Source organism: Proteiniphilum sp., from assembly GCF_034331125.1.
Taxonomy (GTDB): Bacteria; Bacteroidota; Bacteroidia; order Bacteroidales; family Dysgonomonadaceae; genus Proteiniphilum; species Proteiniphilum saccharofermentans.
Genome location: NZ_JAXQGC010000058.1, coordinates 16,002 through 73,672 on the forward strand (window position 1 = coordinate 16,002; position 57,671 = coordinate 73,672).

Below are 57,671 nucleotides of genomic sequence, written 5' to 3' on the forward strand. Positions count from 1 at the left end.
CCTTTTTGGGGCAAGGTTATGCTCTACCAACTGAGCTACTTCCGCAATAATATTTTGTTCTTTTACCGGATCCGCTGTTCCGTTACTTCCTTGCCAAGGTTAGTTTCCATTTCCTTTTTGGGGCAAGGTTATGCTCTACCAACTGAGCTACTTCCGCAATAATATTTAGAACAAAGATTATTAACGCATTAAAAACTCTGCCCTTTTTTGCGACTGCAAATGTAAATATGTTTCTCCGTATTTCAAAGCAATAAGGAGAATTTTTACAAGCAGAATTTAATTTATCTTGTTTATACCGCCCTAAACACCTATTTCTATCGTTTCCCGTACAGCATCCTGGGTCAGTTTCTTGGCATAACTGATAAAGAATCCGGTGAGTAACAGGTTTAAACACATAACCAAAACCGAGATAACCAGCAAAACACCTCCCAATTGATATCCGATCGCTATAAATAACACCCCGGCACCCACCTCTCCACGGGTAAACATACCCACAGAAACGGCAAGTCTTTCACCAATCTTACGATCCCGATAAAAAAGTAATGGAAAGAGCTTTCCTACATTGGATATAAGAGTGACCAAAACGACATGCAGGGCAATCACTCCCCAGGAAAGCATCGGTATGCGGGAAATTATAGAGGATGACTGCTCCGCCACTGCACCGAAGTCAACTCCGATAAATAAGGGCATACTCATCCCTACCAGCAACATGAAGAGATACGATATAGCGTTTCCGGCTCTTACACTCTTAGGATCAGGAGCCACACTGTGATCCTCTTTCATGATCATCCCAAGAATAAATGCCGGGAGAAGGATCTCAATATGTATGCTTCCATCACCGCCAAAGAAATAGGTCGATATCCGGTAAAGGGCTTCTATCAGGGCATACATAATGACAGAATACAATAATATTGACCTCCAGTCCTGACGGAGATTGTAGGTGTTCATCTTTTTCCAGCCCACCCATATCAACATGATGGCGATAATAAGTATCACGAACATCTGCCAACGCATTCCGATCATCAGTATCTGCAATGGAATCATTAGCAGGATGGTGTCCAGGTCGTCAAAAATAGCCAGCACCTGTACCTTTTTATACACCCATGTATGCTTTAATCCGGCAGCGATCAGCATCGTGAACAGAATACCAGCCGAAGTGGGAGCCGCGAAACGGCCCAACAGGAATGTTTCCTTCCAAGCATCTCCGCTCCCCCATAGTTGCATCCCGGGCGGCGCTACCGCAAACAGATAATACAGGGCTACCAGTATCCATGGGAATGCAGCCGCTCCCATAGCCACCAGATAATCTTTCGAATAGGATCGCCATTGTTTTTTATTTATTTCGAACTCGCGCCCTACATTGATCATGATAAACGCCAGCGAAACATATAATAATGCATCTAAGAAAATCTTGAACGAATAGAAATTATCACCTAAAAGATGAGGAACAAGCTGTGATAAAATAAGGCCGGTAACCAGCAAGAAAGAGAAAATAAAAACTTTTTTCATCCAGTAGAATTATTAAGGGTATAACAGAAAAATAAGTAAAAAGAACTATACCCGTGAAAAATTAGGGTGCAAAGGTAGTAAAAAAAATCGAATTACCACTACCACAATGGCAGCGAGATCAAAAAAAGGCGTATTTTTTATCAAAAATAATATTAAATCCTCTAAGGTTAATTGACTACCCGGTAACTGCCATCTTGCAGCGGTAACACATTGTACCGTTGCAAGGGCTCCGTTGAAGGTCCCGACTCCACACTGCCGAGACCGAACATAGTGACAAAAACGGAACCGCATAAGACACATTTTACCTTACCGTTATATCCCTCATTCTCTTCATAATCGGGGGTTACGGTTATTCCTTTGCTGTCCTCATGAGGACAGCAAAGATCAAAGGCGTGCAGATCCCCTCTTGCGTCGGAGACGACCAACACCCCGGCATAGCCAAAACGGTCGGAAGGAAGACGTCGCTCTTCTTCGGTAAAGATTTTATATGAGTGCGGATTATTCAATATGGCGTCATAACCACTGGGGTCAACCCTGAAATTCACAGGTGCATACGGAACGGTCTGACGGGCTGTTTCGTACCCGCAGGAAAATGCAAGCAGGATAATAACCGAAAGGACAAACACCATCCGTCTCATAATGTAGCTCCGTCAAGGATCGCATCAATCCGTTCCAGTTCTTCTTTCGTGAATGAGGTATTCTCTAACGCCTTGAGATTATCCTTCAACTGCGATACATTACGTGCACCCACAATAAGAGACGTGACTCTCTTATCTCTCAATGCCCATGCCAGTGCCATTTCGGCCATGGTCTGCCCTCTCTGTATAGCCATCGCATTCAACTGCTTCACCTTATCCATAAGCAATGAGGTCACCTGCTCTTTCTGCAAGAAACCGGATGGATTGGCGGCACGCGAATCTTCGGGAACTCCATTCAAATACTTATCGGTAAGGAGCCCTTGCGCCAACGGGGAAAAGGCAATAAATCCGGAACCGAATTCTTCAGTGATATCCAGGATATCCTTTTCAGGCAGGCGATTGAACATACTATATTTATCCTGAAAGATGAAACAGGGAACATCTCTCTCTTTCAGGTAGTTCATAGCAACACGCGCCTGTACGGGTGGATATTTGGACAAGCCTATGTAAAGGGCCTTCCCCTGTCGCACGATATCGACCAGCGCCTGCATTGTCTCCTCTACCGGCGTATTGGGGTCATAACGATGTGAATAGAAGATATCGAAATACTCCAATCCTGTCCGTTTAAGACTCTGATTGATGCTGGCCATAAGATATTTCCTCGATGAACCGTCTCCATAGGGGCCATCCCACATCAGATGCCCCGCTTTGGAGGAGATGATCATTTGGTCGCGATGGGAAGAGAGATCCTCTTTCAGTATCTTTCCGAAGTTCGATTCTGCTGATCCCGGAGGAGGACCATAATTATTTGCCAGGTCGAAATGGGTTATGCCCTGTTCAAAAGCATGTATTACCATTTCACGTGCAGTCTCATAATCATCGGCAAATCCAAAATTATGCCAAAGCCCCAGTGATATTTTAGGGAGTTGTACGCCGCTGTTTCCACAATAAGAATAATGTGTCATATCTGTTTAATTATGAAGGGTTAAACGTATCATTGCATTTTCTTTTCAATCTCAGCATCCGATATCACGCTGATTATAGTTTGTCCGTCGGGGGTATAAGTAGGAGAAGGTGACGCAAAGAGTTGGCTCACAATAAGCAACATCTCCTCCGTAGTCAATGTATTTCCGTAAGGAATAGCCGTCAGATTGGCAAGCGAAAGCGCTATTGATTCCTGTATTTCCGATTTCACGTCACTTCCCGTCTCCATACTTTTTCCGATCATGGAACGGATCAGTGCGGCAGGAGCAGCATTTTCAATTTCAGAAGGGACAGCCTGTATGGCAAAGCTGTGATTACCCAGATCGCTCAATTCAAAACCCAGCGCCTCCAAATCCTCCATGATGGAAGGCAAGGCGGCTGCCTCGGAAGCCGACAGTTCCAACACTTCGGGGAATAATACCCGTTGGGAGATTCCCCTTTTATTCCTTATCTGCTCCAGATATTTATCGAATAGGATACGTACATGCGCCTTGTGCTGATCAATAATCATCAATCCCGACTTGACCGAGGTGAGTATATATTTCTGCTTGTACTGGTAATGTTCCGGAGAAAGTTCAGTCTCAGGCAAATTACGGTCACTCCCCGCCGGCTTGAATAATGTAGCGGGGATTCTACTCTCTATTTCATCAACCAGTTCCTTTTCTTTTTCAAATCCTTTGTAAAGCTGCTCCCAACCAAAAGCAGGCACTTTCGGCTGCGGGGTTTCAGTACGGTGACTGTGAAACGGATTATAACCGGGATCAAGATTCACTTTCGGCATCGAAGAGGTGCGGGAGGGGTCGTAGACCGGTATTTCGGGTGCATCATCCCTGTCGAAGTCGATGGTAGGAATCGCATTGAATTTTCCCAGCGACTCTTTTACAGTCACCATCAGTATCTGCCAAAGAGCCTGTTCGTTCTCAAATTTAACCTCCGTCTTGGTTGGATGAATATTCACATCAATCGTATCTGGGTCAACTTGAAAATAGATATAGTAACCCGGCTTCTCGTTGGCCGCAATAAGCGGTTCAAACGCGGTAGTGACCGCACGGTGGAAGTAGGGATGCCGGATATACCGGTTATTGACGAAAAAGAACTGGTTTACTTTTCCCTTCCTGGCAAATTCGGGTCGGGCTATATAGCCATAAATCTTTCCAAGAGTAGTCTCCTCATTGATTTCGATCAACTGCTGATTCGTATTTTTCCCTTCTATCTGAACGATGCGTTGCCTCAGTCCCGTTTTGGGCAGATGGAGTGTTTCCACTCCGTTTTCAATCAGTGTAAATTCCACATCGGGATTAACCAGCACGATACGCTCGAATTCGGTAAAAATATTTCGGCGTTCCGTCTCATTGGATTTCAGGAATTTTCTCCTTGCCGGCACATTGAAGAAAATATTCTTCACGGTGATTGAGGTCCCGGTAGCTGCTGCCACCATCTCCTGTTTTTCGACCTTCGATCCGGAAATGACCAGCAGCGATCCCAATTCATCCTCTTCCCTCCGACTCTTTACCTCTATATGGGAGATCGCAGCAATAGAAGGGAGGGCCTCACCCCGAAATCCCATCGTGGTAAGTGAAAACAGATCATCGGCACTCCGTATCTTGGAGGTGGCATGACGTTCGAAAGCCATCCGCAGATCGGTAGCAGACATCCCTTTGCCATTATCAATAACCTGGATAAAGGTACGTCCGGCATCCTTCACACTGAGAATAATATGTGTAGCGCCGGCGTCGAGCGAGTTCTCGATCAATTCCTTCACTACCGATGCAGGGCGCTGTATTACCTCACCCGCAGCAATTTGATTGGCAATGGAATCCGGAAGGAGATGAATAATATCAGGCATATTCTATATCCGTGCTATCTAACGTAAAAACCAGAAAAAGAAGATCGCGAAAAGAACCACAAGGATAATGATAAGCAATCCATTATTAGCGAAAAAAGAATTTCTCCCGGAATTTTCCTTCTCCTTACGTTTTTTCAGATGACGCGTCTGGGAAACAAATTCCGTCTTAAAATCCTTCCTTTCGACCGGTTTTTCCTCCGGCAATACCCCCATCTCCCTTTTAACTTTCTCGATCCTGTCTTGCAAGTTCTTCTTGCGCTCCTCCTCTTCCGGATTATAAAGGATGGGCGTATAATTGAATTTACGCGGTTTTCGGTTATTATAAAAAAAGAAAACACCCATAATAAGCTGCTGTTTGGTTTATGAAAAAATAAAAAAACGAAGTAAAACAGGCAAATCACACAAGATTAGAGCGTGACATCTTCTCTCTCAAAGCGTCCCCGACGGGGTTCTGTAGCTTCGGAGCTACGCCGTTCATTCCTGCGGAAAATATCATCAGGACCAGTAGGTCGCAAATAATTGAGCCAGACAAATTCTTTAAGTCGAGTCTCTTCGGGTTTTAACAGGGGCAAAGGAGTCATGACTCCTGAAGTCGCTGAATACGTTTTTAATTTCGTAATCCGGTTCTTTTCTGTATCCATCTCCAGATAAGCACTCTCCATCCTATTCAACCCGATGATAGTACTGTCTTCCTGCATTGCATAGTATAGTGAAACTGCATCACCTTCCACCAGGACATGATAGAGTTCCCCGTCACGGAAGAAAGCGGTCATATCCCTACCGCTCAATTGATTGAACTGATCCTTTTCCATCCTCTCCTGGATAGCCAGTGCATAATCTCTCACAATAGCTTTTTCGATGGTGGAGTCGTTCAGGAAAACATCGATCCGGTTTCCCAGTATCTGATTATTATCGCTCCATATTACAGGATCACCAATCATATAGAGTATGGAGTCGGCTGAGGCATAGTGCAGCGAGTCACATACACCCTGAAGGTCTGAGCGATAGAAACGTACGTTATAGAAAGCCTTCACATCCCGGTATATTGAATCGGTTTTCATGATGAGCGTGTCACCGTGCACATACAGGCTGTCGCCTTGAGAGTAGTCAATGGCATATGCCTTGTCTGTAGCCATTCCATACTCCGTCTTTTCATCATAATAACCATAATTCCCCCTCAGGATAGCCTTCTGGGCCTTATCCTCCAGGAACATATCCCCAAACACCTCTCCTTGTCCCGTTTGACGGTTATAGAGTATAGTATCGCCGATAAGTACTTTTGTCCCGTCATTGCTATACACTTCCGAACGGTCCAATAATTTGGAGTCGTCTGTCACAGTATTATACCATCCCTTGCTTGTATGCACATAACCGCTGTCGGATACAATACGTGAAGGACCCAGGATATCGACAAATTTCGACTCGGTGTTGTATTTCAACGTATCGGCATAAATAATATAGTCTTCATTGACCAGTTTCACACTGTCATTGAACAGTGCCACCTTAGTATCAGGGCTATATTGCCCCCAGTAAGAAGTCAACTCGTTCTTCTCATCCACCAGCATCCCTCCATCGAAGTAATATCCCAGATTGGTAGTACGGTCGTAATCGAGGCTATCGGTAAAGAGCGTAGCAGTCCGGTCTTCCATCCGGATATTATCACGAAGCCGTGCCAACCGGATATTTCCATCGTAGTGCAGGTAGTCACCATACACAAAGATGGTGTCCCCCTGCTCCATTCTCACATTGCTGAATGCTTCAAATGAATTGGCCTGCTGATAGAGGTAAGCACTATCGCAATACATGAATGCCCCTTCGTGATAAAAGACCACATTACCTGTAAAGATTTGCGCGTCGAATCCATCCCTCTTGCTCAAAAGATCAGCCTGCCTCATTTCCACAATCTCCACCGGAGGATCCGCGGATTGTTGCCGGAGAGGTTGCTGTGCATAAGTCGACGCTAACATAAGCGAAAGTAGCCCAAACAAAAGTATGCCTCCCCTGAAAGATTGCAAGCGTTGTTTCTTCATTGCCGTAAGAGCACAGTTATTTTAGCCAATCCTTGTATTTATATTCGCATCCTTGCCATTCGGGATCTATGCGAACATACGTTTTCCTGATTTTATCCTGCAGCCATTCATCCACCAGCTTTTGCTGTTTGGCATTCTCTGCCATCTGTTTGATGATCTGGTAATCGTTATTGATATTGGCCCTATGCCCTTCGTTGCGGTCAGTAATTTTAATAATTGCTGCCACCTCGCGCCCTTTGTCATTTATCATAATAAATGGCGTGGACACCTCTCCTTTCTTCATTTCGCCCGCAATCTTTGCAATATCCTGATTTAACTCGTTCAGGGCAAACCGTGGCGTACCGGCATTGGCACTTCTAGGGGTATTATTCACCATAATCCCTCTGTTATTCCGGGTGTCTTTATCTGCAGAGAGGTAAGTGGCTGCATCGTCAAACGTAATTTTCTTGTCCATGATTCCAGTCCTGATAGAGTCGAGGCGGATGATCGCCATATCGAGAGACACCTTAGGTGCTTTCGGCTTCAACAATATATGCCGGAAGTTTCCCATATCGTTTCTCCGTTCGATCAACTGGATGATATGAAAACCATATTCAGTCTCCACAATATTCGATACTTTTTGCGGATCATTCAGCGCGAAGGCCACATTGGCAAACTCAGGAGACAAAGAAGAGCGGTTCATAAAGCCCAATTCTCCCCCTCTCATAGCCGATCCCTGGTCTTCGGAATGGAGTATGGCCAATGTAGACATGCTATTTTTACCACTGGTTATCTGTTCCGTATAATCTCTCAACTGCGCCTTGACCCTATCAATTTCCTCCAATGGAATTTCCGGCTCTACCGTGATGATCTGCACTTCCAGTGTCGTCGGAATGAAGGGAAGGCTGTCCTGGGGAAGGCTGTTATAATATTTCCGGATTTCGGAAGGTGTCAATTGCACGCTTCCGAAATGCTTCTGTTGCACACCTTCTATGAGTTGCTGTTCACGGAGCTGCTCACGCAGGTCTTCCCGGATGGCAGTGATACTTTTACCCCAATATTCTTCCAACCTCTCTACTGAACCAACGGAAGCAATATATTCATTGATCATGTACTCCAGTGAACGGCTCACCTGTGATTCCTGCACTTCAATACTGTCGAGCTTCGCCTGATCGAGAAACAGTTTCCTGATAGCCAACTGCTCGGGAATAAAACAATAGGGATCACCTTCAATACGCTGATTCTGCATCAGTATCTCTTTACGGTATTCTTCCACCTCTGATTTCAGGATAGCTTCATCGCCTACCACCCATACAATCTCATCGACCACATTATTCTGGGCAATCATCAGACTGGGAACGAATAACATCGCCATAAAAAAGAACAATATCTTCACTGAATATTTCATATGATTATTTTATTGTTTTATTTCGGTATATGGAACCTTTGATGTTCAAAATAATCATTACCTTCGGGTGTTTAATGATTATTTTAAACATGTCGGTTTCATACGATAATATTTAATTTTTTACACTGTGCCCGTATGGAACTCGCATATTATCATGTTCTTGAGCGAGAACAATTTTCATGCTCGTTTCATCTGAAAAACTACATTCCAACTCTTACACCCCAATTCTGGGAGTGTAAAAGTAATGATAATCCCCTTAGCAGCAAAATAGTTTGATGGTTAAAAGTAGTTATATCGGCAGAAGGGAAGGTTCGCCGATTTTAAAAAAGCAAGCAGCCTTTTGATTTAAAATAAAATTTCTTTTTGTTTTTCTTTTTTATTTATAGATATTTGTCCTTTTAATATCTTAGTAAGATGAAAACAACCTTAAAAGAGATTTACGTTCTGTTGGCATTGATGCTCGTTATATTTTCTTCATCTACGACTTCAACAACAGGGAAATCGGACACCCCTCCAAAAGTGATTGTAGCATATGTTACTTCCGGGAGTTCAATTATGCCTGATCCGGCATATATGACACATATTAATTACGCTTTCGGACATGTAAACGATTCATTTAACGGAGTACGTATCGACAATCCAGACCGATTAAAACAAATCGTTTCCCTAAAAAGGAAAAAACCGTCCCTAAAAGTACTACTGTCGATTGGAGGATGGGGCAGCGGCCGATTCTCCGAGATGGCCGCCACGGCAAAGAACAGAGAACAGTTTGCGGAAGAATGCCGGCAGATTGTAAATGAATTCAATCTTGATGGTATTGATCTCGACTGGGAATACCCTACGAGTTCTGCCGCAAATATCTCATCTTCTCCCGATGACACTGACAATTTCACCCTTCTTATGAAGGATATAAGAGGCGCCATTGGAAAAGAAAAGCTGCTAACACTGGCTTCTGCAGCATCTGCCAAATATATCGACTTCAAGGCTATTGACCCCTATGTGGATTTTGTGAACATCATGGCTTACGATATGGCTACTGCCCCAAAACACCTTTCAGCACTGTATCCTTCCGAGCATAGTGGCCGTTTAACATCCGACGAAGCGGTAAAAAGACACCTTGCGGCAGGATGCCCCAAGCATAAACTAGTGCTTGGCATGCCATTTTATGGCCGAGGCGAGAAAAACAAGATCCCTGACTTCATCGATTATAAAGAGATTGAGAAACTGACCGGTTTCACCACTCTTTGGGATGAAAGAGGGCAGGTTCCCTATCTTGTCGATTCAATCGGACAATTGGTCTGCGGTTTTGAGAATCCTCGTTCATTAACAATTAAATGCCAATATGTAAAAGACCAGGGACTGCTCGGCGCCATGTATTGGGAGTATAACTGTGACAACGAAGCGGGAGACCTAAGAAAGGCCGTTTACGAGACAATTATGCATTGATTTCCCCGTTGGCCACTGGATAAAAACAAACAGAGGCGCCATCAAGACGCCTCTATAGCAAAATATCTAACCTGAAGTTATCCTTCGATCGCTGCCTGTGCTGCGGCTAAGCGTGCTATAGGCACACGGAACGGGGAACAGGAAACATAGTTCAGTCCCACCGTATGGCAGAATTTCACTGACGACGGTTCGCCCCCGTGCTCTCCACAAATACCGCACTTAAGGGTGGGTCTGACTTCACGTCCTTTCTGCACAGCCATACTTACAAGCTGTCCCACTCCATTTTGGTCGAGTACCGCAAACGGATCATGTTTCAGGATTCCCTTATCCAGATACATCGGCAGGAATTTAGCTACGTCGTCACGACTATAACCGAAGGTCATTTGCGTAAGGTCGTTCGTTCCGAATGAGAAGAAATCGGCTTCTCTGGCAATCTTATGCGCCGTAAGCGCTGCACGTGGTATCTCAATCATCGTACCGATCTTATACTCTACCGAGTCATTCTTTTCTGCAAATACTTTTTGGATAGTATTTTCGATGATGTCTTTCTGGGCTTTGAACTCATGGACGATACCGGTGAGGGGAACCATGATTTCAGGACAAGCGGTAATACCTTCTTCCTTCAGCTCAATGGCCACTTCCATAATGGCACGGGCCTGCATCTCGGTGATCTCCGGATAGAGGTTTCCGAGGCGACAACCACGCAGACCTAACATCGGGTTTGATTCGAGCAATCCTTCCACCCGTTCGTGAATATCTTTGTAAGAGATCCCCATTACCCTGGCCATTTCCATCTGCCCTTTTTCATCGTGAGGGACAAACTCGTGCAATGGCGGATCGAGCAGGCGAACAGTAACGGGCAGGCCGTCCATCGCCCTGAAAATTCCGGCAAAATCCTTTTTCTGCAATGGGAGCAGTTTCTCCAGCGCTTTTCTACGTCCCTCTTCATCTTTTGCGAGGATCATCTCCCTCATGGGAATAATCTTATCTTCTTCAAAGAACATATGTTCCGTACGGCACAAACCAATACCTCTAGCTCCAAAATCGCGGGCCACTTTGGCATCACGCGGGGTGTCGGCATTGGTTCTCACATCCATACGGGCATATTTATCGGCGATCTCCATCAATTCGTTGAAATCGGCATCCAGTTCAGCATCCTGGGTTTCTATTCTACCTTCATATACAAGACCGGTGGAACCGTTCAATGATATCCAGTCTCCCTCTTTCAGTTCCTTGCCGTGAATGGTCATGGTACGTTCTTTATAATTGATCACCACATTGTTGGCAGCCGAAACACAACATTTACCCATTCCTCTTGCCACTACGGCTGCATGGGAAGTCATCCCGCCGCGTGCGGTAAGGATTCCCTGCGCAGTAGCCATACCACGTAAATCTTCGGGCGATGTTTCAATACGACAAAGGATCACCTGCTTACCTTCTTTGCTCCACTCTTCCGCCTCATCGGCATGAAATACCACCTGACCGGTAGCAGCTCCCGGAGAAGCCGGTAGGCCATTGGTCAACGGTTTAGCCTGTGCAAGTGATTTCTTATCGAAGACCGGATGGAGCAACTCATCCAACTTTTCAGCGTCACACCGTTTCAGTGCAGTTTTTTCATCAATATATCCCTGGTGGAGCATATCAATAGCGATTTTCACCATCGCAGCACCGGTACGTTTTCCACTACGGGTCTGCAATAACCAGAGTTTTCCGTCCTGGATGGTGAACTCAAGGTCTTGCATATCCTTGAAATAGTCCTCCAGTTTCTGCTGAACTTCAATTAATTCCTTTGCACATTCGGGAAGCGCTTCTTCGAGTGAAGGATATTTTGCAGCACGCTCCTCTTCTGAAATACCCTGCAGTTTTGCCCAACGACGGGATCCCTCGATAGTAATCTGCTGAGGTGTGCGTACTCCGGCAACCACATCTTCGCCCTGGGCATCGATCAGATATTCACCGTTGAAGATATCTTCCCCGGTAGCAGCATCGCGGGTGAAAGCAACTCCTGTACCGGAGGTCTTACCCATATTACCATACACCATTGCCTGCACATTGACAGCGGTACCCCACTCTTCAGGGATATTGTTCATCTTACGATAGAGGATCGCACGTTCGTTCATCCAACTATCGAAGACGGCACAAACAGCTCCCCACAACTGATCCCATGGATCTACCGGAAAATCATTACCGGTATTTTCCTTTACGGCCGTCTTGAATCTTTTCACAAGTTCTTTCAGGTCATCGGTGGTAAGATCGGTATCCAGTTCTATTCCTTTGGATTCCTTCACCTCATCCATAATCTCTTCGAAAGGATCAATATCTTCTTTGCTTTGGGGTTTCATTCCCAATACCACATCCCCATACATCTGCACGAAACGGCGATAGGAATCCCAGGCAAAACGCTCATTACCCGACTTTTTGGCAATTCCCTCCACGGCATCATCATTCAGGCCAAGATTTAACACGGTGTCCATCATTCCGGGCATGGATACACGCGAGCCGGAACGGACAGATACCAGACAGGGGTTCTCCTTGTCTCCGAACTTTGTTCCTGTCAACTCTTCAATCTGGGCTACTGCTTGCTCAACTTCCTCCTTCAGGAGACCTACCACATAATCTCTACCCAATTCGTTATATTCCGTACAGACTTCAGTAGTAATAGTGAAACCCGGAGGAACGGGAACGCCAATTAAATTCATTTCTGCAAGATTCGCGCCCTTCCCGCCAAGCAGGTTTTTCATATCTGCCCGCCCTTCAGCTGCACCGTTTCCAAAGGTATAAACTCTCTTTTTTTTCATTTTGATGTTAAGTTATGACGAGTAAATGTTAAAATTTTATTATTATTTTTATTATATCCGGCAAATATAGCAATTTATCTAAAATATAAGTCATTATGACATATTACTTTTCTCTATAGGGCATTATATTACATCTCTTGTATGGAATCAGGTTGAAAAGAATTCATGGAATCCGGGACTGGAAGCCTCGTAGAATCAGGATTTAACGGTTCTCCATCCAGAGTATCCAACCCCATCTTTAAAGTGTCTGTTTCTAAAACGGCTGACTGTATATCTCCGAAAAATATATTGTATAATTGAATGTGAGGCATTACACCCGTCGAGTCCTGCAGATGTATAAAGCCTCTTATTTCAGTGATCGTATCTCCCGGAATATACTTTGATCCGGTGAGTTCGTAAGTTTTATTTTCCCTTATTTTCTGGAACCGGTAGATGGTAGTATCTGAATAAACCATTGTAAGCAATGATGTAAAGGAAGACGAAAACCGGGGTGGGATTCCTATTGTACTGAAAGTAAACAGAAAATCTTCTCCGATAACTTTGGAAGAAATTTCTGAGGAATCCAGGCGGAACCGGAGTCCTCTTTTTGCATCAGGCATCGAGAATATATAAACAGGAGGCAGGTAAGAGGGTGGCAGTAGTGCGGGATCAATCTGTTGCCCCTGAGTCTGCTGTGCCACCATAGCATCAATTTCTTGCCGGGCACGCTGCAGGCGAGCCTTTACCGAGTCATTCATTTTCAGATAGAGATCGATTCTGTCGGAATACCACGATAATGAGGTATCCCACTGTGCCTGGGTAGCCTTATGTGCCTGGAATACCTTATTGATATATGCTTCTTTCTTTTCGGGAGTGTTGAAATTCTGGTAGTCGTTTTCCATAGTTGCCTCGGCGATATACACGTCATACATCAGCCGTTCCATCTGTTTCCGGTTCAACACCTCCTTGGGGCGATTCTGGCAGGAATAGGCCAGTCCACCTAACAGAATGAACAGAAAAAAATATGCAACACTCTTTTTACTCTTCACTTCTGATTTGCTGATCTTGTTTCTCGTTTTCCAGTTTTTCACGCTCAACTTTCGAGAGCAATGAATAGGATAATGTTCTTCTGTAAAAAAGCAGTATCAGGATAACCCCCACAGTAATAGCCGAATCGGCAATATTAAATATGAACCGGAAGAAAAGGAATTCCTCTCCCCCCAGAAAAGGGATCCAATCAGGGTATGTACCACTGATCAAGGGAAAGTAAAACATGTCTACCACTCTCCCGTGCAGCAGTGAAGCATATCCTTCACCCCAGGGAACAAAGGAAGCGACATGTCCCGGATAACTAGCTTCAAAGATAACACCATAAAAGATACTATCAATAATATTTCCCGAAGCTCCGGCAAGGATCAGCGCCACACAGGCAATAAATCCGGCTCCGTAATTCTGCTTTATCAGCCGCGACAAATAAATGACAATAAAAACCACGGCAATGATACGGAAAAGCGAGAGAAACAATTTTCCTCCCGCCTCAATACCGAATGCCATCCCGTTATTCTCTACAAAATAGATCTTAAACCAGTCGAAAACATCAATGGCATCATACAGACCCATATGTGTTTTTACCCATATTTTAGAAAGTTGATCGACAAGGAGCACCGCCACAACAACGGCAATGGCAATCCATCTATTTCGTATACTATTCTTCATGCGCTTTTCTTTGTTTTACGGGCACAGAAAGCCTGAAAAGAGCTTCACCCCTTCCTCCTACTTTCACAAGTACCGCCCACATCTTCATCGGGAAAGTGATTATTTCTTCTTTTGCGATTTAGCTTCAATACTCAATGTGGCATGGGGTACGGCACGAAGACGTTCTTTCGGGATCAGCTTGCCGGTTTCACGACATATGCCATAAGTTCCGTTCTCAATGCGTACCATGGCAGCCTGAAGATTCTGGATAAACTTCATCTGACGTTGTGCCAGTCTTCCCGCTTCTTCTTTGGAGAGGGTAGATGCACCTTCTTCCAGCACTTTATAGGTAGGGGAAGTATCCACCGTATCGTTTCCGTCGGCATTGGTGACGGCAGCACGGTAATTTTCATACTCCTGTTTGGCTATCTGCAATTTCTCATTAATGATAGCTCGGAATTCTTCCAATTCCTCGTCTGAATATCTCGTCTTTTCGCTCATAATAGTTCATTATTTATTTTTTGCAAATATAGGCATAAATCACATAATTCTCAACTGTTTCTTACAATGCTGATAGTGAGCGTTTCATCATCAATCTCTATCACATCTTCAAGCGGTCCGCTCACCATGATGATCTCATCGGCCAGCACCTGATTTTTAATATAAGCGGCATTATGGGTAACAGCATCATCAAAAGCAGGATTGGACGAAATCCTGACATTGATCCGATCAGTAATTTCGAATTCCTTCGCTTTGCGCAGGTTTTGTATCCTGTTCACCAATTCGCGGGCGATCCCCTCTTCTTTGAGTTCAGCCGTAAGGGTGACATCCAGTGCCACCATCAGCCATCCTTCGTTAGCCACCAGCCATCCCGGGATATCTTCTGAGATGATCTCCACATCATCGAGTGTCACCAACGCTTCCTGTCCTTCTATAGTTAAACCGAAGCGACCGTTCTTTTCCAGTTCCTGGATCTCTTGGGGTGTCATGCCCTGTATTCTCGGGGCAAGCTGTTTCATTATTTTCCCGTAGCGCGGACCCAGCTTTTTGAAATCGGGCTTCACCCGTTTTACCAATATTTCACTGGCCGTATCCACAAACTGTAATTCTTTTACATTCACCTCACTGAGGATCAACGACTCTACAGCCTGGATATTTCTTTTCTGCTGCTCATCTACGACGGGGATCATAATCTTGGAGAGCGGCTGACGTACCTTGATATTTACTTTCCGGCGTAGCGAGAGTACAATGGATGAAGCAGTCTGGGCTAGATACATCTGCTCTTCGAGTTGCTTATCGACAAGCGAATCGTCCCACAATGGAAAATCAGCCAGATGTACCGATTCAAACTGCTCACTATCTGTTGCTGAAGTCAGATCGAGATATAGCCTGTCAGCATAAAAGGGAGCGATAGGTGCCATCAGCTTTGCCACGGTCACCAGACATTGGTACAGCGTCTGGTAGGCCGACAACTTATCATCGGTCATCTCTCCTCCCCAGAAACGTTTACGATTGAGGCGTACATACCAGTTGCTGAGATGATCGTTCACGAAATCTGCAATAGCACGTCCCGCTTTGGTGGGTTCGTATGCCTCATAACTTTGATCGACCTCTTTTATCAGCGAATGTAACATCGACAAAATCCAACGGTCGATCTCGGGCCGTTCATCGAGGGCGATCCGCTGATATTGATCGTGGAAATCATCCACGTTGGCATATAATACAAAGAATGAATAAGTGTTATAGAGTGTCCCGAAAAATTTACGACGTGCCTCTTCCACTCCTTCTATATCGAATTTCAGATTCTCCCATGGAGCAGCATTGGTGATCATATACCAGCGTAACGGGTCGGAACCATGCCGTTCTATCGTTTCAAACGGATCTACCGCGTTACCCAGCCGCTTCGACATTTTATTGCCGTTCTTATCGAGCACCAACCCGTTGGACACCACATTTTTAAAAGCTACGCTTCCTTTTACCATTGAAGCGATGGCGTGCAGGGTATAGAACCATCCGCGTGTCTGGTCTACTCCCTCCGCAATAAAATCGGCAGGAAATATTTTTTGAAAATCATCTTCTGCAATATGGGGATAAAATACCTGCGCAAAAGGCATGGCACCACTGTCGAACCATACGTCGATCAGGTCCGTCTCACGCTTCATCGGTTTGCCGCTATCGGACAACAGCACGATATCATCCACATAGGGACGATGCAAATCTATCTTATCATAGTCCGCCCCCTGGCCTTCTTCCAGATTCAGGCCACTCCAAGGCAACTCTTTCATCACACCGGCATCCATTGCCTTGCGTATCTCTCCAAACAATTCCTTTACGGAACCGATGCATTTCTCCTCTTTACCATCCTCGGTGCGCCATACCGGAAGGGGCGTACCCCAATAGCGGCTGCGGCTCAGATTCCAGTCCTGCAGGTTCTCGAGCCATTTCCCGAAACGTCCGGTACCGGTAGATTGCGGCTTCCAGTTGATGGTGTTATTAAGTTCTATCATCTTATCGCGACATGCCGTCGTACGGATAAACCAGCTATCCAGCGGATAATACAATACCGGTTTATCGGTCCGCCAGCAGTGCGGGTAGTTGTGCACCTGTTTTTCTATACGGAATGCGCGGTTCTGCTGTTTCAACATGACCGAGAGATCCACATCGAGCGTAGCATCCTCATCGGTAAGCGAATCGTCATAGGCATTTTTCACATACCGGCCGGCATATTCACCGTATAGTTCTGTATTTACATTATGCCGCACAAATCCGGGATCGAGGTCTTCAATACGGAAATATTTCCCGGTGAGGTCAACCATGGGGCGAAGATTCCCTTCTTTGTCGGTAAGGGTTAATCCGGGCACATCATTCTCCTTTCCTACTTTCGCGTCGTCCGCACCAAAAGTAGGGGCTATATGTACGATACCTGTACCGTCTTCCGTGGTTACGAAATCACCCGTCACCACTTTCAAACCGTTGTCCGACACTTTCACCCAGGGAATAAGCTGTTCATAAGCTATACCGGCCAGTTCAGCGCCTTTCCACTCCTTATCAATTACACGGAAAGGAATATTCTTGTCGCCCAGCTTATAATCATCCCACGAAAGTTCAGCGTTTTTCGCGGGGAAATAGGTATTCAGCAGGTTTTTAGCCAGCACGGCAGTCATCGGCCTGCCGCTGTAAGGATTATAGGTCTGCACCGCTACATAATCGATCTTGGGTCCTACAGCGAGCAGTACGTTGGAGGGCAGAGTCCAGGGCGTAGTGGTCCATGCCAGGAAGAACGGCTCCCCGAATTCAGTCCACTCCGGCAGCGGATTCTTTATTAAGAACTGAGCCGTACAGGTCGTATCTTTTACATCGCGGTAACACCCCGGCTGATTCAGTTCATGTGTACTGAGGCCTGTACCGGCCGCGGGCGAGTATGGTTGTATGGTGTATCCCTTATAGAGATATCCTTTTTCGTATAAATCTTTCAGGAGATACCACAGGGTTTCGATATAACGGTTGTCATAAGTGATATAGGGATCGTTCATATCCACCCAGTATCCCATCTTCCGGGTAAGGTCTTCCCACTCCCGGGTATATTTCATTACTTCGGTACGGCACGCCGCATTGTACTCTTCGACCGATATTTTTTCACCGATATCCTCCTTGGTAATTCCCAGCGATTTCTCCACACCTAATTCCACGGGTAACCCATGCGTATCCCACCCTGCTTTCCGGTTGACCAGAAAACCTTTCATGGTTTTATAACGACAGAAAATATCTTTAATGGAACGTGCAATCACATGATGGATGCCCGGCATCCCGTTAGCCGAGGGTGGCCCTTCGTAAAATACAAACGGCGTATGTCCCTCCCGCGTCTCCAGACTTTTCCTGAAAACCTCTTTTTCATCCCAGGCTTTCAACATCTCCCTGTTTATTGCCGAGAGGTCTAAATGGCTGTATTCCGGAAATTTCTTATTCATTGTCAATGAAATTTATACCACACAAAAATTAAGGTGCAAAGGTAACAATAAATTGAGAAACGGCAATCGAAACCCGGTACAAAAAAAACTTATTTCAACAATTTACACCCCCGATTTGATACAAAATTCAACAATTTACACCCCCGATTTGATACAAATATTACCATTTTCTACCCCCGATTTGACACAAAATATTATATTTGCAGAAATATTGAAGCTATGTTTGAACGAAATATTATTGCAGAATTAGAGAAATGGGCTGCAAAATTGAACCACAAACCATTGATATTAAGAGGATCTCGTCAAGTTGGCAAAACTACGCTTGTGGACTGTTTTTCGAAGAATTTCACAAATTACCTGTATTTGAATTTTGAAAAAAATCCGAGCACAATGGCTTTGTTCGAAAAAGAACAGGAAATTGACAATCTTATGGCTGAAATTTTCCTTTTTTGCAACAAGGAAAACAAACCGGGCAAAACGCTTCTGTTTATTGACGAAATTCAAAATTCAAACAGGGCCATCACTAAACTCCGTTATTTTTATGAGGCAAAAATACCTGATTTATATGTGATAGCAGCGGGTTCACTATTGGAAACGATGTTGAACAAAAAAGCATCTTTTCCTGTCGGACGGGTAGAATATTTGGCTGTCCGCCCCTGCGTTTTCAACGAATTTCTGAGGGCTATCGGCGAAACGCAACTTGAAAAAGCCTTGCCTGACGGTCAAATACCCGAAGCATTACATGCTAAAACAATAAATTTGTTCAACACTTTCACACTTATCGGCGGCATGCCTGAAGTAATTGCAGACTATGCCGCAAACAAGAATTTTGTTGGCCTGAACAGCATTTATGAAAGTTTACTGACAAGTTATCGTGATGATGTTGAAAAATATGCCCGAAACGATACAATGAGTCAAACTGTCCGCCACATTTTACAAGCGGGATGGAAATTTACCGCAGAACGCATTACTTTAGGAGGTTTTGCCGGATCCTCGTATAAGGCACGTGAAATGGGAGAAGCGTTTCGCACATTGGAAAAAACCTTTGTCCTGGAACTTTGCCATCCGACAACCGATACGGTTGTCCCCATAACAAAAAATTTGAAACGCTCGCCGAAATTATTCTGGCTTGATTGCGGTCTGGTAAATTATGCTGCAAATGTGCAAAAAGAAGTGTTTGGGGCAACCGACATTTTAGACGCGTGGCGGGGAAAAATTGCCGAACAAATTGTGGCGCAGGAACTACTTGCTTTAGATAACCGCGTTTCGAATCAACGGAACTTTTGGGTACGAAACAAAAAAGACTCCGATGCGGAAGTGGATTTTGTATTGCAATATGACAGTCAGGTTATCCCCATAGAAGTAAAATCAGGACATAATGCTAAACTCCGGTCCTTACATTTGTTTATGGAAGAAGCGCCGCACGATATTGCAGTAAGGATTTGGTCACAGCCGTTTTCAATTGACAAAGTCACGACACAAAAGGGGAAAAAATTCAAACTGGTCAACCTGCCGTTTTATTATATCGGCGTACTCAAAGAAATATTGAAAGAAGTACAAAAAACAGTCTGACTTCAGTGGACAAATAGGACTTCAACCACTATACCACTGGGCAGAATTATTTATCTTCAATACCATGCTGCACATCATTAGAACAGCTCTTTTTTAAATCATCGATTTGTGCAAGCAAGCGCTGGTTGGTTTCATGGAGATGTTTGTTTTCATTGATTTGGGCACCCAATTGAACGGATAACTCCTCTATTTTTCTTATCAAATCGGATATATCTATTGGTCGGATATATTGTTTCTCTTTTTCATTCAACTCATTATCAGATATAAGCATAGGAGCGTCCCCCGGGAGAAACCAAGCCGGATTCAAATCATGATAAATATCTAATATCTCTCTCAGTTTATCCACACCCAAGCTCTTTCCACTGTCTAAAAAACCTACCGACAAACCTGTTTTCAGGTAAAATTTATTTTTACTAATTCCTTTATATTTAAGGTATTCCAATATTTTTTGCTTATCGGTCATGATTTTTATCTTTAAAAATTTGGACAATACAGATAATTATCTTTATCTTTGTAGTGTGAATACTCACCACGTCTTCAAAGGTAGATATAATTGTAAAAAATCTAAGAATATGGAAGCAAAAAAATTATCATCGCCTAAATTACCCCTGCTTTTGCCGCACGGCTGGAAAAAAGAAGTCGCCCTGACGCTGGGCATACACCCGAATACCGTCAGCCGCGCCTTGCGTTCCCAAAAAGGGATAACCTATATAAAGATCGTAAAGGCAGCTGCGGCAAAATATGGAGAAAAAACGGAGACCTGATAACAATACAACAAAGAAAAATCTAAACGAATGGAATAATACTCTATTGATAATAAAATCTAATTCAATGAGATTGAAAACACATGGATTAATTCTATCAACAAAACACTCGGTACCGCTCCAGAAATGGAATGTTAAGTAACTTATTCTTCATTTTCTCTTCACGGGTCCTTAACATTATTAGCCTTTCTTTGCGGTCGAATTTCAATAATCAGTTATTTTATTAAAAGTTTATTCAACATGACAGAAAAACAAATGACATCAAAAAACATATTACGTGTGAATCTACTCGCAGCCTGCTTTTTATTCTGGTGTACGGTGTATTCGCAAAACGTGACGTTAAGAGGAACGGTTAAGGATGCAAACAACCTGCCTCTTATCGGAGTGAATGTGGTAGAAAAGGGTACCACTAACGGTACCATTACCGATATCGACGGGAATTACACCTTGTCTGCGCCTTCCGGAGCAACCATCGTTTTTTCATATATTGGCTTTGCTACACAGGAAGTCCAATGGGATGGGCAATCCGTCTTAAACATGGTATTACAGGAAGATGCGGAACTTCTGGATGAAGTGGTGGTAGTCGGATACGGAACTTCAAAAAAAGTAAATCTCACAGGGGCTGTAGAACAGGTAACCAGTGAGGTTTTTGAAAACAGGCCGGTGAACAATATGACCCAGGCGTTGGTGGGTGTTATACCTAATCTAAATATACAATTAAGCGATGGAAAACCCACTCAATCACCTTCATACAATGTCCGTGGTACAACCTCTATCGGTCAGGGAGGCAGCGCCCTGGTCCTGGTGGATGGCGTAGAGGGAGACCCCCGTATGCTCAACCCGAATGATATTGAAAGTGTTTCGGTATTAAAAGATGCGGCTTCCGCTTCAATTTACGGGGCAAGAGCCGCATTCGGCGTAGTGCTGATTACGACAAAATCAGCATCCAAAGGAAGAACATCATTGAATTATACCGGGAATTTCACCTCCAAACGGCCTACAACGGTTCCGGACAACATCACAGATTCCTATCCATGGGCGAAATCATTCAGTGATGCGTGGGCTAACTGGAACGATAACGGAAATACGCCCACTGCCATCAACAAAACAATGTCATTCTCACCTGCTTATCTGGAGGAGATCAAAAGAAGGTGGGAAGACCCGTCTCTCCCCCGGGTTGAAGTGAATCCTGTTACGGGCGCATACGAATATTATTATAGTACGGATTGGTATAAAGAGCTTTACAAGGATAGTTTCTTTGCACAGGATCACAACATATCCATGTCCGGAGGGAATGATCTTGCTTCATTTTATCTGAGTGGACGCTATAACGGAGAGGAAGGGTTATACAAGTATAATACCGACAAGTACTCGATGTATAATCTAAGAGGAAGGGGTAATGTACAGGTATTCAAATGGCTGAACATTGACAATAACGTAGAATACTCCTCTATGAAATACCGGCAACCTGTCAATGTGGGTGAAGGATCCAATATATGGCGTAATATGGCGGACGAGGCCCATCCTTTGGCGCCGCTTACCAATCCGGACGGAACCTTATCATTTCCTGCTGCGTATACGTTAGGAGACAGGTATCTGGGAAAAAACGGCGCGGATCTACATCAGAACATAATAAAGAATAAAACCGCATTGGAAGCTGTTTTTCTCGATAAAAGCTTAACCCTGCGTGCAGATTTTACTTTCCAGAATACGGAGTATGGTCACCAGCAAATAAGGGTCCAGGTTCCGTACAGCCGTTACGAAGGCCAGATCGGATATACCGGGACCAACACCAATGATTTGCAGGAACGTCGCAGCACAACGGATTACCTGGCTACAAACGTGTATGCCAATTATATCAAATCATTTGAGCAAAAACATAACTTCGAATTTCTGGCCGGGTTCAACTATGAACAATCCGTATATAAAAACGTGACTATGACCCGGAACGGAATAGTCTACGAAGATGCCAGGGATATTAATCTTGCATTGGGGAATAATATCACCACATCAGGCGGATACAGTAAATGGCGGATTGCAGGCAGCTTCTTCCGGATAAATTATAATTTTATGGAGCGCTACCTGCTGGAGGTAAACGGTCGTTACGACGGTTCATCAAAATTCCCCAGTAACCAGCAATGGGCATTCTTTCCCTCCGTATCCGCCGGATGGAGATTATCGGAAGAATCTTTCTGGCAAGTGGATCCAAATGCAATCTCAAATGTAAAATTCAGGATATCTTACGGTTCATTAGGTAACGGATCGATCAGTCCTTATACATTTACGGAAAATTTCGGGATCAGCCAATCCGGGAGGATACTAGGGGATACACGTCCTCAACGTACCGCCCAGCCCGGGGTGATACCTAATTCCCTGACATGGGAGACTGCCACGACGGGAAACATAGGATTGGATATAAACGCGTTAAACAACCGCTTATCATTTACCGGCGATATTTACAGACGATGGACGGATGACATGTATACCGTGGGACCCAGCGTGCCTGCTATTTTCGGCACCGACGTCCCCAAAGGCAACTACGGAGCATTGGAGACCACAGGCTGGGAAATATCCTTACACTGGGCGGATAGATTCATCCTGGGAGGGAAACCGTTCAACTACAGTGTCAGGGCAACATTGGCAGACTCGAAGTCGGTTATCACAGACTATTATAATCCCGATAAAAACCTTACGGACTATTATATCGGCCAGACAATCGGGGAAATATGGGGATACCGGGTAGAAGGCCTGTTCCAATCGGAAGAGGAGATTGCCAATTCACCCTCTCAATCCAATATCCTGGCTCACAATACCCGAAGAAACTATGTAGGTGATTTAAAGTTCAAGAATCTCGATGGAGATGATGAGATTTATCACGGTTTAAACCGCGCGGATGATTCCGGCGACAAAACAATTATCGGCAATAACTCCGCCCGGTATGTTTACGGATTTAATCTGGGCGCCGACTGGAATCGCTTTTTCCTGACGGCCTTCTTCCAGGGTGTGGGTAAACAGCAGTGGTATCCTTCCAGAGAAGCTCGCTTTTGGGGACAATACAATCGTCCTTACAACGATTATCCCCGCTGGCAGGAAGATCAACAATTCCGTCCGGAGCTGCAAAACTTCGATGCTTACCTGCCGCTTATATCGGGTTATACCGCTCAGAATGCAAACGGTCAGTTAGCCCTTCCCAATGACCGGTACCTGCAGAATGTAGCATATATAAGATTGAAAAACCTTCATTTCGGATATACGCTCCCTACCGGTATCTCTTCAAAGATCCAGGCGAATGATATAAAAATTTACCTCTCCGGGGAAAACTTATGGACATGGTCGCCTCTCTATAAAATTACACGGGATACGGATGTTACGAACATCTGGGGTGCCGGTACCCAATTAACCGGACTCAACAGCGATGATACACGGACTGACGGTGACGGTTACAATTATCCTACACTACAATCCATCTCTTTAGGTTTATCTATCAACTTTTAAAACAGAGTACAATGAAACGATATATTTACATATTTTTAAGCTTCTCTTTTATATTGAACTTTATAGCCTGCGACCTGGAAGAATTGCCCCAGGCTACCGCGTCGCGCGTTGCTATTTTTGAAACGGCAAGCGGCCTGGAACTTTATTCCAATTCGTTTTATGAAATGCTGCCTACCCCTTACGACGGTGTTTTTGCCATAGACGATAACAGTGATTTGATCGCGCGTAATAATGTGGATACGCGTTTCATGCCTAACGCATTAAGCCCCGCTACAAGCAGCGGGTGGTCATGGAGCAACTTACGGAATATCAACTATTTTATTGAAAACACGGAACAAAGCTCCGTCGCGGAGAAAGAGCATTACCTGGGATTGGCCCGTTTCTTCAGAGCTTACTTCTATTTTGGAATGATAAAGCGTTTCGGAGATGTGCCTTGGATTGACCGCACGATAGATGTTGATGACGATGAAACTCTGTATGGACCCCGCCATGACCGGTTTGCGGTGATGGAGTATGTGCTGGAAGATCTGAATTACGCCATAGAGCATATCTCAACAATCTCGGAGCCTACCCGCACTCTCATTACAAAGGATGTGGTGAGAGCTTTCAAGACACGAGTCTGTCTTTATGAAGCCTCTTTCAGGAAGTATCATACGCAATATGGAAAAGAAGGCACGGCCAATACATGGTTTGAGGAAGTGGTAAAAACCGCCGATGAGATCACGGGTTACTCCCTGATAGAAGGGGCGACCGCCTACCGTGATCTGTTTCTTCAAAAGACTCCCAATAGTAATGAAACAATATTGGCAGTTGCCCTGGACGCAAATTTACAGGTATTCAGTTCCAGAAACAGAAGAACGATAAGCCCTACTTACGGGAACCGTCCTTCCCTGACGCGCCGGTTTATCAATACCTATCTGAATATCGACGGTACTCCCTTTACAAGCGATCCTGATTATAGAACAACCCCATTTACAGAAGAGGTAAAAAACAGGGATCTGCGTCTCGGTCAGACCATCCGGGTCGGAGATTACCACCGTACCGAAAACGGAGTACCGATCATTGCTCCTCCTAATCTGGAACAAGCGTATACAGGTTATCAAATCATAAAAGGATGTTACGACGAGCGATTCCCATATGACGATGAAAGCCGGAATGAGAACGCACACCTTATATTCCGTTATGCCGAGATCCTCTTGAATAAAGCGGAAGCTTTAGCCGAACTGGGTACGATGACAGATGCCCAGTGGGCATCAACGATCGGCGCTTTAAGAGCTCGTGCCGGGATACAAGGGGCGACACTCATTCAAAAACCTTCGACAGCCGATCCTTATATGATTGAGTTTTATAATGGCAAATTCACTGATCCGGTTTTATTGGAGGTGCTCCGCGAACGCGCCGTAGAAATGATCACGGAAGGATTAAGACCCGACGACCTGATCAGATGGCGTTTAGGCGATTTATTTGCCGAAGCTCCCATGAATGGGATGTATGTGCCCGCATTGGGCGATTATGACCTGAACGAAGACGGCATAATGGATGTCTGTTTTTACCGGGGAGAACGGCCTTCCTCCTCACAAGCCTCAGTTTTTGTTGATGTCACCTCCGCCGGGGTTGGCAACAGAATCTTATCGAATGGCGATTCCGGAGAAATTATCTGGAATCCGGGAGCAAGAGAGTGGTTGGATAAAAAGTACCTATACCCAATCCCTGAGGCGGATTTACTGAAAAATCCCAATCTGGGACAAAATCCCGGATGGGAATAGTATTGTCACCGGTATCTCAAGCAAGCCTGTCAATTATTTTCACAGGCTTGCTTGTTTTTCTTGATCGGAAAATGTAATTTCGGGCTTTAAAACATTTACCGAGTCTCTCCATCGGTACAGGTGCTTATCAATGACGATGAGATCTACCTCGACATCACGGTAGACTCCAGGATAAATGTACGGCAGAAAGATTTGTCAGGAAAAACATTACATACACATATAATCAACGGAAAAAAATGAAAAAAACAGTATTTATTTTAGGTTTGTCTCTTATGACAATAATAGCAGCAGCCTGCACGAATAACAATAGTGGGGAAGAATGCAACCTGAGAGTCGCATCGTTCAACCTGAGGATGGACACCCCAAACGATGGTGAGAATGCCTGGCCGAACAGGAAAGAGATGGTGAAAGGCCTGATCAGATTCCACGATCTTGACATTATCGGCACTCAGGAAGGATTTAAGCATCAACTTGATGATATTCTTGAATTGAACGGCTATACCTATGTGGGAGCCGGGCGTGATGACGGTAAAGATGCCGGTGAGCATTCGGCCATCATCTACAAAAAAGATCGTTTGGAATTGCTTGACAATGGTGATTTCTGGTTCTCCGAAACACCTGAGGTCCCGGGAAAAGGATGGGATGCCACCTGCTGCAACCGCATCTGCTCATGGGCAAAATTCAAAGACCAGGTATCGGGAAAGGAATTTTTCGTTTTCAACTCACACTACGACCACGAAGGAAAAGTGGCACGCAAGAATTCTTCGCTGTTACTGATAGAAAAGATCGAACAGATTGCGGGAGACAGCCCGGTATTCGCTACCGGCGACTTTAACGCCACCCCTGACGATGAACCTATTCAAACCATTTATAATGCAGGTAAGCTTAACGACTCCTACCTTGTAACCGAGGAACCGCCCTACGGGACAGAAGGCACTTTCAACGCGTTCAGACCGGACGCACCTTCGAATAGCCGGATCGATTATATCTGGGTCAGCTCCGGCATCACAGTCAAAAAATACGGGGTACTCAACGACAGGCCATACGGACGGTTCCCTTCCGACCACTTTCCGGTAGTAATTCAGGCAAAGATGTAAGGGGCTTGACCAAGGTACACTTGCAAATCATACAATAAGATTAAAACCCGGTTGATTTTATTCAAACCGGGTTTTAATTTATAAGCATATTGTAAAGATATAAATAGCCTGAATCTTTACGATAACTTTCCCAACGCCTTTTTGATACGTGCTATCGCCTCGGTAATGCTTTCATCGGAAGTGGCATACGACAAACGAATGCATCCGGGTGCGCCGAAAGCATCCCCCCCCACACAGGCCACATGAGCCTCTTCCAGTATATACATCGCCAGATCTGTAGCTGTCTGTATTGTTTTTTCGTTATACGACCGCCCCAAATAGCTTGAGCAGTCAGGAAAAATATAGAAAGCACCCATCGGGCTGTTCACCTTCAATCCGGGAATCTGTCCCAGTAACTCTACGATGAGGTTCCTTCTCCTTTCAAAAGCTATCCGCATCTCTCCCACGCAGGATTGATCTCCGGTATAGGCTGCCAGGGCTGCTTTTTGAGAGATTGAAGACGGACCCGATGTATATTGCCCCTGCAACATACTACAAGCCGATGCGATCCACTGTGGTGCGGCAATCCATCCTATACGCCATCCGGTCATGGCATATCCTTTCGACACACCGTTTATTACTACCACACGGTCACGAACAGTACTGAACTGCGCGATCGACTCATGTTGTCCGATATAGTTGATATGTTCATATATCTCGTCGGCAATCACATACACTTGTGGATATTTCTCCAGCACACCGGCTAATGCCGCTAATTCTTCTTTGGTATATACACTTCCGGTCGGATTCGACGGAGAACAGAGGATCAGTGCTTTGGTCTTCGGAGTGATGGCTTCTTCCAGTTGCTGCGGAGTGATTTTAAAATTCTGCTCAATTCCGGCATAAACGAAGACCGGTGTTCCTTCCGCAAGTTTTACCATCTCCGGATAACTCACCCAGTAAGGTGCAGGAATAATCACCTCTTCACCCTTATCCACAATAGAAAGGATAACATTACACAACGACTGTTTTGCTCCACCGGAGACTACAATTTGAGCAGGTGTATATTCCAGCTCATTTTCGGCTTGCAGCTTTTCGCAAATCGCTTTCTTCAGGTCGGGAAATCCGGCCACGGGAGAATAAAAAGAGAAATTATCGTCAATCGCTTTCTTGGCCGCCTCCTTTATATGCTTAGGGGTATTAAAGTCGGGTTCCCCCACACTCATGTTGATCACATCAATGCCCTGAGCTTTCAGTTCATTGCTCTTTTGTGCCATCGCGAACGTTTCAGAAGGCGATAGGGCGGTCAGTCTGGCTGATAATAAATCCTTCATAAATTGTAATAAATTTAGACTTTTTGTTAGATAACGGAGGCAAAGATATATAAAAATACTATTTCAATAGACGATTTCCTATATAAATGATTATAATACAATCGCACTGCTTTACAAAAAGCAAAAAAGGCTGTATAAAACAGCCTTACTATATATTTTATTCAATTAGTTTCTTAAATCAAAGCTTTCGTAATCCCTTTTCGGATTACTCAGCTTCAGACACCAGTCCTTTTCATCAGCTCGCCATACGCAAGCCGGCTCTCAAACTCCTAAGCCTGTTCACCCTGTTTGCACGGTATGCAGCAGACCCGTTTGAGATGTTCTGCTCCAGATATTTTATCTGAGACAGAATTTCTTCTTTAGTTAGGCTTTTGATAATCATAATTTTCCTTTCATTTAAAAGTTATGATTTATCGGCAACCGTTCACAAGTTACAAGAAGCCCTTGTCAGTAAATTAATTGATAACCTAAAAGTGATTTCAAATAACTCGCTTGCCATTTAAATCGACACAAAGATACAACAAAAAACATGTTATACAACATATTTTTGATAGATTTTTGCATCATGAGATAGAATTAGTCTATCACAAAGATATTTTAATACAACATTTTCGTTAAGCAATATGAACAGAAGACAAGCTTGCTTGGACTATGTCATTGCGAGAAAATGCCTAATTTTAATGAACAATTCAATTTTTATGGGATACTGATAAGATTCCGGCATATTCAGAGGGACGGATCATAATAGAAATTTATTGGTAAATTTTGTTAAATAAATTATCCTGATGCAAGGTTTCCTTGTTTCCGGGATTTAGTATTTATAGAACGAGAGAAATATAAGATGTATAACAATTTATCAATATTGAAGTTATGAAGATTACAAAACCACTTTTATTGACAGGAGGTCTTGTTTGTTTCCTCCTTTTATTTCAGTCATGCCTGGATGATGATTCCCCGGGATACAGTTATTGGCCAAACGCGCTTGTGACAGTCAAGGCAGTCGACGACAACTCTGTTTATCTGCAATTGGATGATAACACAACACTACTGCCTGTAAACCTGACGAAACATCCCTTCAATTCCAAAGAGGTCCGTGCCTTGGTGAACTACAGAGAAGTCGATGTACCCAGTGGAATATATAGCAAAGCAGTGCATGTGAACTGGATTGACAGCATCCGGACAAAACCGATGGTTCCTGATTTGGGAGATGAAAATGATGATGAATATGGAAACGATCCTGTGGAGATCGTCAACGATTGGGTGACACTTGTCGAGGACGGTTACCTGACCTTGCGTTTCAGGACCCTATGGGGAGGAGACCGGGGAAAGATCCATTATGTCAATCTTCTTGAAAGCCCAGATCCTGAGAAACCGTATGAAGTGGAATTCAGGCATAATGCTTCCGGTGATGTACATGGAACAATGGGAGACGCTTTGGTAGCGTTCAAACTGGATAAATTACCTGATACGGAAGGCGAAACAGTGAAATTGAAGCTGAAATGGAATTCATTCAGCGGAGAGAAGTCAGCAGAATTTGACTATAACTCCCGTGCTTCATCGCCAGTCCAATCAGCAACAACATACGAAAGGAGTGAGGTTAATGTAAAATAGGGAAAAACGATAAAGACAAAAAAAACGGAATATCTGTGCCTGTAAAATAAAAAGTCTTTTTTACGGTCAGAATAATTATGAGGTTGTACCTTTGTGGAATGGTACAACCTCTGGTTTAGAAAGTTTCTTGATGTCGATGTTAGAGAAGAAAGATAATGAGCAAGAGTTACTGAAAAAGATCTTATCGGGCGATATCATTGCTATGAAAGAGTTCTATAATAATTATTCTGGGTATCTTACCACAGTTTGTTCTCGTTATATCTCTAACGCAGATGATGTAAAGGATGTCTTACAGGAAAGTTTTATAAAAATATTCAAATCAATAGCCAATTTTAAATACAAGGGAGTGGGATCTCTAAAAGCATGGAGCAGCCGCATAGTAGTCAATGAATCATTAAAGTTTCTCAAAAAAAATGAGAGATTGAATATCATCAATAGCCCGTTATGGGATTTACCTGATATTAGTGAAGAAGAAGCTGATTTTGAACAAATTCCGGCATCCGCCATATTAGAGATGATCCGGGCCCTTCCGGTGGGATATAGAACAGTGTTCAACTTGTATATTTTCGAAGAGAAGAGCCATAAAGAAATTGCATCAATATTGAATATTACGGAAAATACCTCGGCATCACAGTTGCATAGGGCTAAAAGTTTTTTAGCAAAGCAGATTAATGAGTACAAGTCTTTAAAATAATGAAGTCATGAATAGTCAGTGGTCGGATAATCTGCGTAAAAGGATGGAAGCTCATGAAGAACCTTCTCCGGATGGATTATGGGAGGATATTGAGCAGATCGTAACCAAAGAACTCCCTTTCCGGACGCGGGAACACCCTGTTCAATCTCCATCAGGACAGAAAAAGATACTGTTGTGGGCTAAAAGGATTGGTGCGGTAGCAGCCATCCTGCTAATCCTGCTTTTTGTCGGAGATTTTTTCCTGAAAGAAGACACCCGGCATTCTCCTGCAATTACTCAGAAACCGGAAGTGGGACACAAGCCGGGGAATAATCTCTCCTTAGATCTCGATAATGAGGGGACTCTTCTCACGGAAGAAGGCCACCGTGAATCCCTTGCCCCTGATAAAAATATCATGACCTTCACGGCATCTGCCTCTACAGCATCTGCAGACAGAAAAATGGGTGATTTCTTTATTGACAAGGAAGAGGACGAGCCTGGCAGTGACGACCAAAGTGAACATCCCGGAGAAGGATCCGGTATGGAGGAAAAAGTTACCGATAGACACTCCGTATCAAGAGACCAGCATCACGATTATCATACGCCTGAACCCAATATCCATTATCCGGTAATTACACGGCGGAGCAAACCCGCCAGATGGCAGACAAGTCTCTACGCATCAAATATCTCATCAGGCTCTTCAAATACATACAATGGTTACAGAAGTTTTTTGGCTGAAGAGATTTCTTCGGGAAGAGAAGATATGGCACCTCTTTTAGTAAAATATCCGCATGAAGGAATTGTTGTTGCAAATAAACAAAGTACGGTCTATACTGAGGCGAAACATAGACAGCCCGTGACAATGGGAGCCTCCATAAAGTATAATTTAGACGAAAAATGGAGTCTTACTAGCGGATTAACCTATACCATACTATCGTCGCAACTCCGCTCGGGCAGTAACAATCATTATTATACCAGTGAACAAACCCTGCACAATATTGGTATCCCTCTGGGCATTAATTATAATCTCTGGAAGGTCAGGAATGTATCAATCTATGTATCAGGAGGAGGAATGGTAGAAAAGAATGTCTCCGGTAAATTAATTACGGATTATGTCATTAATGATAAACCTGAATCCACCGAAAAAGATAATATATCCATAGACCAGTTGCAATGGTCGATTAACACCTCGGTAGGCGTAGAATATAATCTTTTTTCAAAGATAGGATTGTATGCAGAGCCGGGAGTGATCTATTATTTTAAGAATGGAAGTGAGGTTGAAACAATATATAAGGAAAAGCCTGTGAACGTTAATCTTAGGGTGGGCCTCCGTTTTTCATTGGGCAAATAACCAAAAACCCCTGTAAACTAATCGCCTACAAAGGTTTACTATTTCGCGGAAGCGGGGGGATTCGAACCCCCGGTACAGTTACCCGTACGTCAGTTTAGCAAACTGGTGGTTTCAGCCACTCACCCACACTTCCTGATGGATTTTCCTGAAATCGGATGCAAATATACAAGATTGTTTTCAACTTGTCAAAGAAAAGGTGACTTTTTCAAACGAAAACATTCAATTTCATTAGATATTTTCTCCGCCCGGCAAAACAAATAAATTTGTTCTGCTCTTGCTTAACGAAAATGTTCTATTTTTGTACCGATTCTCATGAGTCATTATACAAAATGGAACAGATAAAGAAGAAAAAAAGAAATAAAACAGTGCTGCTGATCCTTAGTATTCTATTGTCGGCAGTCATTGCAGCAGGGATCTACTTATATAGTACAATCTTTCAGCCATTCTCACTTACGGAAACAGCATATATCCATATCGACCGAGAGAAGGATTATGAAGAGGTCGTCAGGCAACTGAAAGAGGTAGGGCTTCCCTCTGAAAAAATCTTCCGGCTGCTGGCTGAACGCATGAATTATCCCAACATGGTAAAAACCGGGAGATACGCCATTGAAGACGGCATGTCAATGCCGGATGTGATACGTAAGTTGCGGTCGGGAAACCAAACCCCGGTAAATCTCACATTTAATAATATACGGATCAGGGAAAATCTGGCGGGACGCATCTCACAACAGTTAATGATCGACAGCCTTTCATTGCTGAATGCACTTGAGGATCCTGCCAATGCTCAAAAGTTCGGGTTCGACGAATATACGTTCATCTCAATGTTTATACCAAATACCTACGAAGTATACTGGGATACAAGCATCGACAATCTGCTGAGCCGTATGAAAAGGGAGTATGAACTTTTCTGGAATGAAGAGCGAAAAGAGAAGGCCGGGAAAATAGGACTTACGCCTGTGCAGGTCTCTACCCTGGCATCTATTGTGGAGGAAGAAGCCACTTATGCCGATGAATATCCTATCGTGGCAGGATTATACCTGAACCGATTAAACAGGGGTATGCGATTGGAAGCCGATCCGACGGTAAAGTTCGCAGTGGGAGATTTCGCATTGCGACGCATTCTATTCAGACATCTTGAGGTAGAATCGCCTTATAATACATACAAGAACAGCGGACTTCCTCCGGGGCCGATCCGCGTTCCTTCCATACAGGCGATAGAAGCCACATTATCGCCCCAGCAGCATCGGTATCTTTTTATGTGCGCCAAAGACGATCTCTCCGGCCGGCACAACTTCGCAACCACCCATGCCGAACATGCACGTAACGCAGCGGCATACCAAAGAGCGTTGAATGCAATGGGAATCTATTGACGTTATATACAATATCCGAATACATTCGCAAAGGTTTCTCAATGTTCTGAAAGATTTCAGAAACAGCGCCAGATCGCTATTACTTTTTATTTTTCAATCGTTGTTTCACTGATTCCTTATCCTGATGGATTTGTGCTACCAATTCTTCTTTGGTATCAAATTTCCGGTCAGTACGGATAAAATCGATAAATTCCACACTCATCGACTGATTATACAAATTACCGTCAAAATCGAAAAGATTGACCTCTACGCTGATCTCATTGTCTGAATGCAGTGTAGGACGTCTCCCGATATACAACATACCAGGGTAGATAAGATCGCGCAAATGCACCATCACCGCATAAACCCCTAGTTCGGGGACTACCTTATAACGTTCCCAAACCCGCATATTAGCCGTAGGATAGCCGATGGTTCGTCCTACCTGATAACCCTCTACAATCTTGCCCGACAACCTGTAATTATATGATAACAACTCGTTGGCTTCTTTGATCTTTCCCGCTTTCAACAACCGGCGTATTTGTGAAGAGCTCACATCATTATCCCCCAATTGAAATTCGGTAGCAAGGATTACTTGCATACCTAATTCCTTACCATATTGGCTATATTCGGGATAACTGTCCTCCCTATTATGTCCGAAACGGTGATCATAACCGACAAGCAGCGTATTCACATGGAGCTGTTCTTTCAAAACCTTTTGCATAAATTCCCTTGCAGAGAGTTGAGAAAGTTCAACGGTAAACGGAAGGCTGATACAATAGTCGATACCGGTGGTAGCCAACTGTTCAATTTTCTCATCAAACCCGCATAAAAGCGCCGGCTGATAATCTGTCTGCAACACTTTGCGGGGATGTACAGGGAAAGTGACCACAGCCGAAGGTAATCCGTGCCTCTCTGCTTCCTTTTTTACCTGATCGATCAAATGCCTGTGACCGATATGTACACCATCAAAAAAACCAACAGTCGCCACGAATGAAAGACTACCAATTCCTTTCTCTACAGCTAAATCAATGAGTTTCAAATCAAGTAAAATTATTTATTAAACTGCGAAGATAAAACGAATTTGGCAAAGCTTTGTTTAAAAAAGAAAGATTCTTTTGTTATATTCCCATTACTACCGGATGCATTATCAAAGAAATCAGGTAAAATACTTTCATATTAACATCATTTCAGTACCTTTGCATTCAATATTAATATTATCACACTATAAAGTTTAATCCTTTAAAAAAGAAGCGATGAATTCTAAATTTATTTTATTGGCTCTAATGAGTATGATTATTGTAATGACAGGTTGCACAGGTGAAGCGAAGCACAACACGCTGACGCAACAGGAGATTGCCGACGGATGGGAACTGCTGTTCGACGGTACTACACTCAATGGGTGGCGCGATTACAATGGTGAGGAACTGACTGCTCCCTGGTTTGCCGAAGACGGCATGATACAGGCCAAGGGCGAAGGCGCCGATGAACACGGTTACATCGTTACCGAAAAAACGTATGAAAATTTCGAACTGGTATGGGACTGGAAAATTGCTGACGGCGGTAACAGCGGCGTGCTGTACCACGTGGTAGAACATCCGAAGTTTGCTGTTCCTTATGTGACCGGCCCGGAATACCAATTGATCGATGATCTCGGATTTCCCGAACCGTTAGAAGATTGGCAGAAAACAGCGGCCGATTATGCCATGCATACCACCGATCCGGAAAAGACCATTATCAAACCGGCAGGAGAATGGAATACCTCCAAAATCGTTTTCGATAACGGTCATGTGGAACATTGGCTGAACGGTGAGAAGGTGATTGAGTTTGAGGCCTGGACGGAGGATTGGTTTGTGCGCAAGAACAGCGGTAAATGGGAAAATGCTCCCGAATATGGATTGGCACGCAAAGGCGTTATCTGCCTGCAAGATCACGGTTCAGCAGCCTGGTTCCGGAATGTGAAGATCAAAGAGTTACCCCGCAAAACAAAAGAGGTGAACCTGTTCAACGGAACAGACCTACACGGATGGGAAGTCTATGGAACCGAAAAATGGTATGTACAGGATGGTCTTTTGGTGTGCGAAAGCGGCCCGGACAAACAGTACGGGTATCTTGCCACACGTGAATACTACGATGATTTTGACCTGACCGTCGAATTCAAACAGGAAGCTGACGGTAATTCCGGTGTCTTCATCCGCTCATTTGTCGAACCGGGCGCTATTGTAAATGGTTGGCAGGTAGAAGTGGCTCCCAAAGGGCATGACACCGGCGGCATCTATGAGTCCTACGGACGTGGATGGCTGGTACAGATTCCCGATGAAAAGGAAGAAATATTAAAAGAGGGCGAGTGGAATACCTTACGTATCCTGGTAAAAGGTGACAATGTAAAGACTTTCCTGAATGGAGAAGAGATGGTTGACCTGACCGACGAGAAGATAGGCAAGGCACAAGGACGTATCGCTTTGCAAATCCATGACGGAGGAGGTATTAAAGTGCTTTGGAAAAATCTCCAGCTAAAAACATTGTAATAATTGAACGTTCTTCCTCTATCTTAATAATATATAAGTCGAAGCCTCGTCTTAAAAAGACGGGGCTTTTTTCGATTTTATTTTAAAAAAGAGCCTATCTTTGTATAATCAACTCACTTAAAATAAAGAATGACAGAAAAAAACGAACTCTTACAAAGTATTATTGAAGGAATTCAGGAGAAGAAAGGAAAAAACATTTGTACTATCCACTTAAAAGGCATGACGGGTGCTGTATGTGATTATTTTGTAATTTGTGAAGGCAATACACCCACCCAGGTATCGGCCTTAGCCGATTCAATAGATGAGATTGTGAAGAAAAACACCAAAGAAGATCCTATCCGTGTGCATGGGCAACAGCTTGCTGAATGGATTGCAATGGATTATGGTGATATAATTGTACATATATTCCTACCCGAACTCCGCAATTTCTACAATATCGACAACCTTTGGGAAGATGCCAATTCAGAACGTATTCCATCCATAGATTAAAACTTATTTCCCAAAAAATTGTTACAATAACTCAGAAGAAATAGAGAGTCACTCAAATGAACAATACGAACAAAGAAAATAAACAGGATAAACAACCTACCCTGCGACCTAAGATAGGTGGCAATAATAATCCCAAGAGACCATTCAATCCTTACTGGATTTATGCCGTAGTATTGGCATTACTCATGGGAATGTGGTTTTTCGGACAAGATACTACTGTAAAAGAGGTAAAATGGTCGGAGTTTCAGGAATATGTAAGAGATAACCGAGTCAAGAGTGTAGTGGTGTACAGCAACAAAGAGACTGCGGAAGCGGTCGTACGTGAAGAGTCTATAAGCTATGTTTTCGGAGATGATGCCGGCAAGGCAATGAGAACACCTCTGATCCTGATAAAAGTTCCTTCGACCGATGCCGTAACAAACTTTATAGATAATGTAAAGGCCGAAAAAAACTACGATATCGAGGTACGTTTTGATACAACGTCGGAACTCTGGGGCATATTACTCACTTTTGCTCCCTTTCTTTTGCTCATCGTATTTTGGATATGGATGATGCGCAGAATGCAGGGTGGTGCCGGTGCCGGCGGAGGTGTTTTCAATGTAGGCAAATCGAAAGCGCAACTGTTCGATAAGGATTCCAGTCAGAAAGTGACCTTCAAAGATGTTGCCGGACTATCCGAAGCCAAAGAGGAGGTGCAGGAGATTGTGGAGTTTCTGAAGAATCCCAATAATTACACCAATCTGGGGGGGAAAATTCCCAAAGGTGCTTTACTCGTAGGTCCTCCCGGAACCGGAAAGACATTGCTGGCGAAAGCGGTGGCAGGTGAAGCGAACGTCCCCTTCTTTTCCATTTCCGGATCCGATTTTGTGGAGATGTTCGTAGGTGTGGGTGCATCCCGCGTAAGAGACCTTTTCCGTCAGGCAAAAGAGAAAGCGCCCTGTATTGTATTTATCGACGAGATTGATGCTGTAGGCCGTGCCCGTGGAAAGAACAATAATTTCGGATCGAATGATGAACGGGAAAATACATTGAATCAACTTCTCACTGAAATGGATGGTTTCGGATCAAACAGCGGTGTGATCATCCTCGCAGCTACTAACCGTGCCGATGTGCTGGACAAAGCGTTGCTGCGTGCAGGCCGTTTCGACAGGCAGATCTACGTGGAGCTTCCCGACCTGAACGACCGGAAGGAGATATTCAAAGTACACCTCCGCCCCATCAAAATAGATGAATCTGTGGATGTCGAATTCCTGGCCCGTCAAACACCCGGATTTTCCGGTGCTGATATAGCCAACGTCTGCAATGAAGCAGCACTGATTGCTGCCCGAAAGAAGAAGAAATTCGTGGAGAAAGAAGACTTCATGAATGCAGTCGACCGTATTGTGGGTGGACTGGAAAAGAAGAATAAGATCATCACCCAGAATGAGAAAAAAGCCATCGCCATCCATGAGGCCGGGCACGCCACGCTAAGCTGGTTCCTGGAACATGCCAACCCGTTGGTGAAGGTGACTATCGTGCCCCGTGGTAAAGCATTGGGAGCAGCATGGTATTTGCCGGAGGAACGGCAGATCACGACCAAAGAGCAGATGCTCGATGAGATGTGCGCCCTGTTGGGAGGAAGGGCCGCCGAAGAATTATTTATAGGATCAATCTCTTCCGGGGCAATGAACGATCTGGAGCGCGTGACCAAGCAAGCCTACGCCATGATAACCTATATGGGGATGAGCGAAAAGCTGCCCAACCTGAGCTATTACGATTCGTCAGGTCAAGAGTACACTTTCTCCAAGCCCTATAGCGATGAAACGGCCAAGTTGATCGATAACGAAGTGAAAGCGATGATCAACCAGCAATATGAGAGGGCAAAACATATCCTTACCGAGAAAGCGGAGGGACACAACAGGCTGGCAGGTATCCTGCTGGAAAGGGAGATCATCTATTCCGACGACCTCGAAAAAATATTCGGCAAACGCCCCTGGATATCCCGTTCCCAGGAAATATTAGAGAATGAGAAAGAATCCTCTTCCGGCATACAACTCCCACCCAAACCTCACGGCTCCGGAGATCATATATTCATCGACACCGATGAAAAAGTTCCGTCCGGCTCTTCACAGGAAAATAAGGAGCGTGAGAATGAGAACAGCGGAGAAAACAGATAAACGCTTAATCTCAGTGAATAAATAAAGAACAAGCGGAATAGAAAAAACCAATAAGATTTTAAAGACGACTGATAGCCTGACTTTTAACGGTCAGGCTATTATTTTTAGATCCTATTTCATCTAAATTAACAAGAATCGGTATCAATGGGTGCGAACATTTCTCAGAGTGTTTTCGTTATAGACAGACAGGAAATTAATTTAATGATTTAATGATGTGATGATTATCATTAAATTAATTATTTTGGGTCTATAGACCGACAGGAAAAAAATAAATTAGTTATATGAAAACAATTCATTATTACTTATTGACAGGATTATTTGCGTTATCGGCAATCAGTTGCAACAATTCCAACGCGAGAAACAGTGAAAACGACAATTCTAAAAACAGTGTAAATATGAAATTCGAAAAAGTAGCATTACCTTATGCAACCGATGCTTTAGAGCCGGTTATCAGCAAACAGACAGTAGAACTTCACTATGGTAAGCACCATCAGGCCTATGTGGATAATCTGAATAAGTTAGTGGTGGGGACGAAATTTGAAAATGCAGATCTTGAAACAGTAGTAAAAGAGAGTGATGGCGCTATTTTCAACAATGCGGGACAGATCCTCAACCACAATATCTACTTCACCTCTTTCAAAAAAGACGGCGGTGGTGAGCCAAAAGGGAAACTGGCCGATGCAATCAACGAGCAATTCGGCTCGTTCGAGAAGTTTAAAGAAGAATTCAATGCAGCCGGAGTTTCCGTATTCGGTTCGGGATGGGTATGGCTGGCAAAGGATCAGGACGGTAAACTTTCTATCTTGAAAGAAAGCAATGCCGGTAATCCGGTTACAAGCGGCCTGGTTCCTATTTTAGGTTTTGATGTATGGGAACATTCATACTATCTTGACTATCAGAATCGTCGTGCCGACCACCTGAAGGAAATATGGAAAATAATTGATTGGGACGTGGTAAGTGCACGTTATTAATTGAAAGCAATCTTCCGGCGAAGATCGCAATAGTCAACTGAATGGGAGGGAGTGAATATCAACAATTCACTCTCTCTTTTTTATCTCTTCATCATAATCCCGGTAAGCATTCTCCCGGAATGTACGGTTTGCCTGCGGGCGGAAAAGAAAATATCTTCCCTATCGAATGTACATAACGGGCTCTTCTCTATACAGCCTGCATCTATTCCTAGCCTGATTAGTTCCTTCCGGTTGATCTCCTTCAGATCGACATGATATTTGGAGGATGGTGTTTTTCTGGAGAAAGAGGCGACATCTGTAAGGTCGAACCCCTCCTCATAAAACCTGTCCACTACTTCATTTCCTACTTCGTAATTCGACATTCCAATGGCCGGACCGATACCTGCAATCATATCCTCTGGCAAAGAGCCGAATTGTTTCTCCATCGCGATGACGGTTTTCTCTACAATCCGTCCCACAGTTCCTCTCCAGCCGGCATGAATAGCCGCAATTACATTATTGCCCTTGTCATACAGAATAATCGGTACACAATCAGCTGTGGTAATACAAAGATAAATTTCTTTTTCCCTTGTAATAACAGCATCAACCCCATACAGCGTCTCAATGGCAGTGGCATGATCAAGGCTAAGGAAATCCTTGTCAATTGTCAAGACCTCGGTTCCATGCGTCTGATGAGGAATAATGAATCGACTTATATCCATATAGAGCATACGGGCAAGGATTTCCCTATTTTCACTGATATTCAATGGATTATCATCCGAAAAATTCCCCATATTAAAAGAAGCAAAATCTCCACGACTCACCCCACCCTCTCGTGTGGTAGTGAAGTGAACAATATTCTCTTCCCTTTCGAGTAGATCGAAAAGAAGCAGATTGCCGTACTGGGGATGCTGTTTCATCTTTAAACGTTAAAAATCCTCTTCGTAGTAGTTATCCTCCTCTTCCGGCTCATCATCTAAAACGGAATCATCTACCGGAAGTTCCTCTTCCGGTTCAAATTCAAGGCCGGAGAGATCGAGGTTTCTATGTACCAATGTATCGCGCGATGCCGATATAGGCACATAATTATCAGAATTGAGTTCCCGCCACAACATATCTTTCAGGGTCGGAATTCCATATCCTGTCACAGAGGAGATAAACAGATAAGGAATATCGGGCAGGTCGAGCGTTATCTCCTGCATCAGCTCCTCATCAAGCATATCAGTTTTTGAAATAGCCAACAGATGAGTTTTATGCAACAACTCCGGATTATATTGGGTTAACTCGTTCAGCAGGATATTGTATTCCTCTTTTATGTCGTTCGCATCGGCAGGGATCACAAAAAGCAATAACGAATTCCGTTCAATATGCCGGAGAAATCGCAAACCAAGCCCCCTTCCTTCGCTGGCACCCTCTATAATCCCGGGAATATCGGCCATTACGAATGATTTTCCATCGCGGTATTCCACAATACCCAAATTAGGTTTAAGCGTGGTAAAGGGATAATTGGCGATCTTCGGTTTGGCAGCCGACACTACCGAAAGCAAGGTGGACTTTCCTGCATTCGGGAAACCGACCAGCCCTACATCCGCCAGTAATTTCAACTCCAGTATTATCCACCGCTCTTCATACGGTTCGCCCGGCTGCGCATAGCGGGGTGTCTGGTTAGTAGCCGACTTAAAATGGACATTACCTCTGCCTCCACGTCCCCCCTTCAGCAAAACCACTTCCTGTCCGTCGTCCGTTATATCACACAGGTACTCTCCGGTATGAGCGTCATAAGCCACAGTACCGCAAGGGACCTCAATCACTTTGCTTTCACCCTTTTTCCCGGAACGCTGTGCTTTCGACCCTCCTTCACCGTGTCCTGCAAAGATATGGCGCTGATAACGCAGATGAAGCAATGTCCAGTAGTTACGATTACCACGAAGGATAATACTTCCGCCATCACCTCCGTCTCCCCCGTCGGGACCACCCTTCGGAATATATTTTTCCCTTCTCAGGTGGGCGGAACCTCGTCCGCCCTTACCTGACCTACAGAAAATTTTTACGTAATCTACAAAATTTGTTTCCGCCATTTTTATTTTTCTAACCGGTCGATCTCTTTCTCGATGGATCTGAAGATATCATCAATAGAACCAACCCCTTCAATATTTCTTAATGTGCCGCGTGTCCGGTAAAACTCCTTGAGCGGTTCGGTCTGCGCATGATACACTTTCAACCTCGATTCAATAGTTTCCCGATTATCATCCGTCCGTCCGGAGATCTGCCCCCGCTTCAGTAAGCGGTCGATCAACTCCTCTTCCTCCACTTCCAAACTGAGGACGGCATCTATATCCTCACCATGCTTTGTCAACATTTTGCTGAGTGCTTCCCCTTGCGTAAGTGTCCGGGGAAATCCGTCAAAAATAAAACCTTTGGCATCAGCATGCTTACTGATCAAGCTATCCAGTATATCAATTACCAACTCATCGGGGACAAGATGCCCTTTCGACATGTATGAGTCGGCCAACTTTCCCAATTCCGTATTTGCTTTTATCTCCTCGCGCAGTATATCTCCTGTGGAAAGGTGTTTGAGTCCGTATTTCTCAACCAATTTCGCACTTTGTGTTCCTTTTCCCGATCCGGGAGCTCCAAAAATTACTATATTCAACATATCCCTATTGAGTTAAGATGCAAAGATACGATTTTTATTTTTTCCGGGCTGTAGCCTCATCACCGTTTTTACACGACCTCATTCAATTGAAGTTGAACTAATTTTTCTGCTATCTGTTTATAGAGTAGAAGTCAACATTTTCGCCAAGCAATACGAACAGAAGACAAACTTGCTTGGAATGTTTTCGATAAGCGAATACAGAGGCAAAACTTGTTTTGACTATGTTGAGCGTAGAAAACAACTACGTTTACTTGAATATGTCGTTGCGAGAATTGGAAATCGAGGAGCGAAGGCGACTCAATTGGAAATCGAGGAGCAAAGGCGACTCAAAATGCCTAAAGTAATTGAAACATATAACACCCTCTACAATGAAAAAGGAAGAATTCAAACAAAAGACACTCGATGTAATAAACGAACTGGCAGATTACATCACTAAACTGGAAGACAAAGCAGGAGAGATTGCAGATGAAGCGAAAGAAGAATACCGCGATCGTCTGGAAAAACTGAAAGAAATGAAAGACAGCCTAACTTCTAAACTTGACGAATATGAACAGATGGCCGACTCCAAATGGGATGTGGTGAGAGATAGTGCAACCAATTTCTTTGCTTCGGTAGCCGATGCATGGAAAGAGAATTTCGACAAGGTAGCTGACGCATTCAAAAAAGAGAAAACTTAATTTTTATTCTGATACAGCCTCTAACGGAAAAAATACTATTTGATATTATCTTCGAAGTGATTTAATTTCTCCCTTTCTCCGGCCAACCACAGGATGTCCCCGGCTTTAAGCACAAAAGAGGAGACAAGTTTCGTTTCCGACTGGCCTTCCCGGTCGATACCGATGATCATGCATTCGGTTTTTTCACGTATACCTGACTTGGCAATGGTTTTTCCTGCCAGGACAGAATCGGGGTCAATGATGTATTGTGAAACACTGATATGGTGTTCTCCGTCGTTATTTTCATTTTCGTTGACCCAACTCTTTCTTTCCTCCAGGTATTGAAAGAATGCCTGCATCTCGTTGTCCGATCCTGCCACAACAATCCGGTCGAACGGGTAGATCATCTGGTCCGACCTGGGAATATTGATTTTCTTATTCCCCCGGATGATTGCCACTATATTGATTCCTGTCTTTTGCCTGAGATCAAGTTCACGGATCGTCTTCCCTACGCTGGGGGACGATTGGGAGACTTCAAATTCTTCAATATGAATATTCTTGTTTAGTAAAGCATGGGCCACAGTCGGTAAAATGGCCGATTTATTTTCTTCATATTTCTGCTTTTCATTGAAATTTCTGAGAAAACGGGTTTCCATGATATGTGATTGCTTCATTAATCCCTGCGAGAAGATGATGATCGTGATAAAGTTCAGTGCGATAATGACCATTAACACTGCCAGCCTCGGGAAAAGCGGTATGAGCACCATCAGGACAAGGGTTGTAGCCAGCACCACACGTATGGCCGTCAATGATGTGAACAGGAGGACCAAATCAATATAATCGAGATTACCCGCGGATTAATCATCATCCTCACAGAAACAAAAAAGACAGCTCCAAAAAGGTTTTTAAGCGGTTCAACCAGGTGTTCGATGCGTTTCCCCTCAATGGTTTCCGCCAGGATAGAACCCATGACAAACGCACCCAGGGCCGCCGAGGAATCAACCCTTACAGCGAATAACACCATTTCCAGGCAAAGTCCTGCGGAGACAATCAACAAAGTTTCATCGGTCAGATAGCGTTTCAGTTTCTTCAACAAAGTGGGGATTACATAAATCCCAACGACGAACCAGAGGAGAATAAAAAACACCAGTTTCAGCACGCTGTTGAATAGTTCGGCACCTTCGAAGTGTTTGCTCATCGCTACCGTAGAAAGCAGTACCATCATAACGATGGCGGCCACATCCTCCACGATCAGCATACCAAAGACGATCCCTGCGAACTTTTTCTTCTGAAGCCCCATGTCGTTGAAAGCCTTGATAATGATCGTCGTCGACGACATTGAAAGCATCCCCCAGGAAAATGCTATCCATTTGCGTCCATCCCAATAATTGCCCGATAAAATAGCCGATGACAATCATGGAGCCCATATTGATCAGCGTGGCAATAGAAGCGTTCCTCCCACATCGATCAGTTTCTTGAAACTGAACTCGAGCCCCAACCCGAACAGCAGGAAGATAACCCCGATTTCCGCCCAAACCGACACATTACCCATATCCGCAACGGTCGGAAGCCATGATATATAAGGTCCTGCCAGAAGACCGGCGACAATATATCCCAGCACGATCGGTTGTTTCAGCCATTTGAAAACAATCGTCGCTATACTGGCGGTAATCAGGATCAGTGCCAGATCTCCGATAAAATCGGGTAAGTGTCCCATTGGCGTTTACTCTTTGTATGGATAAAATGTTAACCCACATTGCAGCTAAGAGGAGTTAATATCCTGTGTTATTTTCAATTCATTTTTTTCAGGTATGTTTTGGGGGACTACGGATTTTCTCCTGATAAAAGGTTTTTGTTCATATCCCAATGCCTTGTATATTGCCTGCACCTTGGGTTCCGGGGTCGAACATTTCCTGATTGATATCCGCTCATCATCGGTATTGACAAGATTCGTGGTAACCATCTTCTGTGTATTCATTATCCGGACGATCTCTTTCCACTCGTGGGTAATCCCCTGTTGTTTGAGTTGGAAACGCAGGGTGCTGGCCAATTGGTAGGCCAATAATCCCAGATGCAGGTGCGCCATTGTCGCTTCATCGGTTTTATGGAACACCGGGCGCAGGCTTAAATCGCTTTTCAGGCACCGGAAAGTGGCCTCAACCTCCCTTATGGTGTTATAAACCAGCCAGGTCGTTTCTTCATCACAAGCCGGCAGGGAAGCCCTCAGGAAGTATTCCCCGTGTTTTTCCCCGCTCTCCGCACCTGTCCTGGCCCATGTTACCGAGGTGGCATAAACCCCTTTCGGATCGGGTTGCACCTTGATATCATACAAACGGTTTACCGAAGTATACTTCTGCTTGAGCCTGCCGATACGTTCCCAGACCTTTTCCAGCTTTTTAGTCCCTCCTTTTTTGGACAAAGCCGCGGATATTTGTTCCAACCCGCACTCGAAAGCCGCGGTGAAACGGTTCTCCATGGCGGCCTCCTTGAGTCCTTTAAAATAACTCTTCACTTTGTAGAAGCTGTCCGCCTCACCCATGACTTCCACCCGGCTGACTTCTATCGCCCGGCCGGACTTGTCCCCTATTTCGACCGGGGGCAAGCCCGTGAGACGGTAATCTTTAAGTTTGCCGCGTGAGACGCAGACATAGTCGAATGAAGCTTCTTTCAACATCCCCAGGTTCTCCGTGGTGGCTATGCCGGCATCGATGACCACCACCTGCTTTTTCGCGTTCCCGCAACGGTGGGCTTTCAGCTTCCCCAGGATATCTCCCAGACTTTGGGGGTCGGACATGTTACCCTGGAATATCCGCGACTCCTTCAGGAACCCTTCGGGATTGACCACCACCGCCAGCACCACCTGCTTGGCGTCGTTGCGTTTTTCCTTGCTGCGCCCGAATTTTGCCAGCCGGCTGGCTTCCATCCGCCCCTCGAAGTAGGTGTTGGTCAGGTCGTAAATGATAATCCTGTCGTCCAGGGAAAACAAGTCATTGGTGCGGTTGCAAAAGTGGCGCTCCAACCCGTCCTTGTCCCGGTAAAGGCGGTGCGCCATCGCATAAAGCCTGTCCTTGGTGATGCCCGAAGGATCAACCCCGGCCAGTTCGCACAGAGCCGAGTTCTCTTTTAACCAGCGTACGGTTTTCAACTCCGACGCGGGGTAAACCGCCCGGCTTATGATCTGCGCCATTGCCAACCTGGCGACACCTTTATCCCAACCGGTCGCCTCAAAATACTCCGGCAGAAGCAATTGCCCGCACGCTTGCAGGCAAAGCCACTCGGCTCCAACCTCACGCACGTGGCTGTTCGTGGTCTTGTCCACATATACCTCTTCTATCCCCGCGGCTTTTTTCTTTTGCTTTTCCTCTTTCCCCGCCTCGTGTAGCTGCTCGACATACTTCTTGCACAAAGCCTCGACACGGTCGTCACGCAAGGTGCTTATCATGAAAACTTTCCCCTCGTGATAAACCTGGTTGATCCTCTTGCACAGCAACTTGACCTTTTCGACCGGAAGCTCGGACTCCAGGTTCCCGATGGACAATAACGTCCGGTTACGGATAAAACGGCCCTCCCGGTAGCTCTCGCACAACCGGTAATGGGTGTAGTCGACACCGCCTTTTTGCTTTATGGACGTCTTGAAAAACATGACTGTGCAAAAGTAATCATCCCGGACGGTTTTTTCAAGGATAAACGGGGGACTACATCTCCTTTTCCAAACAACCGTCCATTGAATATCAGCAAAATAGCCAAAAAGAAGAAGAGGAAAAGACTGGAAAAATGACGAGTTTAACATTAAAATAACCGGTATTTAACTTTTATTCAAGTTATTGCTGCAATGCGGGTTAATATTCGCTTGTGATTGGATTATGGATCACAAATATAATAAAAAATGGATATGATATGGAAGATTCTTCTTATTTTTTTATCATCAATAAGATGATACGCAGGCTGTTCCCTGTGGGATCAATCTTTCTCTGTTACCCGAAATAAATTCAGAAATAATTTGTATATATCAATAAACGTACATGCATTTGTATGCACCAAAAATAAAGGATATGGAAGTAATAACAACAAGAGAAATAGTCAGGGAAACAAAGACAAACTTTGAACTAGCAGAGAAAGAGAGGGTTGCAGTTAAACGAGAAAAAAACTGTTTAGCTTATGAAAGAAGAAGCTATAGAGTACATTGTAGAATATCCCGAAGCGTTAAGGGGAGATAGAAAGGGCAATGGTCGAGACGGATAACGAGAGAACACCGGCTAATCCATGAAATTCACGAGGATATTATAACTGTAGTGATACAGGAAGCGGAACCTTTTTTCTGCCAAATACATTGATTCAGCAGGAAAGGTTCCGCTTGTCATTTACATTCTTATGTGTAAGAAAAACAAATTACGAATAATAAGTCCCTCCGTTGATATCGATGTTTGTTCCTGTGATGAAAGACGACTCATCGGAAGCCAGGTAAGCAACCAAATCGGCTATTTCATAAGCAATTCCTTCACGGCGAAGCGGAGTGCCGGCAGCAACGTTCTTGCGTCCTTCGGGGCTGCTGAATTTGTCGTGGAAAGAAGTAGCGATCATTCCCGGAGCTACTGCGTTGACACGAATGCCGTCGGGGCCGAGTTCTTTGGCCATTGAACGGGTAAATGTCATTACCGCTCCTTTTGATGTAGCATACAATGAGGCTCCCGCCCCGCCTCCGTCGCGGGCCGCTTGAGAAGAGAAATTAATGATGGAGGCTCCTTTTCCCATCATGGGAACCGCTTCCCGGGTGCAAAGGTAGCAGCTCTTCATGTTGACGTCCATCAGGAAATTGTACCAATCCAAGTCTTGCTCCGTGATCTTTTTGCGGCCGACTAAACCACCTACTACATTGACTAAAACGTCAAGGTGATCTCCGTAAGTTTCTCTTGCCGTTGCAAAAAGTTTTTTCACATCCTCTTCTTTGGTCATGTCTCCCTGCACAAAAATGGCTTGACCCCCTATTTCCATAATCAGGCGTTTGGTTGCTTCTGCGTCTTCTATGTTGTCAAAATAGTTGATAACTACTTTGGCTCCTTCTTTTGCCAGTCTCAGGGAAACTTCCCTGCCCAAATCTCTAGCGCCACCTGTCACGATGGCTACTTTGTTCTTTAATTTCATAATTTTACTTTTAAATAAAACGACAATATGTTTTTAAGTGATTTTACTTTATTTGTTCGATCTTTCCTATGGTAACAAAAATAGAGAGCACCGACAGGGGCACCAATATAGCCAGCATGATGAAAAACATGCTCCATTCGCCACCTTCCGTAATTGTCGGAACGAATAGCATACAAGAGACGGTGCCCAATACGGCTGCGGCTCCTCCCAATCCGGCCAATGAACCGACCGACTTACCACCGTGCAGGTCGCTCGGAAGGGTTTGAATATTGGTCATTGTAAACTGGAAACCTCCCAGTACGACTGCCATCAATACGACTGCCGACAGAACTGTCTGTGCATAAATAGCTCCGACAATGGAAGGAAACATGAGGCAGGCTCCAATGACAATAGCCGTCTTTCTTGAAAAGTTGACCGACTTCCCACTTCGGATAAGCCGTCCGGATAGCCATCCTCCCAGGATACTTCCCAAAGCGGCCCCGGCGTAAGGCACCCAGGCCGAAAAAGCGACCTGTTTGATGTCCAGATTGAATTTCTCGACCAAGTAAATCGGCAGCCAAGTGACGAACATCCACCAGATGGGGTCCAAGAAAAGACGTCCCAAGAGTACAGAGTAGTTTTTCTTGTTTGACAACAATTCTTTCCATGATTTGCCCTTTTCGTTCACGACTTTGGCTTCCGGTTGTCCGGACAGGATGTATTCTTGTTCTTGTGTGGTTATCCATGGGTGTTCCTTCGGGCCTTTTTTGTTGATGATCAGCCAAGGAGCCAGCCATAATATGCCTAAACATCCTACTGCAACGAAGGTCGCCTTCCATCCCCATGTCAGGTAAAGCATTGAAATCACGATGGGAGCCAGCACCGAACCTACCGAAGCAGAGGCATTGAACAATCCTTGCGCAAAGGCTCTTTCATTTTGTGGAAACCATTCGGCATTGCTTTTTACCGTGCCCGGCCAGGGACCGGCTTCCCCAAGTCCTAACATGATCCTGAAGGCACTTAAGGAAACCAGGCCTCTTGCCAGTGAAGTCAGCGCATCTGCTGCTCCCCAAAGCAATACAGAAACCGTAAACCCTTTTCTCGTGCCGATTTTATCATACATTTTCCCGGAAAACATCTGGCTGATGCCATAGGCAATCATAAAGCAGATGGTAATCTTCATCAACAGGTTTTTCGCTTGCTTTGCTGTTTCGTCTTGTCCGAGCGTTGTGTCAACCAATCCAAGGTCGTAAGCGATCCCTCCTCGTTGGGTGTACTCGACAGAACCGTCGTCTTTTACTTTTACCGCATCGGGTGGGACAATCTCCTGCGAACCGTCTTCGTTGGTTAGCAGATACCAGCCGGAAATATTGTCATAGGCAACCTGTGAAGCTTTGTATTCAATCTTTTTGTTGGTCAACCACATGTAATTCAATGTACCCCTATCCAGATAATTGATGACAGTGATCAGCAAAATCAGGCTTAGCACCCACCAACGTAATCCTTTAATTTTCATTCTGAAAAATCCCTTTATTGTATTGTTTCGTAAAAATCTTCGCGTATCGGGCTAAACACATCGATCAGGATACCTTCTTCCAGACAGACGCATCCGTGAAGGATGTCCGGTTCCGTGTAAAAACCATCGCCGGCTTGAAGTATTTTCGTTTCGCCCCCGATTGTCATTTCAAACTTACCAGACACGACATAGGTGGTCTGCGCATGTACATGTTGGTGTTGGTAACCAATAGCGCCTTTCTTAAACATGACCTTTACCATCATGATGTTATTGTCATACCCGACGAATTGGCGGGTAATGCCTTCGCCTGCCGCATAGGTCTTTTCGCCTGCCGCGATGAAGAACGATTTGCTTTGAATCTTACTCATTGTGTTTCAGTTTTATATTGTTGTAAATTGTCCCCTTTTTCAACGGATAGCCACCATTATTTTTTCCTGATTGACGGTGGTAATCTGTATCGAATTCTTGTCAGGAGACAAGCCGATGTTTTGTATAGCCGAATAGGGTTGTGCCGTGTATTCTTCTCTCGGATTAAATTCCCCATGCGGTTCAATGACGGAAAGGAATATCTTGTTTTTTGTTCTCTCACGTAACATGAAAGCCGGTTCGTTCCGTAAGTTAAAATCCGGATCATTGGCACCGATCCTGTTCAGGAACAGTTCGGTGTCGGGAGTTGTTAAAGTGGTGATCGTATAGAAGCGATTTCCGTTGAGGAAGGTCATACTTGCCGACGACTTTTCGCTCTTTCCCATAGCCTCTTTCCATATATGTTGATAGCCGTTATCTTTGCCTAATGGTTCCCTGAACTCAGAAAAAGCCTGGTATTGGAAATCGGTATGCATTAATTGCCCCATGAAATAAAAGGGCAGGTCATACTGGTGTTCTGTCTCAGACGAAGCCGTAAAATAATCGATGACGATGGGGTTCCCTATTTCTTTCAGTTTCACCAATACCACAGTCCGGCTCATTGTTACTCCCGGATAGGCATTCGACTCGGTGGCTGCCACTAATTTGTAATTGTCCCTGTCTGTGAATTTCGTGATTGTGGGGGCATACTTTTCCGCTACTTCCAGTTTTCCGCCGTAGTTGGAAGATTCGTCCACAACCAAGGTGTTGTGGGCAATCGTTTGCTTTGCCCAGGTATCATTTTCCGGCAGATAATGTCCTCCGTTTTTCGGCTCAATATTCAAAAAGCGAGCGGCTCCGTAATCTTGCAGGATCTCTTTTCCATTGTCGTAAAAGGAGATAGACAGTTTGTCGAAATGACCATGCCCCATACCTTGCGCTGTCGCTTTGAATACCACGCAAGTTTGGTCTTTCCGGTCGCCGATACGCAGTACGCCGATACCACCCTCATTCCCTTCGGAACCATCCCTTATCAGGGAAGTTTTCAATAAGTAAGGTTGCTTTTGATTGTCTTGGAGCGCTTTGGCTACACTCAATCCCGCATCGCCCAGGACTACCCGGCCTTGTTCTTCGGCGATGGCCAACAATCCGGCGTCTTTTGTCACACTGTACGCAATATCCACTCCGTAAACCAATTCGATGCTATGCCAGGTTTTATCCAAAGCATCGTTCAGGTGAAAGAATTGTCCATCGGTATAAGCCAATTGTAAAGAGGTGTTCACAGCCTTTGTAAGGATGCTGTCCCGGTAGGCGAAAATATCCCTTTCCGGTTCATTGTTCTGTATGGCTTGGCCAAAAACGATGAATGGTTGCAGGGAATACCGTTGGTAATAAGGTCCTTCCGTAAAATAACCGTCGGGAGAAAACAACATATCCATCTGCCGCAGGAATCCGGTGTCTCCTTTTTTATCGGAACCCAACAAAGCCCGTTGTACCATATCGTTATCGTTCATGACATAACCAATCATCCCGACTCCGGCCACTGCCCAGGTACCGTGATTGTGTATCTTGTTGAAAGTCTCATGGTTGTCCTCCGAAATAAATTCTACCATCGGATAGAACAGGTTTTCTTCAATGTATTTTCTGTCCTGTGCCGAAAGAAAATCGTACACGCAATCGTAGGCCTGTGAGGCGTGAACCAGCCAAACGCACTCGTTCAACCCCTGCCAGAATAATTTCCCCCTGTACTTTGATTTTTGGACAGGATGTAAAGGCAATGACGGGTATAAACCGGCATATTCCTTCAGCATTTTTTCTATAAAAAGGGCATACTTTTTATCTTTGTATATCTGGTAGAGAATACCCGCGTGATACATCTGCATGTAGTTCTTTTTATGACGTTCGTGCGTGTACCCCCCTCCTGCATCTTTAGGAAAAGGCACCTCTATCGGAAGGGAAACTACCCCGTCTATCTCCGCCCGTATTTCCTCCAACGTGCTGTCGAACAATGGCGCTTTTCCCAGGATCCTTTGGGCTTCCTCTACGCCAGATTTAGTCAGGATCAGGCACGGATGTTCTTTTGCCCCACTTGTCTCTGTTCCGGAAAGCAAGAAAACAGTTGCTAACGATAAAATAAACGGCAGTTTTTTTCTCTTCATGTTGTATTCTATTTATACTCTCAGGTAATCAGGCAATGCCCGAAGCCGAAGCCCACATTTTTTCCGATACGCTTAGTGTCCTGGCGTATTCCATTACTCCTCTTAAGTGTTGTTCCATCATGTTTACGGCCGCTGCTTCGTCTTTGTTGCGGATGTATTCCAACAACAAGCGATGTTCTATAGAGGCCACCGATCTCTTGCCCGAATCGCTACATGGTTTGTATTTCCGGTAACTTGTCATAATGTCTGGAGCGATGATCAGCATCATGGATCTTAATACCGGATTTTTGGAGGCTTCCGCTATCTGGCGATGGAAACTAAGGTCTTCTTCCGTTGCCTGGACACCTTGCTTGATCTTCTCGTCGTAAGCATCGATCCTGTCCTCTATCAGGATTAAATCTTCTTCCGTCCTGCGCTGGCAGGCTAAACGAACGATACTGGTTTCTAATATGACGCGGGATTCTGCCAGCGAGTAGAAGTCATAGCTTTCTACCTGCATGGCATCTGTCATTAATCCTTCCAAAGCTGAAATTTCCAATCCGGCAACAAACGTTCCACTCTGGGGAAGCGTTTTTAATATCCCGTAGAATTCCAGTTTTTTAATGGCTTCACGTACGTGTGTGCGGCTTACTCCAAATCTTTCCGCTAACTTTCTTTCAGAAAGCAACCTGTCCCCGGGGTTTAACTGTCCGGAACTTAACAAGTGTTTCAGCTGCTTTATGATAGAATCCACTGGTTTGAGTAATTTTTCTTCTTCTTTCATTGCGTCTTATTGTTAGTTGTTTTCCTCACAAAGGTAGTAAATAACCATTCTACTTTCAAAGGAAATATAAACTGGACAACCAAATTGGTCTGCCAAAAGTACAGAATATTTTTGAACAAAAAAAACTTTCCGTATAAATAATTCCTTTTTTAATGATATGTTGTTAAACATATTTTTACTTATATATCTTATTTATAGCGTATTAAATGCTTATTCTTTATCTTTGGCAAAATTTTAACAAAAAAAATTTCTTTTTTGGAAAAATATTTTATTTATATTTGCACCGTTTAATTGGTTTACCAATTTAAAGAATAAGCAAAAGTGATTTTAATATCATGCAAAAAAGAAGAATATGATTAAAAACAACTTTTTACAAAAGAGCAAAGCATCCCACCCATGGCTGCTATTGTTTGTATTCCTGTGGGGATACTCCGCTATGAATGCACGCCCCTTGGATTCCCAACAAGGAATCACTGTAAGTGGAACGGTCGTCGATGAAACAGATATTCCTCTCACCGGGGTGAGTGTAACCGTTGTCGGGTCAAGCATGGGGACTATTACCGACATTGATGGGAATTATAAGATCACTGTCCCGGACCAACAATCGACATTACGGTTTTCATTCGTTGGTTTTGTCTCTCAGGAGATACCTGTAGGTAACCAGACCGTCATACAAGTTATCCTGGAAGAAGATCCACTGATTCTGGATGAAATAGTAGTCGTGGGATACGGTGTGCAAAAAAAGTCCCACCTGACGGGAGCCATTACAAAAGTAAGGACTGAGGGATTGGAAGACATTGCGTTGAGTCGTGTAGACCAAGCCCTTCAAGGACGCATTGCAGGAGTTAATATTCAGAATATAACTTCAGAAGTGGGTGAGTCTCCCACTATCCGCGTCAGGGGATTGGGCTCGATCAGCACTTCCTCTGAGCCGCTTATCATTATTGATGGGTTCCCTGTCCCGGATGGATTGGGCACGGTCGATGCCAATGACATTGCCAGCATAGAAGTATTGAAAGACGCTGCTTCTGCGGCTATTTACGGTTCACGGGCCGCGAATGGGGTGATTATGATAACAACCAAAAGTGGTCAGCCAGAAAGACCAACCTATACACTGAAGGCTTACTGGGGAACAAAAGAAGCGTATAGGCTGCATCCTATCATGACTTCCCGGGAATATGTGGAGATGGTTACCCAGGAAGAAATTCTGAAAGGATCCACCCAATTGCCAAGCGCTGAATTTGCTTTCAGTCGTATTAATAACAACACCGATTGGCAGCAAGAGGGGTTAAGAACAGCCAATATCTCCAATATAAGCTTTGGCGTTTCCGGAGGAAAAAAGGACATGAAATACTATATTTCCGGAACGTATTCGGATGATCAGGGGATCATGATCACCAATGAATACAAAAGGATGAACCTGCGGACAAAAATAGATGCCAATCTGTCAAAAAAGGTAGAGGTAGGAGTCAATATGAATCCGGGGTATTCCAAACGTAACCGACCGGCCACCAACTTTATTGATTTCTACCGGACTCCTTCCTGGATGCCGGTTACTCATACGGAAGAAACAGCGGCTTTAACCGGACAAGCGCTGGGTAGCTATGCTCACGGAGCGCATTTCAATAATCTGACTTATGCAGGGATAGACCCGATCTCCGGGCAAGAGCGTTCGGTCAGGGTAAGTCCTTATAATACCGCCAATCACAATCCGAGAATGATTATGGACAACCAGTTTATCACACAAGACGAATACCGCATGCAGGCATCCGGATACATCAATATTAACTTGTGGGATAAACTTTATTTCAAGTCGTCCAACGGATTTAATGTTTCTTACCGGGAGACCAACAATTATACGAACAAAGAGGCAAGGAGAGACGGAGAGACCAACAGGGGATTGTATCAAAACCGTTTGTATGTCGACCTGCTGTCGGAGAATACGTTCACTTATAATACCTTGATTAATAAAAAGCACAGTATCGATGCTTTGTTAGGCTTTTCCGTACAGGAAACAAAACTCAAAACTGCCGGAATTCTTGGAAAAAATTTCCCCACTGATATGGTGCGTACCCTGAATGCGGCGACTACTATTGAACAATACGAAGTCAGCTCATCAGGAGAAGCCATTCAATATACAGGCACCTGGTCTCCCCCGAAGGCGCGTTTGGTATCTTTCTTCGGAAGAGTGAATTATGCTTATGAGGATCGCTATCTCTTATCCGCCAGCCTTCGTGACGATGGTTATTCCAAATTCGGGAAGAATGAGTTTTGGGCCTGGTTTCCGTCTGTATCCACAGGATGGAGAGTCTCGGAAGAGGAGTGGTTGAAAGACAAAGCTCCTTGGCTGGATCAATTGAAATTGCGACTGAGTTATGGGGTAACCGGGAACAATAACCTGGATGATTATGCCAATATCAATTTGGTGAAACAAAGTAATTACATCACAGGACCGGGGAATGGCTCTGTCACCTCAGGTATGGGAATCGGTTCTTCCACCTTGGGGAATGAAGGCATCACCTGGGAGCAAACCAATGAGTATAATACAGGATTGGATATCAGCATCTTAAATAATAGGATCATGCTATCGATGGATTACTATTACGCGATTACCAAAAAACTCTTGTTCCTGGAACCGGTCAATTCGGCTTCCGGATATACTGAAGGATGGACAAATAACGGAAAAGTGCGCAATAGAGGCCTGGAAGTGGAATTAACCACCCAAAACATTAAAAATAAGGAATTCGACTGGGTAACTTCTTTCAACATTTCTACGAATGAAAACCGGATCATCGATCTGGCAGGGCAAGAGTCTATTATTACAAAAGGGGAAAGGAATGAACAATATCTGGCACAAGTGGGAAAACCTGCTGTTCAGTTTTACGGATACAAGACAATAGGAGTGTGGGCAAGTGCGGAAGAAATTCAAAATAATCCTCACCACATTAACGATGTGGAAGGTGGGTTGAGAGTAGCCAATACGAACAACGACAATGTCATTAACGATCAGGATATGGTGGCGTTAGGCGATCCGTTTCCGGATTTCACTTGGGGAATAGTCAATAACCTTAAATACAGGAATTTCGATCTCTCATTCCTGTTTCAAGGAGTTCAAGGAATCAGTGTGCTGAATGGAGACGGATTCTACAATGAAACCATGCGTTGGAACAAGAACTACGTGTCCGATCGTTGGATCAGCGCCGAGTATCCGGGAGACGGAAAAACTCCGTATCGTAAAGTAGGCATAGACCAAATGCTGACCGACTATTTTATCGAGGATGCTTCGTATATTGCTTTGCGCGACATTACTTTAGGGTATACATTCTCGAAAAAAGTCTGCAAGAAATTGTCCTTGAGGAAACTAAGGACTTATGCCTCCGTACAAAATCTTGGTTATTGGTGGACAGGGGATTATCGGGGAATTAACCCGGAAGCTCGTGTGACCAGTGGAAATTATAGCAATCCTCTGGTTTCCGGTTACCAACGCGGAGCATTTCCTTTGCAAAGAACATTCAGTGTGGGCATCGATATCTCATTTTGATTTTTTTACTTTTATAATCACAACAAAAATGACAACAAAAATAATACATTTGGCCGTATGGTTGAGCCTTTTTATATTGATGGCTTGCAATGATTTTTTGACGGTGGACCCTACGGAATACATTGGGGAGGGAAGTTTTTATAAAAACAAGGACGATATCAACCAAGCTGTTATTGCATGCTATGGAGGTCTGCAAAAGTGCATGAACAACGAGTGGTTCCTGACGGAACTTCGTTCGGACAACAGCCGCCATTATGTTGGAAATTCAACCAACCAAACCAGTAAAAATATTTATGACCTGGATAAAAACCGTATCTCCACTAATCACGCTCAGAACGAAGAATACTGGGAAAGCGTTTACCACAATATAGCGAACTGCAATGTAGTGTTGAAACATCTGGATGTCGTGGAAGACGAAAGTTTGAAACGACAATACGAAGGAGAAGCCTTGTTTATTCGCTCCTACCATTATTTCAATTTGGTTCGTTTATACGGTCCTGTCTTCTTGTTGACCCGGTCGGCAGAAATCGATGAAATGAAAACAATGGAAAGAAGCAATGTAAAAACAGTCTACAGCCAGATAGAAGAAGACCTGAAAGCGGCGATAAACAATCGCCTGCCGGATAAACATTCGGATACCGATAAGGGAAGAGTTGATGTTTGGGCTGCCAAAACCTTGTTGGCAAAAATATACATGACATTAGAGCGTTGGACGGAGGCTAAAGCCCTGTTGCAGGATGTAAAAGAAAATAGTGGATACAAGTTACTTACCACTTCCTATGCCGATGTTTTTTCGACAGCCAATGAAATGAACGATGAAATACTGTTTACGGTGCGTTACAAAGCCGGAGGTTTGGGATTAGGCTCTCCCTTTGCCAATAATTTTGCTCCTGCCAACAGTTTCGCGTTTATCATCAATTCCAGTGGAGACGGGTTCAACTGTCCTACCTACGATTTAACGCAATCTTATGACTTGGCAGATAGACGCAAAAACGTTACTTTGTCGGAAACATGGGAAAACGGGGACAAACCGGAAGGTGAAAGAACTGTCTACACCGCGTATGTGAAGAAATTTTTATCGCAAGTATCTACAAAGTATGACGCGGAGAATGACTGGCCGATTCTCCGGTTTGCGGATGTGCTGCTGATGTTGGGAGAAGTTGAGAATGAACTTTCAGGACCTACCACAACAGCCTTGAATCTGTTGAACGCAACCCGTGAAAGAGCCGGTTTGGCCGCTCTGACGGGAGAGGATATCAAAGACCGGAACCAATATCGCCTGGCGATGGAGAAAGAACGCCGTCTGGAGTTTGCTTTCGAAAATCATCGTTTTTTTGACTTGGTGAGGACGAATCGGTTTATCCCGGTGATGGAAGCACATTATGAAACAGAACAGACGGTCAACGCGGCGAACGGAAATCTTAGCGGTTGTTATACCGACACCGGAAATGCCGGAAGCTATATGTCTAACCGTACTTTGGAAAGCTGGCAGTTGATTTTGCCTATCCCTTTGAGCGTGATTT

At 44.3% G+C, this 57,671-nt stretch carries 43 protein-coding genes, 1 tRNA gene and 2 pseudogenes (1 of these 46 only partly in view); 19 read left to right on the forward strand and 27 right to left on the reverse strand.

Features of this window, described 5'->3' with window-relative positions; translation table 11 throughout:
• Window positions 1–300: 300 nt before the first annotated feature.
• From U2P89_RS13815 to U2P89_RS13845, 7 genes are all read right to left on the reverse strand, one after another.
• Window positions 301–1,509, reverse strand: a complete 1,209-nt coding sequence (locus tag U2P89_RS13815) for a sodium:proton antiporter (RefSeq protein ID WP_092027373.1) — start codon at window positions 1,507–1,509, stop codon at window positions 301–303.
• A 167-nt stretch (window positions 1,510–1,676) separates the two neighbouring features.
• Complete coding sequence (locus tag U2P89_RS13820) at window positions 1,677–2,147, reverse strand: Rieske 2Fe-2S domain-containing protein (RefSeq protein WP_092027375.1); 471 nt, start codon at window positions 2,145–2,147, stop codon at window positions 1,677–1,679.
• A complete protein-coding gene (locus tag U2P89_RS13825; protein WP_092027377.1) occupies window positions 2,144–3,112 on the reverse strand; it encodes an aldo/keto reductase in 969 nt (322 codons plus the stop codon). The genes U2P89_RS13820 and U2P89_RS13825 overlap by 4 nt, the downstream gene beginning before the upstream one ends.
• A gap of 29 nt (window positions 3,113–3,141) precedes the next feature.
• The gene (mutL, locus tag U2P89_RS13830) at window positions 3,142–4,977 is read right to left on the reverse strand and encodes a DNA mismatch repair endonuclease MutL (protein ID WP_091909076.1); all 1,836 of its coding nucleotides are present in this window, start codon (window positions 4,975–4,977) and stop codon (window positions 3,142–3,144) included.
• An 18-nt stretch (window positions 4,978–4,995) separates the two neighbouring features.
• Complete coding sequence (locus U2P89_RS13835) at window positions 4,996–5,319, reverse strand: hypothetical protein (RefSeq protein WP_091909073.1); 324 nt, start codon at window positions 5,317–5,319, stop codon at window positions 4,996–4,998.
• Between the two features lie 65 nt (window positions 5,320–5,384).
• The gene (locus tag U2P89_RS13840) at window positions 5,385–7,007 is read right to left on the reverse strand and encodes an OstA-like protein (protein WP_092027379.1); all 1,623 of its coding nucleotides are present in this window, start codon (window positions 7,005–7,007) and stop codon (window positions 5,385–5,387) included.
• A gap of 16 nt (window positions 7,008–7,023) precedes the next feature.
• The gene (locus tag U2P89_RS13845) at window positions 7,024–8,394 is read right to left on the reverse strand and encodes a peptidylprolyl isomerase (protein WP_092027381.1); all 1,371 of its coding nucleotides are present in this window, start codon (window positions 8,392–8,394) and stop codon (window positions 7,024–7,026) included.
• A 414-nt stretch (window positions 8,395–8,808) separates the two neighbouring features.
• Between U2P89_RS13845 and U2P89_RS13850 the strand changes: the two genes are divergently transcribed.
• On the forward strand, window positions 8,809–9,840 hold the full coding sequence (locus U2P89_RS13850; protein ID WP_083710893.1) for a glycoside hydrolase family 18 protein: 1,032 nt from the start codon (window positions 8,809–8,811) through the stop codon (window positions 9,838–9,840).
• A 77-nt stretch (window positions 9,841–9,917) separates the two neighbouring features.
• Here U2P89_RS13850 and ppdK read toward each other — a convergent pair whose 3' ends face one another.
• The 5 genes from ppdK to ileS all read right to left on the reverse strand — a co-directional run bounded on the left by ppdK (window position 9,918) and on the right by ileS (window position 18,280).
• A complete protein-coding gene (gene ppdK, locus U2P89_RS13855; protein WP_322191666.1) occupies window positions 9,918–12,638 on the reverse strand; it encodes a pyruvate, phosphate dikinase in 2,721 nt (906 codons plus the stop codon).
• Between the two features lie 128 nt (window positions 12,639–12,766).
• Complete coding sequence (locus U2P89_RS13860; RefSeq protein WP_322191667.1) at window positions 12,767–13,666, reverse strand: DUF4296 domain-containing protein; 900 nt, start codon at window positions 13,664–13,666, stop codon at window positions 12,767–12,769.
• Window positions 13,656–14,333, reverse strand: a complete 678-nt coding sequence (locus U2P89_RS13865; protein WP_076928586.1) for a lipoprotein signal peptidase — start codon at window positions 14,331–14,333, stop codon at window positions 13,656–13,658. Before U2P89_RS13865 ends, U2P89_RS13860 begins: the two co-directional genes overlap by 11 nt.
• 99 nt (window positions 14,334–14,432) lie before the next feature.
• Window positions 14,433–14,813, reverse strand: coding sequence for a TraR/DksA family transcriptional regulator (locus U2P89_RS13870; protein WP_019541227.1), 381 nt, complete (start codon window positions 14,811–14,813; stop codon window positions 14,433–14,435).
• Between the two features lie 50 nt (window positions 14,814–14,863).
• A complete protein-coding gene (gene ileS / locus U2P89_RS13875) occupies window positions 14,864–18,280 on the reverse strand; it encodes an isoleucine--tRNA ligase (protein ID WP_322191668.1) in 3,417 nt (1,138 codons plus the stop codon).
• Between the two features lie 219 nt (window positions 18,281–18,499).
• Here ileS and U2P89_RS13880 point away from each other — a divergent pair, with 219 nt between their 5' ends.
• Window positions 18,500–19,852: an ATP-binding protein gene (locus U2P89_RS13880; protein ID WP_322191669.1), complete on the forward strand. Its 1,353-nt coding sequence runs from the start codon at window positions 18,500–18,502 to the stop codon at window positions 19,850–19,852.
• 46 nt (window positions 19,853–19,898) lie between these two features.
• Here U2P89_RS13880 and U2P89_RS13885 read toward each other — a convergent pair whose 3' ends face one another.
• On the reverse strand, window positions 19,899–20,294 hold the full coding sequence (locus U2P89_RS13885) for a hypothetical protein (RefSeq protein WP_322191670.1): 396 nt from the start codon (window positions 20,292–20,294) through the stop codon (window positions 19,899–19,901).
• A gap of 130 nt (window positions 20,295–20,424) precedes the next feature.
• On the opposite strand from U2P89_RS13885, the gene U2P89_RS13890 reads away from it, so the two are divergent.
• The 4 genes from U2P89_RS13890 (at window position 20,425) to U2P89_RS13905 (ending at window position 26,974) form a co-directional block, all read left to right on the forward strand.
• Window positions 20,425–20,616 carry a hypothetical protein gene (locus tag U2P89_RS13890; RefSeq protein WP_322191671.1) on the forward strand — a complete coding sequence of 64 codons (192 nt, stop codon included), beginning with the start codon at window positions 20,425–20,427 and terminating at the stop codon, window positions 20,614–20,616.
• 255 nt (window positions 20,617–20,871) lie between these two features.
• Window positions 20,872–24,111 (forward strand): TonB-dependent receptor, encoded by a 3,240-nt coding sequence (locus tag U2P89_RS13895; protein WP_322191672.1) that lies wholly within the window; start codon window positions 20,872–20,874, stop codon window positions 24,109–24,111.
• Between the two features lie 11 nt (window positions 24,112–24,122).
• Window positions 24,123–25,877 (forward strand): RagB/SusD family nutrient uptake outer membrane protein, encoded by a 1,755-nt coding sequence (locus U2P89_RS13900; RefSeq protein WP_322191673.1) that lies wholly within the window; start codon window positions 24,123–24,125, stop codon window positions 25,875–25,877.
• Between the two features lie 236 nt (window positions 25,878–26,113).
• Entirely contained in the window at window positions 26,114–26,974 is an 861-nt protein-coding gene (locus tag U2P89_RS13905) for an endonuclease/exonuclease/phosphatase family protein (protein ID WP_092027396.1), read from the forward strand.
• A gap of 116 nt (window positions 26,975–27,090) precedes the next feature.
• Here U2P89_RS13905 and U2P89_RS13910 read toward each other — a convergent pair whose 3' ends face one another.
• Window positions 27,091–28,287 (reverse strand): pyridoxal phosphate-dependent aminotransferase, encoded by a 1,197-nt coding sequence (locus U2P89_RS13910; protein ID WP_092027398.1) that lies wholly within the window; start codon window positions 28,285–28,287, stop codon window positions 27,091–27,093.
• Between the two features lie 870 nt (window positions 28,288–29,157).
• Between U2P89_RS13910 and U2P89_RS13915 the strand changes: the two genes are divergently transcribed.
• The 3 genes from U2P89_RS13915 (at window position 29,158) to U2P89_RS13925 (ending at window position 31,922) form a co-directional block, all read left to right on the forward strand.
• Window positions 29,158–29,898, forward strand: a complete 741-nt coding sequence (locus U2P89_RS13915; protein ID WP_322191674.1) for a hypothetical protein — start codon at window positions 29,158–29,160, stop codon at window positions 29,896–29,898.
• Window positions 29,899–30,034: 136 nt separating this feature from the next.
• On the forward strand, window positions 30,035–30,592 hold the full coding sequence (locus U2P89_RS13920; protein ID WP_416188643.1) for an RNA polymerase sigma factor: 558 nt from the start codon (window positions 30,035–30,037) through the stop codon (window positions 30,590–30,592).
• 7 nt (window positions 30,593–30,599) lie between these two features.
• Window positions 30,600–31,922 carry an outer membrane beta-barrel protein gene (locus U2P89_RS13925; RefSeq protein WP_322191675.1) on the forward strand — a complete coding sequence of 441 codons (1,323 nt, stop codon included), beginning with the start codon at window positions 30,600–30,602 and terminating at the stop codon, window positions 31,920–31,922.
• A gap of 46 nt (window positions 31,923–31,968) precedes the next feature.
• Here the strand turns inward: U2P89_RS13925 and U2P89_RS13930 are convergent.
• Window positions 31,969–32,055, reverse strand: a tRNA-Ser gene (locus tag U2P89_RS13930).
• Window positions 32,056–32,251: 196 nt separating this feature from the next.
• On the opposite strand from U2P89_RS13930, the gene mltG reads away from it, so the two are divergent.
• Window positions 32,252–33,292 carry an endolytic transglycosylase MltG gene (mltG, locus tag U2P89_RS13935; RefSeq protein ID WP_322191676.1) on the forward strand — a complete coding sequence of 347 codons (1,041 nt, stop codon included), beginning with the start codon at window positions 32,252–32,254 and terminating at the stop codon, window positions 33,290–33,292.
• 79 nt (window positions 33,293–33,371) lie between these two features.
• Here mltG and U2P89_RS13940 read toward each other — a convergent pair whose 3' ends face one another.
• On the reverse strand, window positions 33,372–34,310 hold the full coding sequence (locus tag U2P89_RS13940) for a bifunctional riboflavin kinase/FAD synthetase (protein ID WP_091905019.1): 939 nt from the start codon (window positions 34,308–34,310) through the stop codon (window positions 33,372–33,374).
• Between the two features lie 244 nt (window positions 34,311–34,554).
• Between U2P89_RS13940 and U2P89_RS13945 the strand changes: the two genes are divergently transcribed.
• The 4 genes from U2P89_RS13945 (at window position 34,555) to U2P89_RS13960 (ending at window position 39,412) form a co-directional block, all read left to right on the forward strand.
• Window positions 34,555–35,796: a DUF1080 domain-containing protein gene (locus tag U2P89_RS13945; RefSeq protein WP_313381684.1), complete on the forward strand. Its 1,242-nt coding sequence runs from the start codon at window positions 34,555–34,557 to the stop codon at window positions 35,794–35,796.
• A gap of 129 nt (window positions 35,797–35,925) precedes the next feature.
• Window positions 35,926–36,285 carry a ribosome silencing factor gene (rsfS, locus tag U2P89_RS13950; RefSeq protein ID WP_076928556.1) on the forward strand — a complete coding sequence of 120 codons (360 nt, stop codon included), beginning with the start codon at window positions 35,926–35,928 and terminating at the stop codon, window positions 36,283–36,285.
• Window positions 36,286–36,341: 56 nt separating this feature from the next.
• The gene (gene ftsH, locus U2P89_RS13955; protein ID WP_322191677.1) at window positions 36,342–38,441 is read left to right on the forward strand and encodes an ATP-dependent zinc metalloprotease FtsH; all 2,100 of its coding nucleotides are present in this window, start codon (window positions 36,342–36,344) and stop codon (window positions 38,439–38,441) included.
• Window positions 38,442–38,836: 395 nt separating this feature from the next.
• Window positions 38,837–39,412, forward strand: a complete 576-nt coding sequence (locus U2P89_RS13960) for a superoxide dismutase (protein WP_026327638.1) — start codon at window positions 38,837–38,839, stop codon at window positions 39,410–39,412.
• A gap of 80 nt (window positions 39,413–39,492) precedes the next feature.
• Here the strand turns inward: U2P89_RS13960 and pgeF are convergent, their stop codons facing one another.
• Genes pgeF through U2P89_RS13975 form a run of 3 tightly spaced genes read right to left on the reverse strand, consistent with a single transcriptional unit; the run spans window position 39,493 to window position 42,047 of the window.
• Window positions 39,493–40,311 carry a peptidoglycan editing factor PgeF gene (gene pgeF / locus U2P89_RS13965; protein WP_322191678.1) on the reverse strand — a complete coding sequence of 273 codons (819 nt, stop codon included), beginning with the start codon at window positions 40,309–40,311 and terminating at the stop codon, window positions 39,493–39,495.
• Window positions 40,312–40,320: 9 nt separating this feature from the next.
• The gene (obgE, locus tag U2P89_RS13970) at window positions 40,321–41,469 is read right to left on the reverse strand and encodes a GTPase ObgE (protein ID WP_322191679.1); all 1,149 of its coding nucleotides are present in this window, start codon (window positions 41,467–41,469) and stop codon (window positions 40,321–40,323) included.
• Window positions 41,470–41,471: 2 nt separating this feature from the next.
• Window positions 41,472–42,047: an adenylate kinase gene (locus tag U2P89_RS13975; RefSeq protein WP_322191680.1), complete on the reverse strand. Its 576-nt coding sequence runs from the start codon at window positions 42,045–42,047 to the stop codon at window positions 41,472–41,474.
• Between the two features lie 368 nt (window positions 42,048–42,415).
• Between U2P89_RS13975 and U2P89_RS13980 the strand changes: the two genes are divergently transcribed.
• Entirely contained in the window at window positions 42,416–42,724 is a 309-nt protein-coding gene (locus U2P89_RS13980; protein WP_322191681.1) for a hypothetical protein, read from the forward strand.
• A gap of 35 nt (window positions 42,725–42,759) precedes the next feature.
• Here U2P89_RS13980 and U2P89_RS13985 read toward each other — a convergent pair whose 3' ends face one another.
• The 3 genes and pseudogenes from U2P89_RS13985 to U2P89_RS13995 form a co-directional block, all read right to left on the reverse strand.
• Window positions 42,760–43,533 carry a TrkA C-terminal domain-containing protein gene (locus tag U2P89_RS13985; protein ID WP_322191682.1) on the reverse strand — a complete coding sequence of 258 codons (774 nt, stop codon included), beginning with the start codon at window positions 43,531–43,533 and terminating at the stop codon, window positions 42,760–42,762.
• Window positions 43,509–44,420: pseudogene (locus tag U2P89_RS13990) on the reverse strand (cation:proton antiporter). The gene U2P89_RS13985 and the pseudogene U2P89_RS13990 overlap by 25 nt, the downstream one beginning before the upstream one ends.
• 45 nt (window positions 44,421–44,465) lie before the next feature.
• Entirely contained in the window at window positions 44,466–46,346 is a 1,881-nt protein-coding gene (locus U2P89_RS13995; protein WP_322191683.1) for an IS1634 family transposase, read from the reverse strand.
• 409 nt (window positions 46,347–46,755) lie between these two features.
• Between U2P89_RS13995 and U2P89_RS14000 the strand changes: the two genes are divergently transcribed.
• Together U2P89_RS14000 and U2P89_RS15270 are read left to right on the forward strand one after the other, a co-directional pair.
• Window positions 46,756–46,920: a hypothetical protein gene (locus U2P89_RS14000; protein ID WP_322191684.1), complete on the forward strand. Its 165-nt coding sequence runs from the start codon at window positions 46,756–46,758 to the stop codon at window positions 46,918–46,920.
• A 12-nt stretch (window positions 46,921–46,932) separates the two neighbouring features.
• A pseudogene (locus U2P89_RS15270) lies at window positions 46,933–47,037 on the forward strand (hypothetical protein); the annotation flags it as partial.
• Window positions 47,038–47,092: 55 nt separating this feature from the next.
• On the opposite strand, the gene U2P89_RS14005 reads toward U2P89_RS15270, so the two are convergent.
• Genes U2P89_RS14005 through U2P89_RS14025 form a run of 5 tightly spaced genes read right to left on the reverse strand, consistent with a single transcriptional unit; the run spans window position 47,093 to window position 52,607 of the window.
• The gene (locus tag U2P89_RS14005) at window positions 47,093–47,845 is read right to left on the reverse strand and encodes a glucose 1-dehydrogenase (protein ID WP_322191685.1); all 753 of its coding nucleotides are present in this window, start codon (window positions 47,843–47,845) and stop codon (window positions 47,093–47,095) included.
• 43 nt (window positions 47,846–47,888) lie between these two features.
• Window positions 47,889–49,340, reverse strand: coding sequence for an MFS transporter (locus U2P89_RS14010; protein ID WP_322191686.1), 1,452 nt, complete (start codon window positions 49,338–49,340; stop codon window positions 47,889–47,891).
• A 14-nt stretch (window positions 49,341–49,354) separates the two neighbouring features.
• Window positions 49,355–49,708: a cupin domain-containing protein gene (locus tag U2P89_RS14015; RefSeq protein WP_322191687.1), complete on the reverse strand. Its 354-nt coding sequence runs from the start codon at window positions 49,706–49,708 to the stop codon at window positions 49,355–49,357.
• 39 nt (window positions 49,709–49,747) lie between these two features.
• Window positions 49,748–51,844, reverse strand: a complete 2,097-nt coding sequence (locus U2P89_RS14020; protein ID WP_322191688.1) for an alginate lyase family protein — start codon at window positions 51,842–51,844, stop codon at window positions 49,748–49,750.
• 28 nt (window positions 51,845–51,872) lie between these two features.
• Window positions 51,873–52,607, reverse strand: a complete 735-nt coding sequence (locus U2P89_RS14025; protein ID WP_322191689.1) for a FadR/GntR family transcriptional regulator — start codon at window positions 52,605–52,607, stop codon at window positions 51,873–51,875.
• A 352-nt stretch (window positions 52,608–52,959) separates the two neighbouring features.
• On the opposite strand from U2P89_RS14025, the gene U2P89_RS14030 reads away from it, so the two are divergent.
• Window positions 52,960–56,148: a TonB-dependent receptor gene (locus U2P89_RS14030; protein ID WP_322191690.1), complete on the forward strand. Its 3,189-nt coding sequence runs from the start codon at window positions 52,960–52,962 to the stop codon at window positions 56,146–56,148.
• 28 nt (window positions 56,149–56,176) lie between these two features.
• Window positions 56,177–57,671, forward strand: the 5' portion of a protein-coding gene (locus tag U2P89_RS14035) for a RagB/SusD family nutrient uptake outer membrane protein (RefSeq protein WP_322191691.1). It continues 38 nt past the right edge of the window; only the first 1,495 of its 1,533 coding nucleotides appear in the window; it begins with the start codon at window positions 56,177–56,179; its stop codon lies off the right edge, out of view.

Excerpts from the sequence above, each read along its gene's own strand:
- U2P89_RS13815 (WP_092027373.1), bottom strand. The coding sequence starts at position 1,509 with ATGAAAAAAGTTTTTATTTTCTCTTTCTTGCTGGTTACCGGCCTTATT.
- U2P89_RS13945 (WP_313381684.1), top strand. The coding sequence starts at position 34,555 with ATGAGTATGATTATTGTAATGACAGGTTGCACAGGTGAAGCGAAGCAC.
- pgeF (WP_322191678.1), bottom strand. The coding sequence starts at position 40,311 with ATGAAACAGCATCCCCAGTACGGCAATCTGCTTCTTTTCGATCTACTC.
- U2P89_RS13980 (WP_322191681.1), top strand. The coding sequence starts at position 42,416 with ATGAAAAAGGAAGAATTCAAACAAAAGACACTCGATGTAATAAACGAA.
- U2P89_RS14005 (WP_322191685.1), bottom strand. The coding sequence starts at position 47,845 with ATGAAATTAAAGAACAAAGTAGCCATCGTGACAGGTGGCGCTAGAGAT.
- U2P89_RS13995 (WP_322191683.1), bottom strand. The coding sequence starts at position 46,346 with ATGTTTTTCAAGACGTCCATAAAGCAAAAAGGCGGTGTCGACTACACC.
- U2P89_RS13890 (WP_322191671.1), top strand. The coding sequence starts at position 20,425 with ATGGAAGCAAAAAAATTATCATCGCCTAAATTACCCCTGCTTTTGCCG.
- U2P89_RS14015 (WP_322191687.1), bottom strand. The coding sequence starts at position 49,708 with ATGAGTAAGATTCAAAGCAAATCGTTCTTCATCGCGGCAGGCGAAAAG.
- U2P89_RS13925 (WP_322191675.1), top strand. The coding sequence starts at position 30,600 with ATGAATAGTCAGTGGTCGGATAATCTGCGTAAAAGGATGGAAGCTCAT.
- U2P89_RS13825 (WP_092027377.1), bottom strand. The coding sequence starts at position 3,112 with ATGACACATTATTCTTATTGTGGAAACAGCGGCGTACAACTCCCTAAA.
- U2P89_RS13920 (WP_416188643.1), top strand. The coding sequence starts at position 30,035 with ATGTTAGAGAAGAAAGATAATGAGCAAGAGTTACTGAAAAAGATCTTA.
- U2P89_RS13880 (WP_322191669.1), top strand. The coding sequence starts at position 18,500 with ATGTTTGAACGAAATATTATTGCAGAATTAGAGAAATGGGCTGCAAAA.
- U2P89_RS13845 (WP_092027381.1), bottom strand. The coding sequence starts at position 8,394 with ATGAAATATTCAGTGAAGATATTGTTCTTTTTTATGGCGATGTTATTC.
- rsfS (WP_076928556.1), top strand. The coding sequence starts at position 35,926 with ATGACAGAAAAAAACGAACTCTTACAAAGTATTATTGAAGGAATTCAG.
- U2P89_RS13835 (WP_091909073.1), bottom strand. The coding sequence starts at position 5,319 with ATGGGTGTTTTCTTTTTTTATAATAACCGAAAACCGCGTAAATTCAAT.
- U2P89_RS14020 (WP_322191688.1), bottom strand. The coding sequence starts at position 51,844 with ATGAAGAGAAAAAAACTGCCGTTTATTTTATCGTTAGCAACTGTTTTC.
- U2P89_RS13850 (WP_083710893.1), top strand. The coding sequence starts at position 8,809 with ATGAAAACAACCTTAAAAGAGATTTACGTTCTGTTGGCATTGATGCTC.
- U2P89_RS13840 (WP_092027379.1), bottom strand. The coding sequence starts at position 7,007 with ATGAAGAAACAACGCTTGCAATCTTTCAGGGGAGGCATACTTTTGTTT.
- U2P89_RS13975 (WP_322191680.1), bottom strand. The coding sequence starts at position 42,047 with ATGTTGAATATAGTAATTTTTGGAGCTCCCGGATCGGGAAAAGGAACA.
- U2P89_RS13900 (WP_322191673.1), top strand. The coding sequence starts at position 24,123 with ATGAAACGATATATTTACATATTTTTAAGCTTCTCTTTTATATTGAAC.
- ileS (WP_322191668.1), bottom strand. The coding sequence starts at position 18,280 with ATGAATAAGAAATTTCCGGAATACAGCCATTTAGACCTCTCGGCAATA.
- U2P89_RS13915 (WP_322191674.1), top strand. The coding sequence starts at position 29,158 with ATGAAGATTACAAAACCACTTTTATTGACAGGAGGTCTTGTTTGTTTC.
- mutL (WP_091909076.1), bottom strand. The coding sequence starts at position 4,977 with ATGCCTGATATTATTCATCTCCTTCCGGATTCCATTGCCAATCAAATT.
- U2P89_RS13905 (WP_092027396.1), top strand. The coding sequence starts at position 26,114 with ATGAAAAAAACAGTATTTATTTTAGGTTTGTCTCTTATGACAATAATA.
- U2P89_RS13870 (WP_019541227.1), bottom strand. The coding sequence starts at position 14,813 with ATGAGCGAAAAGACGAGATATTCAGACGAGGAATTGGAAGAATTCCGA.
- U2P89_RS13910 (WP_092027398.1), bottom strand. The coding sequence starts at position 28,287 with ATGAAGGATTTATTATCAGCCAGACTGACCGCCCTATCGCCTTCTGAA.
- U2P89_RS14025 (WP_322191689.1), bottom strand. The coding sequence starts at position 52,607 with ATGAAAGAAGAAGAAAAATTACTCAAACCAGTGGATTCTATCATAAAG.
- U2P89_RS14030 (WP_322191690.1), top strand. The coding sequence starts at position 52,960 with ATGATTAAAAACAACTTTTTACAAAAGAGCAAAGCATCCCACCCATGG.
- U2P89_RS13895 (WP_322191672.1), top strand. The coding sequence starts at position 20,872 with ATGACATCAAAAAACATATTACGTGTGAATCTACTCGCAGCCTGCTTT.
- ppdK (WP_322191666.1), bottom strand. The coding sequence starts at position 12,638 with ATGAAAAAAAAGAGAGTTTATACCTTTGGAAACGGTGCAGCTGAAGGG.
- U2P89_RS14010 (WP_322191686.1), bottom strand. The coding sequence starts at position 49,340 with ATGAAAATTAAAGGATTACGTTGGTGGGTGCTAAGCCTGATTTTGCTG.
- U2P89_RS13960 (WP_026327638.1), top strand. The coding sequence starts at position 38,837 with ATGAAATTCGAAAAAGTAGCATTACCTTATGCAACCGATGCTTTAGAG.
- ftsH (WP_322191677.1), top strand. The coding sequence starts at position 36,342 with ATGAACAATACGAACAAAGAAAATAAACAGGATAAACAACCTACCCTG.
- mltG (WP_322191676.1), top strand. The coding sequence starts at position 32,252 with ATGGAACAGATAAAGAAGAAAAAAAGAAATAAAACAGTGCTGCTGATC.
- U2P89_RS13865 (WP_076928586.1), bottom strand. The coding sequence starts at position 14,333 with ATGAAGAATAGTATACGAAATAGATGGATTGCCATTGCCGTTGTTGTG.
- U2P89_RS13820 (WP_092027375.1), bottom strand. The coding sequence starts at position 2,147 with ATGAGACGGATGGTGTTTGTCCTTTCGGTTATTATCCTGCTTGCATTT.
- U2P89_RS14000 (WP_322191684.1), top strand. The coding sequence starts at position 46,756 with ATGGAAGTAATAACAACAAGAGAAATAGTCAGGGAAACAAAGACAAAC.
- obgE (WP_322191679.1), bottom strand. The coding sequence starts at position 41,469 with ATGGCGGAAACAAATTTTGTAGATTACGTAAAAATTTTCTGTAGGTCA.